This is a genomic window from Psychrobacter sp. UBA3480, assembly GCF_002377945.1.
Taxonomy (GTDB): domain Bacteria; phylum Pseudomonadota; class Gammaproteobacteria; order Pseudomonadales; family Moraxellaceae; genus Psychrobacter.
The window spans coordinates 95,669-153,339 of record NZ_DFQV01000017.1; the positions used below are offsets into that span (position 1 = coordinate 95,669).

Genomic DNA, 57,671 nt, shown 5'->3' on the forward strand with positions numbered 1-57,671 from the left:
CGCCATAGCTGTCTTCGATATGACCACGGACAGCAGCAAGTGCGTCGCCTGATAAGAACGTCGAATCAGTACGCATATAAGTAATATGACCCGCTTCATATAGACGCTGCGCCAAAATCATGGTTTTCTTAACAGAGAATCCTAAGCGCGTGCTAGCAGCCTGTTGCAAGGTCGAAGTAATAAACGGTGCGCTTGGACGCGATTGCGTTGGTTTCTCTTCACGCTCTTTGACGATAAAGTCGCTTGCTTTGAGCACCTCTAACACTTTATCGGTTTGCTCTTTATTACCAAGCTTTAAAGTTTTTCCACCTTGTTTGGTCGCCTCTAAGCGGATACCGATTTGCTCAGCGTCTGAGGTTTTTTTGGCTTTACCATTAGCAATGTGCGTGTCCGCATGAATCTGCCAGTATTCTTCTGGAATGAATGCGCGAATTTCATGCTCACGCTCAACGACCAAACGCATAGCGACTGACTGTACACGGCCTGCCGACAGTCCACGGGCAATCTTTTGCCATAATAGTGGCGATACCATAAAGCCAACGACACGGTCCAAGAAGCGACGGGCTTGCTGTGCGTTCACGCGGTCAATGTCTAATTTCGAAGGCTGTTTAAACGCACTTTGGATAGCTGACTTGGTAATCTCGTTAAAGACCACACGTTGATACTTGCTATCAGGGCCACCGATGACTTCTTTTAAATGCCAAGCGATCGCTTCCCCTTCTCTATCCATATCCGTTGCTAGATAGATTTTGTCAGCGTCTTTGGCTAGTGCTTTAAGCTCTTTGATGACTTTGGTTTTGTTTGGTAATACTTCGTAGACTGCTGCCCAATCATGCTCTGGATCTACACCCATGCGGCGCACCAGTGCTTGCTGCGCTTTTTCTTCTTTGGTCAGACTGTCATCTTTTTTAGCGGTCGTTGCTTTCTTTGCGCTTTTGCTCGCACTGACCGGCAAATCACGGACGTGACCGATACTTGAGCGTACGATAAAGTCATCACCAAGGTATTTATTAATCGTTTTTGCCTTGGCTGGTGATTCTACAATCACCAAAGACTTACCTTTTGGGCTGTCCGCAGCTGGTGCTGGACTTTTTTTGGTTGTGGTTTTTGCCATGTTTGACGACACCATAATATAAGTAAATTAAAAGTAAGGTTAAATTCAGCAGCACGGCAATTTATGGAAGCGGATACTCATGGTTTGGCCATGGCTCAGCTATTTATAGTAATAATCGCTGCTGATAAAAAAGGTTATAAAACAAATAATAACCATAAAATAAAGATATAGTTATAAAGACGTTACACTGCTAAGCGTTAAACTGTCAACTTTAAATAATTTGAATATGACAAACCGCTTGCATATTGCCCTTTAATGGAGACGAAAAAACGCTTTACTAGGTTTATGCTTGTTTTTGCATCTGTAGCGCCCACTTCTCAAGGTTTTCTTTGAGCACTAATAAGTCCGCTTCGATCCGTTTTTGATGATACGTTGGGTTAGATGCTGGACGTACATAAGCAATATCTTCCCAATAAATAATAATGCTATTGGCCTTGGTCAATAGACCTTTAACAAACGGCTCGATACTTACTGGCAAATCTAACGGCACTTGATCCAAGCTAAAATCAGTTTTTTTGACCGTCGGATTATTGCTGATTTGACTAGAACGAATCGCACTGGGAATAGTAAGCGTCTTATCATCTGTACTGGTATCGACAAAACTGCTGTCTGGTCGCCACTGTCCATCAATCACTTGATAACGGGTATGCGGCAGTTTAGTGTCTTCAAATATCAGGCAGTACTGTCCAAGCATACCGCGGCCATACTCATTGTCACGGCCTTTGATCCAATCAGGGCACGAAACGAGTTTTGGATTGAGCTGTAGACGACGCGCGGTCATACGCAGCTTATCCAAACGCTGATCGATACCGTTCGGTTTGAGCGCCATCATACTCCCTAATACGAATAGTACAATGATAACGCCAATCAATGTTCCCATGATGGTCTGGCCTTTTGACTAAATGAAAAAGATACTAAGAGATATAGCGGTAAATATCGCTAATGAACCGTTATTTATAAATAGTACATATAGTTTTGCGATTAGTACGATAATAAACAACGATATATAAGGGCTTATAATGAGCACGAACCATTAAAAATCAAGCGTTGTCGTCCAATCGCGGTGCAACAGGTGCTTTTAAAGCATATGACAATTTAGCAAGTTACACTATTAAATCAGCTATTTAGCGTATACAAACTTACTGAGTACAGTACACTATAAAAACCAGATGCGAAAAGTGGTCAGTTCAAAAAAGTGCTATGATAAACCATAATTTTAAACGCGCGCAGGTTTATTATGAATTATCTTATTGAGTCAAACTCATCGGGCGCTTATCACGCTCGCAAGCTGATGAGTAAAGTCATGAGCAAAACAGGCATGAGCCTATCGCTACTTGGCGCGGTCGTACTGACATTATCAGGCTGTGCCACGACTCAGAGCCTAACCCCGCAGCAGTGTCAAAGCAGCAACTGGCAAGAAGTCGGCTACACTGATGGCTCGCAAGGACGTTCTGGTGCCTACTTCGGTCACTATACCAATAGCTGCGCCAGTGTCGGCGGTGCTAGCCCTAACCGTATCCAATGGGAGCAAGGCCGTCAACAAGGTCTCAAAAACTACTGTACTGAATTGAATGCTTATAAGCTCGGTCGCGAAGGCTATGACTGGCAACCTGTCTGTCCGTTAGAAGGTATTGAGAAGTTAGAAGAAGCTTACTCTCAAGGGCGCTACTACTATATTCGCCAACGTGATCTCGACTACTTACGCTCACCTTACCCATTTGGCTACAGACATGCAGGTTTCGGTTACGGCTATCGTCCGTTTGGCTATGGCTGGTAAAAAAAGAAAACCTCACTAACGACTTAATTTGAGGTTTAAGTAGTTAATGAGGTTGGAGAAAATTTTATTATTTTAATTGTTTTTATTATAGCGGTGCTGGTTGTATTACTGGTCGGGCTATTGATTTATCTAGCCAGTTTTCTAATATAAAGTCAAAGCTACTAGCACTAACTCACTATTATTAAGCTCTTAGAGATTTAGCTACTAAGCTATTCATTCACAAATGCGATTTTGGTCAGTCCAGCATTACTTGCGGCTGCTAAGACTTGAGCAACCGTATCGTACTTGCCTTCTTTATCCGCACGTAACTGTACCGCTGGATTCTTACCAGTCGCGCCTTGTTGCTGCAAGCGTGTCTCTAACTCTTCCATACTGATTGGGTCGCTATCCCAGAATATTCCCGCGTCCTTATCAATGCTGACTTGAATCGCTTCTGGCGGCGTTTCATTGAGCGCTGCACTAGTCTCTGGCAAATCTAAAGGCACCGTCGGATTCAGCACGGTCGCTGTCAATAAAAATATAATCATCAATACCAGCATGATATCGATCAGCGGAATGAGGTTCATCTCATCCATGCTTCGTACGTCATCATCACCCAATTGAAATGCCATAGTTACTCTCAATGCTTTTAGTTATTTTCACACAGCCAAGCCGTTTTTTGACGGTTTTTCGACTTGTCGTTTGAGCCTTTACAGACCTAGCGCTTGCAGCCTTAATGTTTACGGACCTAACGTTTACAAAATCAGTATCTGTAGAACTAGTACTATCTATAGCTGCTTTGGCACAGAATTACTGTAGTTATTGGTATGCTGCGTCTCACTCGTCGTTGAACGACTGCTGGGTGCAGCATGCACTTGAGAGACGCTAGTAGCATGGCTCGCAGTTACCTTGGTAGTATCCACAAGACCCGTTGATTGCGCCAATAAATCATGCGCTCTGTCGTTGGCTTGATACATTATGCGTCGATTGATACGTACTGCAAGGTTGTAAAACACCACGGCTGGAATCGCTACTGCAATACCAAGACCTGTCATAATCAATGCTTCACCGACTGGTCCTGCAACCTGTCCCAATCCTGCCTGACCACTCATACCGATGTTGTGCAAGGCATGGAAAATACCCCATACCGTACCAAACAAGCCAATGAACGGTGCAATCGCTGCCGTCGTGCCAAGAATTGGCAGACCGCGCTCACTAGCAAAACGATAGCGACCGATGTGCTTGAGTAAAGTTTGCTCAGTCACCAAACGGCGTGTGGCAGCATCAGTACCAACCAAATCAGACTGTCTGGCTTGTAATTGCTGACTCAAATCATCTGCTACATTGGTCGCCAGTTTGCGGCTTTGCAATACGCGGACGATACCTGTCACCCAAGAGAGAATAGATAACGCAAGCAACAAAAAGAACAACGTTTTCGTCACCATGTCGCTGATCTGCCAGTATTGCATAAAGTCCATGTCAGACTCCTTAAGGTGTAATGCCATTACATGATACTGAGGTAAATATCATGTTTAGTTTTATAATGAAAAGTGATTAATAGATACGTTGTTATAAAGTATGAGCTATCAAGGAACCGCGTAACTGATCGGTAGGGTCACATCACCTACCACAGGTACGCCATTCTTAGTAAAGGGTTTGAACTTGCCAGATCGCACTTGACGTCGGGCTTCTTTGTCTACTAGCGGATTACCTGATGATTGAGCAACGCGCACGTTATCGATACCGCCTTGCTTGTTGACTCGTAATACCAAGACAACGTTGAGCGTATCACCAGAACGGGCTCTACGTGCGGCGCGCTCAGGGAAACTAAAGTTTGGCGCAGATGCCCAGTTGGCTGAGCTGGCAGTAAAGCTCACAGGCTCATTACTCTGTGCTAAAGCAGCTGCTGCTTCTGCCTCAGCTCTTGCTTGTGCAGCGGCGGCCTCTGCGGCAGCCTTCGCTTGAGCGGCAGCTTTTGCATCAGCGACCCTCTTGGCCTCTTGCTCTGCCCTAGCTTGCGCCTCTTGCTCAGCTTTTCTGGCTTGACGCTCTGATTCAGCTTGGGCAGCTGCTTTGCGCTGTGCTTCAACTGCTGAGTTATCAACCTTTGGTTTCGGTAGCGGCTCTTTTGGGGCTACTTTTTGATTGGTATCAGGACGAGGCTTTTCTGACGCTATCACAGGCGTCACTTTCGGCTCTATATTTTTTACAACAGGCTCTTTTGGTTTTACTGGTGTCTCTGTTGGTTGTTTAACCGCCTCTTTAGGCGTTGGTTCAGGTTGCGGCGCTGGCTGAACTTGTACCTCAGGCTGTACTTCTTTTTTTGCTGTGACTGTTTGTTTTTCTACTTCAGTTGAGACCGTTTTTGCCGGTAATGACACAAACTTTATCTCAAGTGGTGACATCTCTTTTTTTGGCTCAGGTTTGAGTTCAGGCGTTTTTATTGCCACTAGTGCAATTGCGGCAAGCACATGGAGTCCTAGTACTGCAACAATAGCTAGCAATAACGACTTAAGTGGTGGCGCGTCTAAATCCGTTGAACTCATAACAGCCTAATGTTTATTACTCAGAGTAGAATGGCGTAGATAATAATGCAAACGATAATTATTATCAATAATAATTTACAATATTTTCGCTATTTAATACATCTCTGACACATGGCATTGCTTAGTAGTTTTACCTCTCAGAACGCTCATTTCTATGAACGTTCCTTACTTCTATACTTCACTACTATGAATCTTATCTTTACATCAAATGAGACGTTGCCTTTAATATAGCAAGTACTGTTAATAAAAACCATTATCATTTATATTGATAATGAGTCTCAACTACTTTATTATAACGTCTGCCTTGTCTACTCATACTATTTTATAAAAACTATTCGTATAAAAAATTAGTGAGTGGTACTAGGGCGTGTCCTCATTTTAAAAATGGTGATAAAAATGAGATAAATTGCCGTCAAACGAGGAAAATAGTGCAGATAATATCGAGATATTGACCAACTATTTGACGATGTTTGGCAAAATTTAGCTGTTTTTAGCCCATTTAGAGGATACTCGTTTGAATTGAGGACACGCCCTAAGTAGACTATTTATTTTATGCTTTTTATCTTAAGCATCTTTCAGATTTAACATTTTAGCGTCATTCATTTGCAATTATTTTAGACAATTGCTTAAACATTTTTTGATAGACCGAGTTCATTATGCTGACACCTTTATTATCTAGCAGATCTACCGCCTCTTTTTTTAAACGTCCATTACTGACTGCTGCCATGACAGCGTTATTAGCTACGGTAGTGGCAGGATGTAGCTCGCCTGAATCTAATGACTCTGAGCCAGCAGACGCCAAAACCGAAAACCCAACGGCTGATGAATCACAGAACGTTGCCAATAATGACGCTGTATCTGCTGAGAAAATCATGGTCAATACCGTAAAAGGTGATGTTGAGCTGGCTATGAACCCATCGCCACTTGTCGTTTATGACATGACGTTGATGCAAGATTTGGCGGCGCTAGATGTGGCGGTCGATGGTATGCCTGGTGGTCTATTGCTAAAGAATCTACACTCAGAGACGCAACCTGATCCAAAATCGGTAGGTACTGTGTTTGAGCCGGATCTTGAAGCGTTAAATGCAATGCAGCCGCAAGCTATTTTGGTCGGTTCACGTATGGCAGAAAAATACGACGAGCTATCAAGTATCGCGCCGACATTGGACATGAGTATTGATACAGCCAATATCTATGAATCAAGCAAGCAGCGCCTGCATGATTTAGGTGCATTATTTGGTAAAAGCGATCAAGCCGCTAAGCTACAACAGAACATCGATGGACTCATCACTGAGACCAAGAGTCTAACAAAAGAAAATAAAGGCACTGGCCTAGTCGTCATGGTCAATGGCAATAAAATGTCAGCCTATGGTGACAAATCTCGCTATGGTTTTATCCATACTGTGTTAGGTGTGCCGATGGCAGATGACAAAATTGCTGATGCGCCTCATGGTCAGCCGATATCGTTTGAATACATCCAAAAAGCCAATCCAGATTGGTTATTTGTCATCGACCGTAGTGCTGCAATTGGTGAAGACGGTATTGGTGCCAAGGCCGTATTAGACAATCCATTGGTTGCCCAGAGCAATGCATGGAGTAAGCAGCAAGTGGTTTATCTGAGCCCAGACTCTTACTTAGCATTTGGCGGCTACTACCAGTGGATGCAAGATCTAACGACGATCAAAGATGCTTTTACTAACGCTAAATAATGTCGTTGCTTATAAAAACGATTATTGCACAAGTAGGTACTATTACCGTTAACCCTGCTCATTTTTCAGCCAGTAGAGATTATGTCGTTATTTTCACACCGTACTCATGCTAGGCTCAAATCCAGTACTGCTCCATCAGCGTCAAGCTGGCAGAGCGGTACTGGCAATGCGTTACATCGACGTACTGTCATACCACCGTGGTTCATCAATACAGCAAGCCTCATTCTTATGGGGCTTTTGGTGTTATTGAGCTTATCTATTGGTGTGGCTGACTTTTCGTGGTCAGGTATCTTGCAGAGCCTGCTGACTCAGAGTGCCAACTCCGATAGCTCATTACTATTGGTTAGCCGTATACCGCGTACCATCGCCATTATTTTGACTGGTATTGCAATGGCAGTGGCTGGGATGATTATCCAAGTAGTGCTAAAAAACCGCTTTGTAGAGCCTTCTATGGTTGGTGCGACTCAGAGTGCTGCACTTGGTTTATTGGTGGTCAGTCTGCTGTTCCCTGCCAGTGCCCTTATTGTCAAAATGGGCGTGGCAACCATCGCTGCCGTCTTTGGCATGATGCTATTTATGCTGCTCATTCACCGCATTCCGCCTACTGATTTTTTGATGATTCCGCTGATTGGCATTGTCTTTGGCGGTATTATTGAAGCCGTCACTACCTTTATCGCCTATCAAACCGAATCGCTACAGATGCTCAGTGTTTGGCAGTTTGGGGATTTTTCAGGCGTATTAGCAGGGCGCTATGAGCTGCTGTGGCTCACGGGTGGACTGTGTGTATTGGCCTATATTATTGCTGACAAGCTGACAATCGTTGGTTTGGGTGACAATATCGCCTTAAACTTGGGTATCAGTAAGCGTCAAGTCACTTGGATTGGTGTGGGCATGGTAGCCATGATGAGCGCTGTCGTGGTCCTGACCGTAGGCATGATTCCTTTTATTGGGCTGGTCGTGCCAAACATTGTGAGCCGTCTAATGGGAGATAAGTTGCGTCGCAGCTTGCCAGCAGTTGCCCTACTTGGTGCTTCAGCTGTGTTGCTATGCGATATTATCGGGCGCTCTATTCGCTATCCATTTGAAGTGCCAGTCGCCACTATTTTTGGTGTGGTTGGTACAGTGCTGTTTTTATGGCTGTTATTACGTGCACCAGCTGAGCAGTAGCACTATGTTTACTAACTGTGTATTAATTTTCAACACTCACTTACCGTCGTTCATTTTTTGCCTTATTAGATAAGCTTGGCACCATAGGATTTTTGTATGTTCTCATCAACTAAGCTTACTTCTACCAAGACTGGTGCTACCAAAACCAGCACAGCGATAGATAACTCATCTTCAGCAGATGGTCAGTATTCAGCCGCTGCACAAGGTCAGTTGGCAAAGCTTTGGGCATGGATAGCTGCCCATCCAAAATCCATAGCAGCTATTATTCTACTTATCTCGATGACCTTGTTTATGACACTCAATGTCAATGGCTATTGGGACTTTGCGCTACCGTTACGCGGCAAAAAACTGCTGGCACTGATAGTGGTTGGCTATGCGATTGGCGTGTCGACGTTACTGTTTCAGACGTTGACTCACAATCCAATCCTAACGCCCTCCCTACTCGGGTTTGATTCACTCTATGTTCTGTTGCAGAGCTTACTGGTTTTCTTTTTAGGTGCGATTAGCTTTACCAGTCTCGATCCTATTGCCAAGTTCACGCTAGAGATTGTTCTGATGTTTGGGGCATCTTTATTATTGTTTAAGTTATTATTTTCTAAAAGCAGTCAGGATCTGACGCGGCTAATATTGGTGGGCGTTATCTTTGGTGTGTTGTTTCGCAGCTTATCAGCACTTATTGCACGGCTGATTAATCCTGATGATTTTGTGGTTGTACAGTCTGCTAGCTACGCGCAGTTCAACACAGTCAACCCTCAGCTACTAGGTATCAGCTTATTTATCTGTGTCATCACCGCGATATTTGTATGGCGCTGGCGTTACCAGTGCGATGTGTTGATGCTCGGACAAGCGCAGGCCGTCAACCTTGGTATCAACTATCAACGTTTAGCATTTGGTCTATTAACTGTCATTGCTGTATTGGTTGCCACGGCCACTGCTCTGGTCGGTCCAGTGACTTTCTTTGGTCTATTGGTTTGCGCATTGACCAATCGTATCGCGCGACATATGTATCACACTGAGCGGCTGATATTGGTCAGCTTGGTCGCTATGATTTGCTTAGTGCTGGGTCAGACTATCTTTGAGCAAGTGCTAGATATGGCAGGCGTATTGTCCGTCGTGATAGAGCTAGCAGGTGGATTGATGTTCTTAGCATTGATATTTATGTCTCAACGCCGTTCGTTATAACTACTTAGCTGACATTGTTTATTTAGCTGATGCTGTTGATAGAGAAAACCCTAAGACTTTTTTAAATAAGACTGACTATGATTAAACTGAATAATATCTCTCACCATATTGGCAAACAGCAAATCTTGCATGACATTACGTTGTCCCTCCCAACGGCGCAGGTGATTGCTTTGATTGGGCCTAACGGTGCTGGGAAGTCTACGTTGTTTTCTGTCATGGCCCGTTTGCAGCCGCTACAATCTGGGCAGGTGAGCTTCGCTGTAGATAATGAGGAACGTGATATTGTCAGCTGTCAGGCGCGGACGCTGGCCAAGACGGTCGCGATGCTCGGGCAAGACAACCATGTACAAGGACGCCTGCGCGTACATGAGCTACTGATGTTTGGTCGTTACCCTTATCATCAAGGACAACCGACCGCCGACGATCAGCAAAAAATACAGGAAATCCTCGAGCGCTTTGAGCTTGAGCCACTTGCCGAGCGCTTCTTGTCAACGCTATCGGGTGGACAGCGACAGCGCGTGCTAATAGCCATGATTGTCTGCCAAGATACGCCCTATCTATTGCTCGATGAGCCACTGAACAACCTAGATATGTATCATGCTGGTCGACTCATGCGTGAGCTACGCCAGCTTAGCCATAATCAGCAAAAAACCGTGGTGATCGTCCTGCATGATATCAACCAAGCGGCACAGTTTGCAGATACTGTGGTTACGATGAAAGCAGGAGAAGTGACCGCTGTAGGTCGTCCTGCTGATGTTATTACTCAAGAGACGATGAAAGATTTATACAACGTCGATGTCACTGTCCTAAGTCATCAGGGTCGTCCAGTGATTGTTGATACGGTTTAATGACTGGTTATATTCAAGTACGCAATAAAAAACTCAATATATTATTAGCACATTGGTACTAGCAATATATTGAGCATATTAATTTTATATCTTAATATCTATTTAAGTTTTTGTGATGCTTTAAGTCGCTGCTGTCGACCTTTCCACCATAAATAGACGCCGGTAATGGACAACACTGTCACAGCCAAACCTACCAGTGCTAAAAATATTTGATACAGTAAGTGACCGATGCCATGGCCAATATGACCCATATGTAAAGTCATCAACCAATTGTTTGTTTTGCTACCAAATGATGAGTTTTGATAGCCAAAATTCACCTGTTCAACGCTACCCGTTTTTGCATTGACTGTGATGGATGATGCACCGCCTTTTTTACCAATGTCCTTATCTGTCTTAAAGCGCAGCTGCCATTGACCCTCATCTTCAATCCAGCGTATGCCTAAAAACTCCCGTACTATCATGTCCTTGCTTTGGGCAGCGATGTTTGCCTGCTGACTTAAATAAGCAATGCTATTGGCTTTGTTGACCACATCAACAGCCTCGACATCGACATCTTCATTGTTTACAGCCTTAACCCTATTCGCTGTTTCTGCACCAGACGCCTGCTCAGCTTTTTCTGATGGCTTTCTTGATTTCTCCTGTCTTTCACCTCTTTCCTCGAGTCCTACGACAGCGTACATCACAGGTTGATAGACCTCTCTTAGGTTAAAACCAACACTCGACCACGCGATGACAAACAAGATCCCCCAAAGCCATAGCCCAAAGGCATGGTGTAGATCATAATTCAATTTAAACATATTACTTTTAGTACGGATTTTCCACACTGGTAACCAGCGTTTAAAAAATGAGGCACGTTTTTTAGGCGAGGTTTGGTTCTGTGCTTTTTTCTTGATCGCTCTAGGAAACGTTAAGTAAAAGCCAATAAAGCAATTAATCGTCCACACGAGCGCGACAATCCCTAGTAGCAATTTTCCAATATCACCCAGTAATAAATCGCGATGCAACCAAAACACTTTCCACATGGTGTTGCGCCATGCCCACTCATCTCTATCACGAGTACCAATGATATCGCCAGTATAAGGGTGGACATAAACTTGTTGAAACGGTGCTTTTGGTTGGTTTTGGGCGGCTTTTCCTCGTGCTCTATCTACCGAAAATACAGCCGACCTCTCTGCTGCTATCGAGGTTGGCATGCTAGAAAAAGCATATTGAGGGTACGCACTGATGACCTTGTCATGAAGCTCGGCAATAGGCAGATGTGATGCGCTTTGTTTCTCAACCTGAGCCAGTTTATGGTTGAAGACATCGTCTAGCTCGTCATGAAATGCCAATAACGTGCCAGTAATACCAGTGATAATTAAAAAAGCTGCCATGGCAAGCCCAGTATAACGGTGAATCCATAGGCAAGCTTGACGAGGATTGAATGAAATCATTAGTGTTGGTTCTTTGTCATATGTTGTTTTGGTAGGTACTTATCAGTTAATACATTATTATTGTTATAGCCAATGTAAAAGCTAATAGGCAATAAAAAGCCAGCTCCCGTGTAAGACAGCTGACTTTATAAGTACGATTAGACTTAAATTCGATAAGCTAGATTAGAACTGATAAGTTAAAGACGTTTTGATATTACGTCCCATTTCAAAATCAGTATAGTCATCATCGATAGAGTTACGCGATGCATGGCTTGCATAAGTCTCATCAAAGATGTTGTATACACCTAATGTGGCTTTTAAACCTTCGATTTGAGTTGGCGTGTAAGTCATAAAGATATCGTGCACGTCATAGCCTGGTTTTTCGTTGTCATCATCAGCAGTATTCGGTGTCACATCGGCGACATAAGTGCTGCGCCAGCCAAGTTCGGTAGTGTTGGTTGGAGAGTAACCCAAGTTGATCATATACTTGTCGCCAGACTCAGAGCCACTACCGCTGACAGAAGAGATATTGTAACCCGTATCCTCGCCTTTGCTACGTGCACGAGCATAGCTTAGACCCATGTTGAAGTTATCTGCTCGATAGTCGGCTGATAGCTCTACACCTTTGATTTTGAAATCTTCGTCATTATTAATGACACCTTGGCAGCTACCGTTTAATTGTCCAGTTGCACAATCTAAACCAACTCTACCATTGCCTGCACGTACAAACTCAATATAGTTTTCGATATTGGTTTCAAAGTACTTAGCACTTAATTTTAAAGAGTCATCAGCCATAGTCAGACCACGCAGCGTTGTAGCAATACCGACTTCTGCATTGTCACCTTCTTCTGCTTTTAGGTCATTGTTCACATACGTATCAGCGCCATCGGTGTTAAAAATCGTTTGGCTAAGATCTGGACCATTAAATAACTGAGTATAGCTTGCAAATAGCTGGGTGCGCGGTGCAATCTCATAGCTAGCAGCCAATGCGCCAACGACATTGTCATAAGTCTTGCCAGCCGATACATACTCTGGAGACTCATAACGGTCATAACGGACGCCTGGCGTTAAGCTAAGCTTACCCATTTGCCATTGGTCTTCTAGATACACAGAAGTATTGGTTGCCTCATCAGTGCTCGCATTACCAAAGTCACGTGTCATCTCAGATTCTTTTTTGTAATGCTCAATCCCAGCGATTAACTTATGAACCCCTGGCACACCATTGATGATACTGCTATCGATGATACTGGTGTTTTGTACTTTTGCGCCTGTGGTTTGGACTTCTGCATCAAACTCAAACCCGGGTACGCCATCAGAGTTACGCAAAATCTGCGTGCTGGTCTGATATACATTGGCGTCTACATTGACCAATTGGTTGGTAGGATTGTAAGCATAGTCAAGCGCATAGGTACCGCGTTTGACTTCCTGCGGGATGATTGGGTTCCAGCCACCAGCAGGAAAATCTGGACGTAATGGGAACTTGCCTTTGTTTTCGGTACGGCTAAAGCTAGCGCCTACATGATGATCACTACCGACATAAGCACCAGCTTTTAATAGGATGTTTTCGCCTTCGCTGTCTTCCGTTTGGATTTTACGGCCTTTACCGTCTTCACCAGCATCCGCATTGCGTTTGCCATAATAAGCCAGTAAATCAATATTTTCTGTTGGCGCACCATATACAGTGGCAGAAGTTAGCAGTTCATCATTGTTGCTAGCATAACCTGTATGCAGCTTAGCACCTACCTTTTGACCTGGCTTGAGTAAATCTGCCGCGTCGACTGTCTCAAAAGCAACCGCACCGCCGATAGCATCATTGCCTAGCGTCACTGAGTTATTGCCCACTGATACTTCTGCTTGTTTTAACAGATCTGGATCAATAGTGACGTCACCCATATGGTAGAACAACGCGCCTTCTTGACGTGCGCCATCAATCGTTACTTTTAGATTGGTATCATCAAGACCACGTACACGAATACGTTGGTTGACCGATGAGGTACCGCCTACGCTTACCCCTGGCACAACGTCCAGAAAATCGCTCAAATGGCTGGCTTGTGCAGCTGGGGTGTAGTCATCTATGTAGACAGAGTCTTCTTGTACAGCGTCACGTACTGAGCTATTTGCTGTTACAGTGATAGTCTGCAATGTCGTGTTTGGCGTATCTGCTGCCGTTGCAGCGCTGGCAGCTTGCGTCCACAATACAGCAGCGACACCGATAGACAATACTGTCAATTGACTAGATAACTTTACTTCGCGCATAACACATTTACTCACTTTGTTTACTGTCAGAAATTAGAATTTTTAGAATTATTTTTAAAAGTTATCGTCAAACAACCCTTAAAATAGTGCCTACCAGAAGATGGAATATCTTGAAAACACTTAACTCATCGTGCGAATAACATGATTAATGTTAATGATAATGATTAGCGTTTAAATAATGAGAGGCATAATAACGAAGTATTAACACTTTGGCAATAATTAATATAACAAATTCTCAGTTTTAGCTTTTAATATACTAATAAAGTGCAAAAATGCTTCGATACTAGTTATAAACTTATCATTCAATATAATTCTGGCTATGTATTAAGGCTATATATAGTCAGGCGTAGGCGCTTATCACTTCTATAGTAGTCTGATATTAACTTAGCTCATCACTTGTTTTTCTTGTACTACTGTACTAGAATACTGAAACAAGACAGTTCTCAGCGAAAAATCGCTCAACAAGCGACCTATCTATTTTCTTTGGCTAAGATGACCTATTATGACTACCGATCCTTATCAAAGCTTAGTGAAACATTTGACCAACTGTACTGATAGCGCAGATATCGAAAAGCTGCTCAGTGCCTTGCTGACCGATAAGGAACAGCACGACATTGCCAATCGTATTCGAATTTTTGACTTGCTAGATCGTGGTAACACCCAGCGTGATATCTCTGAGCAGCTAGGTGTTGGTATCGCCACTGTCTCTCGCGGTGCCAAGGCCAAGCAAAGCCATGATGTCAGCGCGTTATTGGCCACTCATAGAGACTGCTCTTAACCCTTTGAACGACAGTATTTAGCTTTTTACTGACGAAACTTATACTTATTAATCAACACATATTTGAACCATTTCGGACTTTGTTATGACCTCTAGTACTCGCACACAGACCAAACCTGCTCCTATCGATATCCCGAGCAAACCACAACGTATCAAACTGACGCAAGATATCGATTTTTTTGCATTATTCAAACGTATCGAAAGCGCGTTTGATACCTGTTACTTACTCGAATCATTGGGCGAAGACAGCCATATCTCGCGCCATCATGCGATCGGCTTTGACCCTGTGACGACTATCGCCGCATTAGATCGCAAAACGCTTGCGATTACCGATAATAAAACCGCTGAGACAAGCCATTATCAAACCGACAATCCTTATCAGCTACTGCGCGACATAACGCCGCAGCATGTCATCGCCCGTGACCAAAGCGGCGGTCTGGTCGGGTATTTGGGTTATGACTGCGTGAACTTCTTTGAACCTAGTCTCAATGCAAAAGCCAGCGAAGACTTTGAACCATTTAAGTTTGGCGTGTATCTAGATGGGTTGACCCTAGATAAGATGACTGGGGAAATCTTTTATTTTTATTACCCAACTGCTCAGCAAGAAAACCGTATCGAGCAAATCAAAGCCCTACTCGATGAGCCAACGCCTAGCTATGAAGCGCCTAAAGTTGAATTTTTAGGTGATGGCATGAGCCAAGAAGAGCATGCCAATGTCGTCATGCAAGTCAAAGAAGACATCATCGCTGGGCGTATCTTTCAGTGCGAAGTAGGCTTTAAATCTAAGTATCGCATTACCGGTGACAAGATGCCGATTTATGAAAAGCTGCGCGCTGTCAATCCATCACCGCATATGTATTTTATGAAATTTGCCCAGCAGTGCATCATTGGTGCTTCGCCTGAGCTGTTATTCCGCTTGCGTCAAGGTGAAATGGAAACCTATCCGCTCGCAGGAACGGCTAAACGCGGCGTCGATGTGATAGAGGATCGTAAGCTTGCCCGCGCCTTGCTCAACGATGACAAAGAGATTGCCGAGCACAATATGCTGGTCGATTTACATCGCAATGATATTGGCCGTGTGGCACGATTTGGTACGGTAAAAGTCCGTAGCCTGATGGATATCAAGCGCTTCTCTCACGTACAGCACATTTCTTCTGAAATCGTTGGTATCTTGCATCCTAACGAAGACATGTTTAGTGCCCTTGCTAGCAATTTCCCTGCTGGGACGCTATCAGGCGCACCTAAAGTAGAAGCCATTAAAGTGATTAATGAGCTAGAGCCAGATGGTCGCGGGGCTTACGGCGGTGCATTAGGCTCGTTCAATTTTAATGGTGATTGTATCTTCGCCATTCCTATTCGCAGCCTCTTTATCAGTGGCGAGTCTGCCTATGCTCAAACTTGCGGCGGTAACGTTTATGACTCAAACCCAGCCGATGAATACTTAGAGATTCAGCGTAAACTGTCGGCGATGAAAGTCGTGTTAGACAGCTTTATGCAATCATAACGGATACCAAACGTACTGCATAAATTGACCATATTTTACCTAGCACTATTTTTACAAAAGAGTTTATGACCCATGAATGTTTTAATTATCGATAACTACGACTCGTTTACCTTCAATCTCTACCAATACGTGGGCGAGATTCTCCAAACCTTAGACAGTGATGAAGAAACCAGCGTCATCGTTAAACGCAATAATGAGATTACTTTAGCAGACGTAGAAGCGATGAATCTTGATAGAATCATCATTTCACCTGGCCCTGGCTCCCCTGATGATCCGGCGTACTTTGGTATCTGTAGCGAGGTCATTGAAACACTAGGCAAAACTGTGCCGCTATTAGGTGTCTGCTTGGGTATGCAAGGCATTGCTCATGTATTTGGCGGTGACGTGGTACGCGCCAGTGTGCCGATGCATGGTAAGGTCTCATCAATTCGCCATGATAATTCAGGTATTTATCAAGGCTTACCACAAGAGCTTGAGATCATGCGCTATCACTCACTGGTGGTAAAAGCCGACACCATCCCAAGCTGTCTGACAATTACCTCGGTAGTCGCTAATGACAGCCGTTCTGAATTAAGCTTTGCTGAGTCAGCATTGACTGGTGATGAAATTATGGGACTAGCGCACAAAGAGTACCCAATACAAGGCGTACAGTTTCACCCTGAATCGTTTGCTACTGAAGGTGCTAAACGATTGCTGAGTAACTTTTTGCTGCAGGTATAAACCTATATGTCCGTCTCCATGTCTAGCTCAAGCCTAAATACATCCAGCTTATTCGGACGTACTGCGTTGCTCCTGAGCTTAACGCTAATGACATCTGTCAGTTCGGCTGTAGTACCTACACAGGCAAACTTTACAATGGGCATGGACATCCAAGGTCAACGTCTTAACCTTTATGAGAGCTGTGCAGAAGGGAGCGTCACTTGCAACAATATGCTGCTAGTCGCTCCCGATTTAGGACGACTATTGCAGACAACACCAGAACCTAGTAAATCGCCCTATTCTGTCAAATACTACTCTGCGCAAACCAAGCATAGCTTATGTAAAGATGGCGTGACCCCGTGTCGATTTCAGAGTTATACCTTTGAGGGCGAAGATTTTGACGGGTTTATAGATACATCAAACCATGAGATATCTATAAGAAGTAAATGGACAGTCGATACCTATAGTGCCGCCTACAAAGAAAACGCGACTTATCTACCATTAGCATCACAAGCTGCTCTGATTGATCAGATATATAACACGTCTGATAAAGCATTGAATGAAAGCTATAGAGTAACGCGAAATGAAGTCAGACGCCTGTACGGTGAGGATATGGCGGCGGCTCTTAAAAAAGAGCAGACTCAGTGAATAAAGCAGCGATCAAAAAATTGCGGAGCTGATACGGATCATCTACCAAGAACCCAAGTGGAAAAAGTGTGCTTTATTCAGCGAAATGCTCTCCGAGAGCAAACATTCTTTTTATGGATTGATTAACAGAGACTGTAGAAATAAAAAAGTGATGCGAACAAGAATCAGATATGAGTTAATGATTCGATATTGTTTAGGTTATTTAGCAAACGCTAGCCATTTTTTAGCCATTTTAATAACTATTGATTGAATTTAGCATACGCCCTAGTAGCCACTTATTATCTTTTAGTGATAGACTCAAAAGAACAAACAAAAGACAGCCTTTAATAAGGTTGTCTTTTCTTATTTCAGTATTGCTTGGAGAGATTGTATCAATAGCAATCTTACAACATCTTGTGTCACTTAGATCGTAAGAAGAAAACAGTATGGCAAACATCGACAACGGAATGACGAACCACTCTCATCAATCATGGCTAGGCACCATTCAAATCATCACGGCTGCTATTTGTTGGGGTACGTTGGGTATATTCTCGACCTATCTCAACCAAATTGGGTTTAGTGGTTGGCAAGTAACGATATTACGCATTGTCACGGCGGCCTTTATCATCTTAGCCATGCTACCAAAACTGTGGCCACACCTTATCAAATTACAGCCAAAGCAGTGGCTTGGTTTGGCGATGCAGTCGTTGATAGGTGTCCTTGGTATGTCTGTCTGCTACTTTTTTGCGGTCAGTTATGTTGGCGCTGGCCCTGCCGTCGCCTTACTCTATACCGCGCCCGTATTTAGCTTATTGTTCTCAAAATTCTTACTGAGTGAGTCCATCACTCGTAAATCAGTTTTGCTAGCACTAATGGCGGTGTTTGGTGTTGGATTGACGATGTTAGGTGAGCAAGCGAAAGTTAACTGGGGGATTTTACTCGGTCTATCAGCAGGGATGTGTTATTCGTTATATGGCGTATTGGGCAAGCGCGCAATGCATTACGCTCACCCTGCCCCTCTGGTATTTTTCACTTCCATTATCATTAGTGCTGGCGTACTACTGCTCTTGCCTGAGACCTATAACACTTATGAGCAGCTATTAGATCTGCCCTTGATGACTTGGGGCTATGTTTTGGGATTGTCACTGCTGGGAACCGTCGTGCCATTTGGGCTATATATGAAGGCATTGGAAAAGCTGCCCGCCACTCGTGCATCGGTATTTACGATTTTTGAGCCATTGACTGCGATTGCGCTCGCGATGCTATTACTGCATCAATCTTTGTCTTGGATTCAATATCTGGGCGTGGCGCTTATTTTGCTGGCGGCTTTATTAAATGCTGTGTTGAACGGTACTGCCACTCGCATACCTCGCTGGTTAAAACAACGACAAAAAATATAGTATTACTGTCTATTCAGTTAGGGTCTGTTGAACATTCAAATATTAGGGCTGCTGATTGCTAAAATTGCACCAAATTAGGCGCAAGCCGACGATAATGTCGAGACCTTAACTAGGATTGCAACAACGTTTGGGGTGATTTTAGCATCAGCCTTTCAGGGCAGTACTATTTTCTGCCAATATATGGCGAAATTATTTAACCTAGAATGACTAGGTGTCAAAAATTTCACTGCATATTGTCTAAAAAATAGTGACTGCCAGCACCACATTTGAATGTTCAACAGACCCTAAAATACGTCCCATTTATTTCGATAAAAAAAGCCCCAACCATAGCATCATGATTGGGGCTTTTTTGTTTGATTACTTACGCAAAAACAAACGTTTTTACTGCTCAATACGTTGTAAAAATGCCTGCGTACGAGGATGCTTTGAGTCTTCAAACAGCTGCTTGGCACTGCCTTCTTCAACCACATGACCATCCTCAATCAGTACAACATGATCGGCAACGTCACGAGCAAAGTTGATTTCGTGAGTCACTACGACCATCGTCCAACCTTCAGAGGCGAGCTGCTTCATTGTCTCTAGCACATCTTGTACCAACTCTGGATCAAGTGCAGAGGTTGGCTCATCAAACAGTAATAATGACGGCTCAATAGCAAGCGCACGGGCAATACCAATACGCTGCTGCTGACCACCAGATAACTGGAACGGATAGAGATCCGCTTTGTCCGACAGTCCAACTTTCTCAAGTAGTACCAATGCCTGCTCACGGGCTTGCGCTTTGCTTTGCCCCTGTACTACCGTAGGCCCAAGCATCAAGTTTTCAATGGCTGTCTTATGTGGAAACAAGTTATAAGACTGAAATACCATACCTGATTTACGCTGTAAGGCTAGTAGCGTTTTTTTGCTTGGCTTAGTCGCAAAGTCGACGCTCAAGCTATCGTCATCAAAAGCAATCACACCTTGATCAGGAATCTCTAGCGCATTCAAACAACGCAAAAAGGTGGTTTTACCCGATCCTGAAGGTCCTAATATTACGACCACTTTGCCTTTATTGATAGTCAAGTCGATGCCTTTTAGCACCTGATTGCCACCAAAGGCTTTATGAATATTAGTGACTTTGATCATAAAAATTCCTGTTGTACTGGTCTTTATTTGCGACTGTTTATTCTTGCGTGCTTGTTCTTAAGCGCTTGTATGACTAATGGCTACGGAGCTAATAAAATCTGGCTAATAATTATCCAACCATCAATTATTTTGCCACATAGCGATCTAACCTAGTTTCAAGCTTGCCTTGGATAAAGGTCAAGAACAGACAGATACCCCAATAAATAATTGCCGCTTCTGTATAGACCAGCATAAACTCATAGTTACGAGCTGTGATAATCTGCGCCTGTTTGAACAGCTCAGTGACCAGTACCAATGAAGCAAGTGAGGTATCTTTTACCAGACTGATAAAGGTATTGGACAACGGCGGCACCGATACTCTAAGCGCCTGCGGTAAAATCACATGACGAAAAGTCTGTAGATACGTCAAACCAACCGTCGAGCCTGCTTCCCACTGTCCTTTTGGTATCGATAAAATCGAAGCACGCACTGTCTCCGATGCATACGCACCGATGTTCAGTGAGAACGCAATAATCGCTGAAGGAAAGGGATCGAGCTTCACCCCGACACTTGGCAGACCATAAAAAATAATAAACAGCTGAACCAGCATCGGTGTACCGCGAATGGCGGACACATAGACACGAGCGAGCCGATAAATGATTTCATGGAACCAAGTGGCACGCGGAATAATACGAATCAATGCCACTGTCAGTGCAATGGCCATACCAATCGCAAATGAGATCAATGCCAGCGGTATCGAATAATATATACCGCCTTTGAGCATTGGCCAAAACGACGAGATGACAATCTGCGCTCGATCAGGACTCATAAATGGCAATACTGCCAATAAGTCCGCGAACCATGATGTAGACATTACAGAAGCTGACATGATAGAAACTGACATTATTTTTGTTGACTTATATCAGCACCAAAGAACTGTTCGCTAAGCTTGGTAAGTGTGCCTTCAGCTGCCAATTCAGCCATTGCTTCATCCAGTTTTGCTACGACTTCATCATCACCTTTGATAAGCACTAGACCTGAACCAGTTTGTTCACTAGCAGGTGCAGTTAATTTAATCTCAAGATCAGAATCCGGGAATTTTTTGAGATAATCCAATACCGCTAGATTGTCATTCATCGTAAAGTCAGCACGGTCCTGCTTCACTAATTGAATCGCTTGCGCCATACCATCGACAGGAACGATCTCTGCACCATAACGCTCTGCAAGCTCACCGTAGTTACTGCTAAGTGATTGCGCCGTACGTAGGCCTTTTAGACCTTCCCACGAGCTGTAACGGTTGTCATCAGTAGGTGCCAATACAACTGCACCTGACCAGCTATAAGCCATCGCTTTGTCATATTTTGCTTTACGCTCAGGCGTGGTCAAACTAACTTGGTTAGCCACCATATCAAAGCGTTTTGAATCCAAACCAGCCAGCATCGCATCCCATTGAGTTTCTTTAAACTCAACGTCTACGCCTAGTTTATCCGCGACTGCACGCGTTACTTCAACATCATAACCCGTTAGTTTGCCGCTCTCATCATGATACGTGAACGGAGGATAAGTCCCCTCTGTACCGACGTTGATGGTGCCGCCGTTGTTGATACGTTGTAGCAAATCAGAACCGCCTGTTGCAGCGCTGTCAGTTGCACTGGTATCGGCTTCGTTGGTAGTAGATTGACCACAAGCGGCAAGGAACATAGTACTGGCGGCAAGGGCTAAGAGAGTACGACGTTTCATAAGACGTCCTTATAAGAGTGAATGAATAAAGTAAAAACGCATAATGCTAATAAAATATATGGTGCTAATAAATAGGACAAGCCGACACAGAAGAACAATATAAGCTCTTCTATGATATTCGGCTTTGGTTGCCCGATTTGAGGCTATTCGGGCTATTTTTCAATACTGTTTCTATATTATATTTTAATTTTTAACGATTGTTCAAATATTCTGATGACTTTAATTAACGCCAATTGCTATCTTATTAAATAGCAGCTTATGGATATAGTATCTCACTTTAGACAGAAAAACGTACACAATCAGTGAGCATACGTAAGCTATAGTCAGTTCAATATAATTTCGATACACGGAAACCGAGTGCAAGTTATACATGAGTACGCTTAGCGAAGATGACGATGTAGCGGATTTATATAGGCTTGACTATATCTACTACAACTCGCCTGAGAACTGATAGCGATCACCCGCGTGCCACATTTTTACAAAGGTAACGACTTGGCCAGCCGAATAGGTCTGTCGACGCAACACAAGCGTTGGTGACTGCGGCGCAATTTGCAAAAACTCAGCAATCTCATCAGGGGCTGCCAATGCTCGAATGGTATAGCTGCCACTCTCTAGAGGGCTTTTAGCGATTAAATAATCACTGGTATTGACCACACTAAAATCCTGATCGATAAACTTCGGCACTTTTTTGGCATCGACCCAACGTTCTTCAAACTGTATAGGCTGACCATCAGCAAAATGAATAATTTTTACTTCATACAGGACAGCTTCATCACTAGCGTCTGTCTGAGCGTTTGTGTTAACAGGCACAGACCCTTCATTAATACCAAACTTACGACGCAGCTCATTATCGAGCATATCAGCCGTAATAGCACGCTTACTCACGACCTGTGCCTCATAATCACGATTGGCAGACTTTAAATCCTGTGCAATATTGCGCACTTCTACAAAGGTATGATTGAACTGCTGCTGCGCGACAAACGTGCCCGACCCTTGCCGACGCTCCAGTACCCGCTCCTCGCTCAGCTCTTTTAGCGCACGGTTGACCGTCATTCTTGACACACCAAACTCTTCAGCCAGTGCCATTTCTGTCGAAATCGCATTGCCTGCCTGCCACTTACCAGAATGAATGTTGTCTAGTATGGCGTTTTTTATGCGTTGATACGCCGGAATTGTCTTTGTCATATCCGCCTTTGACCGTCAGTTTTGCTAATAGGAATGACCACATAATATCACGAGACCACCGTGCAAGCCTTAGTCAAAATGTCTGAGCGTTCAGTATTGACTAGGGCGCTTTTCAACTCACTCGATGTTGTCTAAATCGGCTGAGTTAATCACAAAAATAATCAGCTCATGAAAAAAATCCTTGCATGAAAAAAGTATCTTTGATAATTTGTATATACAACTTTACAGCGGTGCTAGAAAATTTGCTTTATCGATTCGATATTTTTATAAATTTAGATAAATACTTAGTAAATGAATATCTAGGCTGACTGTAAGACACTTACTTTGATGACTTTATCGCCCTATTCGCTATCACAAGGATATGATCATGACTACTGACAATGGAACCAACAAAGAAACTAAGCTGACTCGCCGCGATGAGAGCCGTAATATTACTGCGCCTACCGGTAGCACGCTACATTGCAAAAGCTGGCTGACCGAAGCACCTTATCGTATGCTGCAAAACAACCTGCATCCTGATGTGGCAGAAAACCCAAAAAGCCTGGTCGTCTACGGTGGTATTGGGCGCGCAGCCCGTAACTGGGAAAGCTATGATCAAATCTTAGAATCACTAAAAGAATTAGAGGATGATGAGACGTTATTGGTGCAATCTGGTAAACCAGTAGGCGTGTTTCAAACACACGAAAACGCACCACGCGTATTGATTGCTAACTCCAACCTTGTACCGCGCTGGGCAACATGGGAGCACTTCAACGAGCTCGATCGCAAAGACCTGTTTATGTACGGTCAGATGACTGCAGGTAGCTGGGTTTATATTGGCACGCAAGGCATCGTCCAAGGTACGTATGAGACTTTTGTGGAAGCAGGTCGTCAGCATTATGACGGTAGCTGGGCGGGTCGTTGGATTTTGACCGCCGGTCTGGGCGGTATGGGCGGCGCGCAGCCATTAGCTGCGACTTTTGCTGGTGCGACTTCGTTAAACATTGAGTGTCAGCAGTCTAGTATCGATTTCCGTTTGCGCACGGGTTATGTCGATAAGCAAGCGGACAATCTTGATCACGCTTATGAATTGATTAAACAACATACGGACGCTGGCGAAGCTGTCTCTATCGCCCTACTTGGTAATGCCGCAGACATCTTACCTGAGATGGTCAAGCGTGCTAACGCTGGTGGCATGAAGCCTGATCTGGTCACCGATCAAACCTCAGCACATGACTTGATCAATGGCTATCTACCAAGCGGCTGGACAGTAGAGGAATGGAAAGCCGCCCAAGAAGATCCAGAGCAACATGCAGCACTGACTAAAGCAGCTGCTCAGTCTTGTGCGGTACATGTACAAGCGATTTTAGACTTGCAAGCGATGGACATTCCCGCGACTGATTACGGTAATAATATCCGTCAGGTTGCCTTTGACGAAGGGGTCAAAGATGCCTTTAACTTCCCAGGTTTTGTCCCCGCTTATATTCGTCCGCTATTTTGCCAAGGTAAAGGCCCATTCCGCTGGGTAGCGTTATCAGGTGATCCAGAAGATATCTATAAGACTGATCAAAAAATTAAAGAACTATTCCCTGAAAACAAACATATTCATCGCTGGTTAGATATGGCAAAAGAGCGTATTCAGTTCCAAGGCTTGCCTGCCCGTATCTGTTGGTTAGGGCTTGGTGAACGTGACAAAGCAGGTTTGGCATTTAATGAAATGGTCAAGAATGGTGAGCTAAAAGGCCCAATCGTCATTGGTCGTGACCACTTAGATACGGGTTCTGTTGCCAGTCCAAACCGCGAAACAGAAAGCATGAAAGACGGCTCAGACGCGGTATCTGATTGGGCACTATTGAACGGCATGCTGAACGTGGCAGGCGGCGCAACTTGGGTATCACTACATCATGGCGGCGGTGTTGGCATGGGCTACTCGCAGCACTCAGGTATGGTCATCGTCGCAGACGGTACGGACGCTGCAGCCAAACGCTTATCGCGAGTACTTGTCAATGATTGCGGCTCAGGCGTCATGCGCCATGCCGATGCAGGTTATGAGTTGGCGATTAAAACAGCGAAAGACTATGGTCTAAATTTGCCAATGATTAAATAGTTTGCCCCTTGTCCTTATACGCTGTAACTGAGTATAAGGATATTTTCGGCGTTTTATCAAGGAGGATAATATGATTGAGCAAAATACAACATCTGATCTGCACGATGAAAATCCAACGACATCGTCAAAAAAACTGCTATCAACCCCTATTGCTTTAATACAGCTTATCGTATTCAGTGCCATCGGTTTGGTGATGTTCTTCGTACCATTTACCATTGGTGAAAAAAGCACGATTTTGTTCGATCATGGCGCAACCTATCTGGTCACTCAGCAGCACACCTTGTCCGTGACGCTATTGTTTTTACTCATGCTCTATGGCGTGAGTAAGCCATTTATCGATGGCTCATGGCGTAAAAATATCACCCATATGATTATGACTGCTTTTAAAATCATGGGTCTGATACTAGCAGTGATGTATGTGGCTGACATAGCGCCTGCCTTTATGATGGAAAAGGACATGTTGCCGTTTCTGTTTGAAAAACTGGCCTTACCAGTCGGTATGATTGTACCGCTTGGCGCGCTTATTTTGGCCTTCTTGGTTGGTTTTGGCTTACTAGAAATGGTTGGTGTGCTCATGCAGCCAATTATGAAACCTATTTGGAAAACCCCAGGCTCATCAGCGATTGATGCTGTTGCTTCCTTTGTCGGTAGCTACTCTATTGGTTTGCTCATCACCAATCGCGTGTATTTACAAAAGCAATATTCAGCGCGTGAAGCCATTATCATTGCGACTGGGTTTTCGACTGTATCAGCGGCGTTTATGGTTATTGTTGCCAAAACGCTTGGTCTGATGGAGTTCTGGAATGTGTTCTTTTGGTCTACGCTAGTAATTACCTTTATTGTCACTGCAATTACTGCTCGTATTCCACCTATCAGTCTCTTTGATGATAGCGTTGAACGTCCCGCTTTAGATCATAAAGGTGGTACACGGCTAGCAGCTGCGTTTGATTTAGGTTTATCCACTTCGCGCCGTGCCACTGACCTCAAACAAATCTTGTGGTCTAACTTTCGCGACGGTCTAACGATGGCCGCTGCTATCGTTCCGTCTATCATCGCTGTCGGCTTAACAGGATTGCTATTAGCAAAATATACGCCCGTATTCGATGCGTTGGGTTTGCTTCTTTATCCCTTTACATGGCTTGGCGGTCTACCAGAACCGCTTGTCGCGGCCAAAGGCATGTCAGCAGGACTGGCTGAGATGTTCTTGCCAGCATTACTACTAAGTGAGGCAGATATTCTGACACGCTATGTCGCAGGGGTCATCTCCATCAGCAGCGTGCTGTTCTTCTCAGCCATGATTCCGTGTGTGCTTGCGACCGAGATTCCAGTCTCTGTTGGCAAAATGGTCATCATTTGGTTCGAGCGCGTGGTACTCAGTATTTTACTGGCTGCGGCATTCGGACATCTGGCTATGTACCTCAATTGGATTGGCTAAAAAACTCAAACTCAATAATAGATATTTCGTTGATTAAAAACCTTTCAACAACTTCATTTTAGTAAAGATACTAGGGCGTGTCCTCAATTCAAACGAGTGTCCTCTAAATGGGCTAAAAACAGCTAAATTTTGCCAAACCTCGTCAAATAGTTGGTCAATATCTCGATATTATCTGCACTATTTTCCTTGTTTGACGGCAATTTATCTCATTTTTATCACCATTTTTAAAATGAGGACACGCCCTAAACAAAAATAATATAACCCACATAGTCGATTCAATTTAAAAGTAGTACAAGGCAACCGAGTGTAGATGTATATGTAATACTTCAAGCGAGGTTAACGCTGTAATACTTTTAAATTGAATCGACTATATGACTTACAATACTAGGATTACCCCTATGAACGACATCAAACAACTAACCCTACATCCTCGCCAGCTTAGCTTTGAAATGCTACGTGATATCTACGAGCAGCCTGTCATATTGACACTACCCGAAAGTGATTATGAGGCGATAGATGCCTCGCACGAAGATGTACGTACCATCATTGCACGAGACAAAAGCGCATACGGTATCAACACCGGTTTTGGCCTGTTAGCAAAGACACGTATCAGTGATGATCAGCTTGAGCTACTTCAGCGTAACCTGATCGTTTCTCACTCAGTGGGTACTGGTGACGCGCTACCAGATGGCGTGGTACGACTGATTATGGTGATGAAAGTTGCCAGTCTGGCGCAAGGTGTCTCTGGTGTACGCCGCGAGGTAGTTGATAGCTTACTTGGCTTAATCAATAATCAAATCACACCCAATATCCCAGCCAAAGGTTCAGTTGGTGCATCTGGTGACCTAGCACCATTATCACATATGACGCTTGCGATGATGGGTGAAGGTGATGTGTTTGTCGCTGGCAAAAAAGTACTTGCTGCTGATGCTCTAGCGCAGCATGGACTTAAGCCAATCACATTGGCAGCCAAAGAAGGCCTTGCACTAATCAACGGTACGCAAGTATCAACTGCACTGGCATTACGTGGTTATTTTTTAGCGCGTGATTTGCTTGAGACCGCCACTATTGTTGGCTCGATGTCGATTGATGCTGCAAAAGGATCCGATTCACCATTTGATGCGCGTATTCATGAAGTACGTGGCCATCATGGTCAAATCGAAATCGCCAAAGCACATCGTCAACTAATCAAAGGCAGTGCTATCCGTGCCTCACATGACGGCGAGCAAGACGATAGAGTGCAAGACCCTTACTGCCTACGCTGTCAGCCACAGGTCATGGGTGCCTGTCTTGATATCATCAACCAAGCAGGGAAAACTCTGCTAATAGAATCCAATGCCGTAACTGACAATCCACTTATCTTTAATAACGAAGATGGCCCTGTCGCTATCTCAGGTGGTAACTTCCATGCTGAGCCTGTGGCTTTTGCCGCGGATATTTTAGCCTTAGCAATCGCTGAGATTGGCTCGATGTCTGAGCGCCGTGTCGCTTTGCTAATTGATGCCACTTTATCAGGTGGTCTGCCGCCATTCTTGGTCGATAATGCTGGGGTCAACTCAGGCTTTATGATTGCGCATGTGACGGCCGCAGCGCTGGCCTCAGAAAACAAATCTATCGCCCATCCAGGCAGTGTCGATAGTATCCCGACCTCTGCTAATCAAGAAGACCATGTGTCTATGGCCACCTATTGCGCACGACGCCTATACGAGATGGCACAAAACACTGCCACTATCATCGGTATTGAGTTATTGGCTGCTGGTCAAGGTATCGACTTCCATCGTGGACTAGATACGTCAGAGCCGCTGACTGTGGCACATCAGAAACTACGTGAGAAAGTGACTTTCTATGATAAAGATCGCTACCTCGCCCCAGATATCGAAGCAGCCAAGCAGCTGATATTAGACGGTACGCTTGCTGAACATTGGCAGTCACTACGCAGCGATTGGTACGAGTCTAAATAAAGATTAATGGGCGGAGAGCAGTGATGACAATAACGAGAACAACAGCACCGAATACCACTCACATTAGCCATACACCTGCTGATATGACCCAGTGGATAGGACGTACAGAGCCATTTGAGACTGCGCGTGCCCGCTATTGGTATCAGCTTGCTCAGCCTTACGAGGATCAAAATATTGGGCTAATTGGCTTTGCCTGTGATCAAGGCGTCAGACGCAATCAAGGCCGCATAGGTGCTAGAGCTGCTCCACCATTGATTCGTCGAGCTTTGGCTACGCTGCCAGTCATCGCTGAATTGCAACAACGTTTTGATGGTCAATTATCAACCTTATTGGGTGATGCTGGTGACATTCATTGTGATGATAATGATGGCCTTGCCGAGAGCACCCTTGAGCAAGCTCAGATTAAATATGCTGATGCAGTGAGCACTATTGTCAAGCAAGGTGGTCTACCCATCGGACTTGGCGGTGGTCATGCCATCGCTTATGGTAGTTTTTTGGGATTATGGCAGGCCTTAGAAAATACTAGCGAAACAACTATCAGCACAAACACAGCGCCTACTATTGGGATTATTAATTTTGATGCTCATCTTGATATTCGTCAGTCGGATGTAGCGACTTCTGGGACACCATTTCGCCAGATTGCCGAGCATCTTGACGCACATGGTCAACCCTTTCATTATTGCTGTATTGGCGTCAGTCGCTTTTCTAATACGGCAGCTCTCTTTGATCGTGCTGAGCAATTGGGCGTACAGGTCATTAGTGATGAAGACTGTCACTATCAGCCTTGGGATACACTTGCTGAGCGGGTCAAAAGCTTTGTAGATCAGGTCGATATTGTGTATCTAACCATCGATATGGACTGCTTACCATCTAGTGTCGTCCCAGGTGTGAGCGCACCTGCCGCCTTTGGCATTGAGCTGGGTTTCGTTGAGCGTATGGTCAAAACCATCATGGCATCAGGCAAAGTAAAAATGGCAGACCTTGCTGAGATTAACCCTACCTTTGATATTGACAGTCGTAGCTGCAAAGTCGCTGCTCGCTTACTGGCCACTATTGTAGAGCAGCACTTACTTAGCGCCTAGGTCTTACAAACAAAGATCTTAAGACAAAAGATCACTCGCCTCCCAATAATTAGGAGCCTATTATGAATGAATCAGAAAATTTTAAAGAGCAGACGCTCGACGAATCTACTATGACATCGTTTGATCAACTCATTATCAATGCCAACATTGCGACGTTTTCAGCGAACTATGGTTTCGATATTTACGATAATTCAGATGCTAATAATATCCCATACGGTCAGTTAGAGAACGCGGCTATTGGTATCAAAAGTGGCAAAATCGCTTGGATTGGGGCACATGACCAAATCGATACTCATCTGCCTAAATATCAAGATAGCCAAATCACAGACGTGGATGGTAAATGGATAACCCCAGGGCTTATTGACTGTCATACGCATATCGTCTATGGCGGCAACCGTAGCAATGAGTTTGAAGCACGATTACAAGGCGCTAGTTATCAAGACATTGCCGCACAAGGCGGCGGTATTGTCGCGACGGTCAGTGCCACTCGCGCTGCCAGTATTGAAGCGCTATTTGCACAAAGTGAAAAACGCTTAATCGCACTTATGAAAGAAGGCGTTACCAGTATCGAAATTAAATCTGGTTATGGCTTGAACTTAGACACTGAACGCAAAATGCTTACGGTCGCTCGCCAGCTTGGTGAAAAGTACGACATTCATGTAAGTACCACGTATTTGGCGGCTCATGCCTTGCCACCTGAGTATAAAAATCGTGCAGATGACTATATTGAGCAAGTCTGCGAATGGCTGCCGATTCTGCATTCAGAGGACTTGGTCGATGCGGTCGATGGATTTTGTGAAAACATCGCATTTAGTACAGAGCAAATCAGGCGAGTCTTTGAGGTCGCACGATCTTTAGATTTACCAGTCAAACTGCACTCTGAGCAGCTGTCCGATATAGGTGGTAGTGCCTTAGTTGCTGAATATAAAGGACTGTCGAGCGATCATCTAGAGCACTTGTCAGAAGAAGACATCAAGAAAATGGCGGCTAGCAATACCGTTGCCGTGATATTGCCAGGGGCATTTTATACGCTACGTGACACCAAGTTGCCACCGATTGAGGCATTACGTAAACATCAAGTCCCTATGGCTATTTCAACCGACTGTAATCCTGGCACCTCACCGTTGACGTCGCTGTTATTGGCGATGAACATGGGCTGTACACTGTTTTACCTGACACCCGAAGAAGTACTGGCAGGCTCGACTGTTTATGCAGCACAGGCTTTAGGACTATCTAATAAGGGTAGAATAGAAGTGGGCTGTGATGCTGATTTAGCGCTATGGGATATCGCTCGTCCCGCTGACTTGGCCTATCAGATGGGCTTAAACCCTATCCAAGGTATCATGGTTCAAGGACAATGGCGCGACACAATGTAATCAACCTACCTTCACTTATTATCATTAAAAAAGCCCCAGTCATTTAATGATTGGGGCTTTTTTAATAACAATGTTGCAAATTTTATGAAATTGAAGAAAAAAACCTTAATAACCTTACTTTAAATAGGGATTTACTATATCAATATTATTAGTAAGGATTTATAATACCCTTTTTTAAACAGGGTTATTTTTGGCTAACTATAGTTCATAAATAAAAATTAACAAACAGTATAGAGAAAGCGATATGCGTACAGATTCATTTCAGCAGATATTGGAAGACTTAAACAGTTCATCAGCAGATGTTGAAGCATCTGCGCTAATCTCTAACGATGGTCTTATGATTGCTTCAGCTCTACCAACCGGCGTGGATGAAGATCGCGTGGGTGCTATGTCAGCAGCATTATTATCATTGGGTGATCGTGCAGGACGCGAGTTGGCACGCGGTAGTATTGATCGCATTATGATTCAAGGCGAGAAAGGCTACGTCATCATGACCTCATCAGGCGATGAAGCGGTACTCACCATCATGGCAAAACCCAATGCCAAGCTTGGCTTAATATTCCTAGATATTAAGCGCGCCTCAGAAGCATTGGCAAAGCTTATTTGATTGGCGACTGCTTATCGAATTTATTAGCTTTTAATTACTATAAATATAGTCGGTTCAATATAGTTTGAATACAAGGAAGCCGAGTGAGAGTACTACAAGTAGTAGGCTAAGCAAGGCTGACACCGTATCCAATTTATAGAGGATTGACTACATAACGATCAACGAAGGAGATGACCATGGGTTCTCCAATCCCTGATGCACACAAACCCGATATGCCTGCTGAGCAAATCACGATGACTTATCATGATGGCACATCACGGACTGTCTATGATACTGGTATAGAGCGCCCCTACCCAGACGGTAAGCTGATTGTCTCGCGTACCAATCTCGACGGTATCATCACTCACGTCAACGACGCCTTTGTCGAAATCAGTGGCTATCATATAGATGAATTGATTGGCCAACAGCACTATATTTTGCGTCATCCTGATATGCCAAAAGCCGCCTATAAAGACTTATGGAGTACTGCTGAGTCTGGACAAAAATGGCATGGCTATGTCAAAAACTTATGCAAAGACGGCAGTCATTATTGGGTCTATGCCACTGTGGTGCCTAACGTGCGTCGCGGCGAAATCGTCGGCTACACCTCGGTACGACGCAAACCATCACGCAGCAAAATTGAAGCGGCGATGACTCAATATGCCCAAATGAAACAAGATGAGGAAGGCTAAGTCATGACGACACACAATATGTTAATCGCCCCTGATTTCTCGCCTGATCGCTTTGCAGGCTGGCACATGTTCAACACCTTGATTCAAAAACGTGCCAACTTAAACATGCATCTCAATATCCCTGCCTCTCACGCTGAGCAAGAGCAGGTCATTGATGCTGGTGACATTCAAATCATTTATGCCAACCCTTTTGATGCAGCCACTCTCATTCGAGAGCAAGGCTATCGAGCCATTGCCCGACCTATCGGCAAATCTGATGAGATGGTCATTGCAGCCGCAGCCAATAGCGCTATTAGCCGTTTGGAAGACATTCAAGTAGGGGCTACTGTCGCGATGGCTGACAACCGAGATGTCAAACTGATTGGTTTGCGATTGCTAGAAGCCGTCGATATAGAAGCCTCTGATCTCAACTGGGATGTGACCGAGACCTATCAAGCGGCTGCCCGCAAAGTCATCAAAGGTGAAGCCCAAGTCGCGTTCTTTTTGGCAGAGATATTTCATAGCTTCTCACGCTTGACCAAGACTCAGCTGTCAGTACTTATCGAAAGTGACTTGGCTGATATCAGTCATGTGTTACTAGTCAAAGAAGACTTTCCCGATGCACAAATCTTTCTAGAAGCCATCCTCAATTTGCACAACGATGACGATGGTAAAGAAGCATTGGCTGAGCTTGGCATGCCTCAAGGATTTGAGCCAATGAGCGAAGAAGATGCCGAATTTATGATTGATTTGATGCAGACATTATTGGATTAGTCGCTCAATCATTGTATTGATATCAAGCGCTATTTCTCTGGATTACATCATCGCTTGTCGTATGACATCATTACCACTGAAGCAAGCACCGTCGTAATAATAGCGATGATAGAAGGGTATTATTATGTCTGATTCAGACCTTATTAAAGAAAATGAAAGAGTCGCACACCGAGTATTTCGGTTTTACTCTCGTAAAGTATTTTTGGCACCCAACAACCGTCACTTTCATGAGCAGCGCATCAATGCAGCTTTGCTATTGACGGAGAAAGAGCCGTTACAAGGTGCTGTAGCGGACTTTTTTTATGGGTGCTGGTTTGATATCCCATATGATGTAAACAATCTATTTACTCGTATCAAAGATCGTTTGTATCCTCATGTCCAGCAAGGCTTTCGCGAGTGCATTGATAAAAAAAGATACATTCAGCGCAATAGTATGTTGGCCACTCGTTGGAGTGTGCTGATATCTCCTTCTCTCAATGAGCAAAAGCAACGGCTGCGTATCAGCAGCGATGATGCCCGAGAAATCGCTAAAGACATCACCACTGAGCTGATGCAAGCGCGTGAGGACAAAGACTGGGGTACGATTGAGCAAATCGAAAATGAGTTTTTTGCCCATTGTACTGCGCGCAATGATCGCCTTGCGTTTTCGCTGGTATGGTTTCGCTTGGGTAGAAGTGACTGGCAGTTCGATGCGCGCTGGGACAACTGCCAACAACATCTCGATCAAACTATAGTCAAATCCATATAAATCCGCTACGTCGTCATCCTCGCTAAGCATACTAATGTATAACTTACGCTCGGTTTCCTTGTATCAAAATTATTTGAACTCAACGATCTGAAAGCCTAATTTGTCACTTATCAATCACTTTTATCATAATGGTAGTTACTATGTCCTCTTACTTAAATGCTGATAAAACCTATCTTACCCTGACGCCAGCTGGTATTTTTGAGGCGTTTTCACAGAACGAACCGACTGATGAGCAGCTAGCATTACAGAATTTGCTATCTTATGATCAGACACTGCTCGCCGCTGACTGGCTTCAGCGCTATTCTGAACAATGGCTACAGAGCTTTATCGAAAAAGGTTGGATTGAAAAGCTGTCACTGTTTTTACCAGCGCCTAACTTGCCATTAGACCAGTTTTTGCCTTATGTCGTGGCGAGCTTATCTGGTAAACGCCGAGCCGCGATCGGCTCTGATGAAGGATTTTGTTTAGCGCGAGTTGGCTATAGTCAAGAAGAAGCGGACATGCTCAGTGTCGCCGCCGCTGATTTTTCAGGCTTTATGCTCCGCCAAAAGCAACGTGGGTGGGCAGTAGAGAGTCAGGCAATCTCGTTTTTTCAACAGGTCGACCTACTCATTCCTGAGACCAGCTTTGTGTTTTTATGGATAGATAATGCAGGCTACGTTCTCATCATCGATGGCGAACCTCTGACCAACAGTCGTGCCTTTGTCGAGCTAGTATGGGCCCTTAAAACCTCTGGATTGAGATTTCTTAACTAAGGAGGTTTCTTAACTGATTTAATTCGCTTAATTCATTCCACTGTATCGTCTGATTTGTTGCTTAAGCTCGATCTTTTACGCGAGAATAAACAGTGCGCTTAGCTAAAGTTAAGCGTACTGTTTATTCTCATATAAGTATTTTTCGTATCATTCTTACCTATATCACTCTCTAGTATCGGCTAACTCTACGCAGCAATAACAATACTCTCAGAATTAACAATAACTTGTCAGAATTTAGGTCATACTCTTCTCATACACTTAAGTATTTTCTTGCCACAACTTAAGTTGCCACAAATCTCTAACCATTCAAACATCTATACAGCTTCCAATATTTTCATCATCTTTTCCAATGTTGTACCCTACCGAAATCGGCAACCCCTGCCAAACCTTGCATTCTTGCTTATTTTTTAGGACAGTTTATGACTTCGCTGACCACTGTGCGCGTGCGTTATCAAACGATTGAAATTGGCAATACCGACATTCATATTTGCACACTACGTGACAATCAACAATTTAGTGACCCTGATGACGAAGCGTTAAATCTGGGTATCTGCTCCGCTTCTTGGCCGATGTTTGGGGTGATATGGCCTTCAAGCTTGGTGCTGGCCAATCATATGCTCGATTACGATATTACAGGCAAACGTATTTTGGAAGTTGGCTGCGGTATGGCGCTCTCTAGTCTGCTACTGAATCATAGACATGCGGACATCACAGCGACTGACTATCATCCAACGGTTGAGTATTTCCTTGATAGGAATACCACGCTGAATAATAATAAAGAGATTAATTTTGAGCGTTTAGATTGGGCAGAAGACAATAGCCATCTTGGCAAGTTTGATATGATTATCGGCAGTGACTTGCTCTATGAAGACCAACACATTGATATATTAGCTGAGTTCATTGACCGTCATGCTATGCCGACTTGCGAGGTCATCGTGGTCGATCCTGGTCGCGGTCGCAAAAACAAACTAACCAATAAGATGACTGAATTTGGCTTTAGTAGTAAGCATGTAAAACCTGAAAATACGACTTATCTAGACTTGCCGTTTAAAGGGCATATTCTGACGTTTTCGCGAGATAATAGTAGCCAAACAGAGTAAAAGACAACCATCAATGCAATTAAGTGAGCACAGTATCCTACCATTGCTGCCGAGTAATTTTGTACAGCACATGCTCAGCGAGCCGATGATTAGACTCAAGCATAGGGTGAAAAAAATCCTCCTGTGTATTGGTCATACCAAGGCGCTCCATAACCAATTGTGAGCGCTTATTGATAACGGCAGTAAAGGCAACGACTTCATCTAGTCCTAATGTATCGAATGCAAAATTCAATGAAGCCCTTGCCGCCTCTGTCGCATACCCTAATCCCCAATAATCATTGTGCAATCGCCAAGCAATCTCGACAGCAGGAGAGAACGGCATATCGGCATGCGCATGATTTAACCCAACCATACCGATAAAAGCATCTGTTTCTTTTAGACTCACTGCCCAAAAACCCCACCCATTATCATCAATCAGCGACTGGCATTTCTTGGCGATAGTATTACTCATGGAAGTAGTTAATAGCTTAGGAAAGTATTCCATTACTTCAGGGTCAGCATTAATCTCAGCGAATGGCGCAAAGTCGCTCGCTTGCCACTGTCGTAGGTACAGTCGTTCGGTTTCTATCGTATTTATAATTTTATTCTCTCGCATTTCGTTGTTCAAAATGAATACTGTTCAAAACCAATTAAATTAATCGGGCTAGCTATTAAGCCAGCCTTGTTGTTTGGCAAATACTAGGTGCTCAGGTGTATCAATATCGTAGCTAAGTTGGTCATTATCGACCTCACCTATTTGATCAGCGGGCAATCCTCTAATGAGGTGACGAAGCCCTTTATCTCCTATCAATTCTGACTGCCACTGTCTCAGCAGTTTATAGTTAATTGCTAAAGGCAGACCTATGATATCAGATACCGTTTCATCTCGATTTTGATGTTTCGCTAAATCTTGCCAACTGTGATAGCGACTGGCCACTACCGTCTGCTTGCCCGCTAGCAAAGCGGTTAGATGTAGCTTATCTAACAATACTTGATCTATTCCCATGATTAGCACTCGATCGATTGAAGTCGATTCAAAAGCAACAATTGTCTCAATACCTAAACTCAAACTATACGCCATACCAGTATCAGCTTGTGAGTTCACCACTATCTGAACCGTTGGATATTGATTGGCCAACGCTGTAATCGCACTAGCAATCAAACGATGGTTATCAGGAATGACAACGGCGATGGCTTGCGGATTGGTCGTTATTGCCAATCGATTCATATAAGTAATCAATGGCTCGCCATTCTTAACGAGTAGCTGCTTAGGTTGACCGAGACGCTGACTGAGGCCGCTTGCTAAGATAATGACCGCATGGTTTTGGCTCTGCTGTTCAGTACTCTCTGTATGCTCAGCACCTTCTGTAAATGCACGCTTACTCATACGCCACTCTGGACAGTATTGGCATCCGTATCACTACTCACCGCTGAGATATTTGAGAAACTACTGTGTGAGCCACTTATTGAGGCAGTTTGATTGTGCATGACCGTATTTATTTCTGCCATGATGCCAAGCGCGAGTGCCTCAGGGCCGTCTCCGCCCAGCTTATAACCAATCGGATAATGCAATTTATGAATACCAGCTTCTAACATAGTAGGATTGCTAAGGTTTATGCTAATCTCATTAATTAAGCGTTCGGTACGATAGCGCGGCCCTAACTGTCCTAAGTATTTATAATTGTCTGGATGCTTGAGTAGTATTGCTAGGCGAGCACGATCTTGACTCAAGCTGTGTGACATCAAAGCAACTGCTGCGTTACTACTAAGCTTAAGCAAAGTCTCACTGTCGTCTAAAGATAGCGACATCACAACGTCTGCTTGAGGAAACCGCATACGCGTCGCATATTGCGCGCGGCTATCTATAACTGTCACATGCCAATCTTGTAGCTTGGCCATGGTCACCAGTGGCATCACATCATTACCTGCGCCGCAAATCAATAGACGCACTTGTGGTTGCAAATGTTGCACAAGCCACTCTGTATTTACGTCGTCATTTTCCACCATCACATATTCGGCGTTTTTATCAGATAGCTTATATTGTGCTAACTCTTCTACAGTATTGGCAAGTATGCTTGAAAGAGCTGTTTTCCCTTGTGCAAAAACGCTTCCCAACCTGCGATATTCATCTAAATTAATACGCATTCCAGTTTGCAAATTATCACTGTTTTGCGATATAGAATCTTGATGCTGATAGTCGTCAGCACGAATCAAAGTCGCTACAGTAATCGGCTGCTGAGTATGTCGAACATTACGGATTGTCTCTAGCAATGGCGTTGCTGTCGTTAGTCGCTCAAATAATACATGCACTTGCCCATTACAGCCCAATCCAAAATTTAGCTCATCAAAGTCCGCGTCATCTAAGTCGCTATCTGGCTCATCATATATATCAGACTCAGTTTGCTTCACACCTGCTTGCGCTTGGCCATCGTCAGCATATTTAATGTCATCACCCGTCTGATAAACTTGCACATTGGCACCGTTACGAGTAAGCCAAAAGGCACGTTTGATAATGTGCGGCTCCAAGCAACCCCCACTAATCATCCCAACTGAGCGACCATCCTCACAGATAAGCATCATGGCGCCAGCACGGCGATACGCTGAGCCTTCAGTACGTACGACCGTTGCCAATACAGCGTCAATACCTTGTTGCTTAGCTTTGATTGCCAGATTAAGAATGTCAGCGACCTGATTCATAACGCCTCTTATTTGGTAGTTATTTTCTTGATAATGACGAAATATACTGCTGATTGAGTTATAAAAACCCGCTCATTAAGCGGGTTCCTGTCGTACATATGGCTTAAAAAATTACTCTGGCATCTCGTAAAGCAGCTTATCAAGCGTAATCGGAAAATCATAAACGCGTACGCCGACGGCATTGTAAACAGCGTTAGCAATTGCAGCGGCAGCACCAGCAATAGCAGTCTCACCAATACCTTTGATATGCATTGGGTTGGTATAAGGATCATCCTCTTCGACCAATATCACATCTAACTGCGGTACGTCGGCATTGACTGGCACATGATACTCAGCGAGGTCATGGTTACACAGGCGACCATCACGTTTATCATGGATGACCTCTTCCATTAACGCTGAACCAATACCAAATACCATACCGCCATAGCATTGCGAAGTCGCTGTTTTATGGTTAAGAATACGACCTGCGGCAAATGCGCCCGTCATACGTTTCACTCGAATCTCACCCGTCACCTTATGCACGGCTACTTCAGCAAAGTTCACACCAAAAGAGGACTGACGATACTTCTTACCATTTTTACCTGGCTTTATCTGACCTTTGGCACTGACTTTTTGCTCCTCATAGCCTGCGATCACGTCAGCAAGCGCATATGATTCTGTATTGTCAAAATCATATTTTTCTGATGCTGTCTGTTCTTCTAATACATTCTCTGAAAATGAGACTCCTGTGGTTTCAGATATTTTATCAATCGTGCTATCAGCAAACGCTTGACCATTCTCTTTGGCTGTCTCTACCGCTGTCAAATCGTGCTTGCCTACTTGCTTAATTTGACCATTATCTAACTGAATCGTATCAGGATATAGGCCGACTTTTTCTGCTAGCATTTCACGCAGCTGCTCACAAGCGAGGTAGACACCACTACCTGCACTCGCAGCGCCCCAACTACCACCTGAACCTGATGCAGGTGGTAAGGCACTATCACCTAATTTCATCTCGATATGGTCAATGGGCAACCCTAATAAATCTGCAGCTACCTGAGAAAAAACAGTATAAGACCCTGTACCAATATCTGTCATATCTGTCTCAATAACCGCTTTGACACCGAGCGCTTTTGACTTATCGATTTGCAAAGTTGCACGCGCTTCAGAAGACTGTAACTGATTACCACGTGCGGCTGCAGCCATGCCCGTGCCTATCCACCAGTCGCCTTCTAATTGACTGGCAGGCTTTGTGTTGCGCTGACTCCAACCAAACTGCTCAGCACCTTGCTCCATACAGGCAATTAGCTGGCGCGTCGAAAATGGAATGTCCTTACTAGGGTCTTTTTCGGGTTCATTACGGCGACGTAGCTCTATAGGATCAAGGTCCAATTGCGCAGCCAATTCATCCATTGCACACTCAACAGCAATCATACCGACCGCTTCACCAGGTGCACGCATCGAACCTGACAAGACTTGGTTCATGTCAACCATTTCATAGTTTACACGGCGGTTTTTACCACTGTATAGATAGTGCGTAGACAAAGCAGTTGGCTCAAAGAATGCCTCGTCTGGCAAATTACTAGAAATAGTATCGTGAATTAACGTATCGATAACGCCATTTTTATCACAGCCAATTGCAATGCGCTGACGAGTGTTCGAGCGTCTGACCGTTGCTTCCATCACCTGTGGACGCGTCATGGTAATCAATACTGGACGACCAAGATCTTTTGACGCAATAGCAGCGGCAATAGATTCGGGGGCAATACCAAGCTTGCTACCAAACCCACCACCGACATAGTGTGCAATTAATTGAACTTGATCTTTGTTTAAGTTTAGCGCATCCATGACTTGTTGCTTACAAGACGCAAGCATTTGATTAGCCGTATAAAGAACGAGTTTCTCACCTTCCCAATGTGCCAATGTCGCATGTGGCTCCATCGCCGAGCTGTTTTGACTTGGCGTATGATAGAAACGATCAAGCGTCACCTCAGCATCAGCCAATCCTTGCTCAGGATCGCCTTGGACATAATTTTTGTCAGAGCCTTTTTTCTCATCAACTTCATGGGCGTTAGACAACTCTTTAGTAAAATTTAATGCTGCTTGGTCAGTCTCATCTTTATAAGTGACTTTAAGCGCATTTGCCCCTTCTGTTGCTGCTTCAAAGGTTTCAGCGATGACCACCGCAATAGGCTGACCATGATAAAAAATCTCAGTCGCTCCCTGCTTTGGCGCTTTTTTCAATCCGCCTTGCTGAGAATTACGCAAAAAGTGCTTGGGATCCGTCACGACCTTGATAATATTAGGAATGCCGTCTAAAGAACTGCTATCGATATTTTCGACTTGTCCTTTGGCAATGGTCGCACCGACCAAGACACCGTACGCTTTATTATCCAAATGAATTTCGGCACTGTAAGGCGCTTGACCACTAACCTTCAGCGAGCCGTCAACACGGTTAATTGGCTTACCGACCAGTTTGCTCGCTGTTGTGCTAAATAAAGACTCAACAGGCTCATCCATAGTCATTTTTTTGGTCGGTTCTGACTGAGTGATTGATTCAAATAATGACATGATTATGCTCCCTCGCCCGCTAGTGCGCGCTGAATGACTTGTTTTAGTAGGCGACGCGTAAGCGGTATTTTAAAGTCGTTTTGACCCTTACCTTTGGCATCATTCAATAACAGATTGGCGGCTTGCGCGATAACATCATTATTGCCATCAGTACCCATTAACAACGTTTCAACTTCCTCGTTACGCCATGGCTCCGTACCGATACCACCAAATGCCAATCGTACCGTTTTTAGATTACCGTTATCATCAGCGTCTATCACTGCGGCACAGGACACGAGCGCAAACGCATATGAGGCGCGATCTCGCACTTTGTCATAAGTATGCATACCTTTGACAGGTGCAGGTAATACAACGTGAGTAATCAGCTCACCTGCTTCCAATACGTTTTCGATATGCGGCGTATCTTTTGGTAAGCAATAAAAGTCCTTCACATTGATAGAACGAGTCGATCCGTCAGCTTTAACTGTCTCGATAGTGGCATCCAGCAAGCGCATCGCCACTGCCATGTCAGATGGATGCTGAGCAATACAGGCATCGCTCGTGCCTAAAATAGCTAGCGTACGGTTCTCGCCATTGATAGCTGGACAACCTGTTCCCGGTTCACGCTTGTTGCAAGCGCTGTCTGTCTGGTAAAAATAATAACAACGTGTGCGCTGCAAGAAATTACCGCCAGTCGTTGCTTTATTACGCAACTGACCAGTCGCTCCTGCCAAAATCGCTCGGGATAATACTGGATAATTGGCAATAACCTCAGGATGCGCTGCCAAGTCGCTATTGGTCACAAGCGTACCGATACGCAAACCACCGTCGGCAGTGGTTTCAACTTTCTCTAACTCTAGACGAGTAATATCGACCAATTTGATTGGCGTCTCAATCTCCAATTTCATCAAGTCTAATAAGTTGGTACCGCCTGCGATAAAAGACGTATCCTCAGTACTGGCAGATGTTGCCGCTTGCTCTGGTGCATCAGCACGACTGTATTCAAAGCGTTTCATGAGCGGCCTCCTGTTGTAGCAGTTGCTGTCTTGGTATTCGCTGAGGTTTTGCCAAGTTGCGCCTCGCTCGGTGGCGGTGACCAGATACCTGTCACGCTTGAGTTTTGCACTGTGTTGTCTGCTTTTTGAGTACTAGGCTCTTGTGTTTGACTATTTGATACCTGGCTTTCAAGCACTTGTGAAATGGCTTTGATAATATTTGGATAAGCTGAGCAGCGGCAGATATTACCGCTCATGCGCTCAGCAATCTCTTGTACAAGGCGACCATCAGGATTTTTTAAGTCGGTGCTCACATGGCTTGGCCAGTTTTGTTTCACTTCTTCTATCAATGCGGTCGCTGAACAAATCTGACCAGGCGTACAATACCCGCATTGAAATGCATCATTGTCCTTAAAAGCTTGCTGCAATGCCGATAGTGACTCTGGCATTCCAATGCCTTCAATCGTTGTAATGTCATCACCATCATGCATAACGGCGAGTGTCAGACAAGAGTTAACCCGTCGTCCATTGATGAGCATGGTACAAGCCCCGCATTGACCGTGGTCGCAGCCCTTTTTGGGTCCAGTAATTTGTAAATGCTGACGACAGACGTCGAGCAGTGTCGTACGGGCGTCAAGATTCTCGAGCTGATAATCTTGCTTATTGATTGTTAAGGTCAAAGTAGACATGCTGGCTTCTCGCTGGCAGATGAACATAATAAAATGGTGAAATACGCTTCAGAATGACAGCGTCAATAAATTTATTATGACGTACGGAAACAGTTGTTTTGTTTTTACTTTGTAGGGTTTCCAGTGTAGTTTCTAATCTGCGGGAGTATCGAAATGTTAGCGCTGCTAATAGGTGGTATATTTTTTATCCTCAGTTTTTAACGTTATTTCAAAGTAAATCTCGATAAAAAAAGCCCCATAAACAGTCAGTTTATGAGGCTCTTGAATAGACTTTTTACATATAATATTTAGTAGATATGTCTATTAAAAATGTTCTTTGCTTAGCTAATAACTGGCTATGCTTTCGTAATAATTGTTTCTTCATCAAAACGTGATTTTGGTAACTCAGCGTTAAAATCATCTTTACTACGATAACCAAGCGACACGACCGCCACAGCCGTATAGCCCTTGCTACGTAAATCAAACTCTTCATCGAGTGCTTTCAAATCCGCCCCTTCCATCGGCACCGCATCAATACCTAGGGTAGCCGCTCCTAGTAGTAGAGCACCCATATTGAGATACAATTGCTCTATCAACCAATGTGGCTCGTCCTTTTGCTCATAACGACGAATGTCTAAAAACATTTTACGCGTCTGATGCATTTGCTCTTTAAATTTTGGCTCTGCGAAACGACCATCTGCATCTTCTTTTTCTAAGATGTCATCCAAAAACTCATCATCAGCATAGACACGGCTACAGAATACAATGACGTGCGAGGCACTTTTTACTTTGGCATCGTTGAACTCATACATGCCCTCAGTACCTTTTGCGATTCGGGCTTTACCAGCTTCATCATCAGCAATCACAAAATGCCAAGGCTGAATATTGGTACTCGAAGGACTGAGGCGCAAAATATCCTTTAGACTTTGGAAATCTTCTGCTGAGATTTTCTTATCGGTATCAAACTCTTTTGTGCTGTAGCGCCAGTTCATTGCTTCAGTGATATTTTTCATCTGTGACTCCATTATTGATATTAATTTTTTATTCTTTCTTAGAATTTTTATTCTTCGATTGCCATTTAACGAAGCCACTTTAAATAAAAAGCTATTTTATGACCATGCCTGCTTGGTTAAGTATTCGTAGGTTTTGTTATGACTGAGTCAGCGTATTGCAAAAACGCCTACTTTCTTATTAGTAATGGTTACAATTACGCTACCGAATTGGCGACGCCGACTGCGCAGACTACATTGTAATCACTTAGTCATTCTCTTAGTATGAACTGACTTGATATATGGTAACTAGTTATAGTTGTCTGATAACTAGGTATATCTGCTTGATTCCAACTGATATGCCACTATCTATATATCCCAAACAAAACATACATAATAATACCCGTGAGGAAATATGAGCACATCAGAAAAACCACTCCGAATAGATATCGTCTCAGACGTCGTCTGCCCTTGGTGCGTCATCGGTTATCGCCAATTGGCAGCAGCGCTTGAGCAAACCAATACTGCTCACACTATCCACTGGCATCCGTTTGAGCTAAACCCAAATATGCCAAGCGAAGGTCAAAATCTACGTGAGCATATTATTGAAAAGTACGGCTCTACTAAACAAGAATCAGATGCTAGCCGAGTCAGAATGACTGAAGCTGGACAAGAAGTTGGCTTTAAATTTAACTTCAATGATGATACACGCATGCACAACACCTTCAATTTGCATCAGCTGCTACATTTCGCTGATCAACAAGGCCGCATGCATGAGCTAAAGCAAGCCTTGTTTGCTGCGCATTTCACCAATAACAGAGATATCTCAGATATCAATGTGCTTGCCGATATTGCAGCAGAGACTGGGCTTGATCGTAGTGAATCATTGGCAGTGTTGGAAGGTCAGTTCTTTGCGAAAGAAGTACGAGCAGAAGAGCAGCATTGGCAACAGCAAGGCATCCAAAGTGTACCAGCGATTATCTTTAATGAGCGTCATCTGGTCAGCGGTGCCCAAGGGGTCGAGAACTACATCAGTATTTTAGAGCAATTGGCCAACATGACTGAGTAAACCACCTGACGTTATAAAAATGTCATTCTATAAAAGGATACTTTATGTCTTCTGAACGCTTTCCCTCGATTATTGTGTTCGACGTCAACGAAACATTGCTCGATATCGACACGCTAACGCCTTTATTCACCCGTGTCTTTGGCAAGCAAAGAGTACTGCGAGAATGGTTCGCTCAGCTGGTACTGTACTCGCAGACCATGACGTTATCCGGTCTCTATACGCCTTTTGGCGAGCTCGGCGTTGGTGCATTGCAAATGGTTGCTGATATCAGACAAGTGGCTTTGACAGACGACGATATCAATGAGTTCAAAGAAAGAATGAACGCGTTGCCGGCGCATCCTGATGCAGCGCCAGCACTGACTCGTTTGCGTGATGCAGGGTTTCGACTGGTCACGCTGACCAATTCAGCAAGCAGTGCGTCCCCAACGCCATTAGAAAAAGCAGGTCTCAGTCAGTACTTTGAGCAGCACTTTAGTATTGAGACTGTTGGCAAATTCAAGCCAGCACCTGATACTTATCAATTGGTAGCTGATACGCTAGCCGTTGATACGTCAGACTTATGTCTTGTTGCCTGTCACCTCTGGGATACTATAGGTGCACAAGCGACAGGTTGTCGCGGTGCATTTTTGACCCGTCCCTATAATGCGATGCTAAATGCGCCCAATGTACCAGTTCCAGATTTGACCGCATCAGATTTATCGACACTAGCGGATCTAATCATTAGCAAAAAGAGTGCTTGAGACTTTCAATCACTAAGCTATGTGTGGAAATAATATTAAAAAAAGGCTGCTTCAATATTGAAGCAGCCTTTTTATTTTTAACAAAGCATTTCTAAGACAATAACGTCGTTGCTGTCTTTGTTGATTACTCTGAGAAGTGTACAACCGTACGGATACTTTCGCCTTTGTGCATCAAGTCAAACGCTTCGTTGACGTCTTCTATTGGCATCGTATGAGTGATGAAGTCTTGTAAAGGAATCTCGCCCGCTAGATAACGCTCGACATAACCTGGTAGTTCTGTACGACCTTTTACACCGCCAAATGCTGAGCCCTTCCAGACTCGACCAGTCACTAACTGGAATGGACGGGTTGAGATTTCTTGTCCAGCACCGGCCACACCGATGATGACCGACTCGCCCCAACCTTTATGGCAGCACTCTAGCGCTGAACGCATAACATCGACATTACCGATACATTCAAACGAATAATCAACACCGCCATCGGTTAGCTCAACGATCACTTCTTGAATCGGTTTGTCATAATCTTTCGGGTTGATACAGTCAGTTGCACCTAGTTTTTTAGCCAATTCAAACTTGCTTTCGTTGATATCAATCGCAATGATACGGCTGGCTTTTGCCATGGCAGCACCGATGACCGCTGACAGACCAATACCGCCCAGACCAAAGATAGCCACTGTAGCGCCCTCTTCGACTTTTGCAGTATTCATGACTGCGCCCATGCCGGTAGTTACGCCGCAACCAAGCAAGCAAACTTCTTCTAATGGCGCTTCTTTATTGACTTTAGCCAAAGAAATCTCTGGTAAAACCGTGTACTCAGAAAAAGTCGAGCAACCCATATAATGGTAAATAGGCTCGCCGTCTTTATAGAAACGTGTGGTGCCATCTGGCATCAAGCCTTTGCCCTGAGTCTCGCGTACTGCCGAGCAAAGATTGGTTTTACCTGAGCGGCACATTTTACAAACGCCGCATTCTGCCGTGTACAACGGAATGACATGATCGCCGACCTGAACGCTGGTCACACCTTCGCCAACTTGCTCAACGATACCGCCGCCTTCGTGGCCCAAAATCGCAGGGAACACGCCTTCTGGGTCTTCACCAGATAAGGTAAAAGCGTCTGTGTGACAGACACCACTGGCGACGATTTTTACCAATACTTCGCCTTTACGCGGTAGCATGACGTCCACTTCTTCGATAGATAGTGGCTGCTTTGGACCCCACGCGATGGCGGCTTTTGATTTAATAAATTTATCTGACATAAAAATCTCTCTTTTTAATTGATTGTTATTTATGGTTGACGACATAACAGTTTTTTTATAAGTACAAGCAGGTTTAAAAGTTTGCTAGCACATCTTATGAATTTTGGCGGTCACTATATCTACAGTTAAAACAAATAAAGATAGACTGAGCTTATCTTGCCTGCCCTCTATAGGCAAGCATCGATGACAGTAAAACACCATCTGTTTACATTGATACTAACCATTATATTTATTTCTGAGCGGATAACAATATGCTATATTTGCAAATATCTTTTACATATTGGTAATAATCATGCACTGGGAAGGAATTAGTGAGTTTGTCTATGTCGCAGAATTCGAGAGCTTTACGCGTGGTGCAAAAGAGCTGGGTATCTCGACTGCACAAGTCAGCCGCCAGATCAGCGCGTTAGAGAAACGCTTAAATATAAAACTGCTATATCGAACCACGCGCAAGGTCTCATTAACCGAAGAAGGCCGCGTATTCTATCAGCACTGCCGCAGTGTACTCGATGGTTTGGATGCCGCTGAGCAAGCCGTAAGCAACTTACAATCAAAGCCCCAAGGCAGGATAAAACTAACAGCGCCCGTTACTTATGGTGAGCAGCAGTTATTACCACTCATCAATGATTTTATGATGCAGTATCACGATATCGAAGTGACTGCCTTTTTAAGTAATCAGAAAATTGATTTGATTGAAGGGGGTTATGATTTGGCCATTCGTATTGGCAAATTGCATGACTCGACGATGATGGCAAAGAAACTTAGCCTGCGTACTAACTTTGTCTGCGCTGCACCTTCTTATCTAAAAAAACACGGTATACCGCATCATTTAAGTGATTTAAGTCAACATAACTGCCTATTGGGTACTCGTGACTACTGGCATTTTATAGATACCACTAAAGCAAAAGAGAACAGTAATACTCATGGTAAGACGGACAACCAACAAACGAGCGTAGAAAGGAATCTGCGTGTCTCTGGTACGGTGCAATATAACAGCGGCTATAGTCTGGTCGATGCTGCGCTAAAAGGTCTGGGTATCGTACAGCTGCCTGATTATTATGTGCAAAAGTATTTAGCATCCGGCGAGTTGGTCAGTTTACTTGATGATTATAGAGAGCCCGAAGAAAGCATTTGGGCCATCTATCCGCATAACCGTCATTTATCACCAAAGATTAGACTGCTCGTAGATTATTTGGCAGAACATTTGGTTTAACGTTCTGTTAAGACGTATTGCAATCACAGACCTGATTACGCACAATGAATATTCGATGTTGCTCATTATAGTTAGGACTGACCATACTACAGACAACTTATAGGTGTAATTATGATTAAAATCGTCTCTATCGCTGCCCTAGCAGTGGCCGTTTCCTCTTGTGCCAGTATCGATACGCTGTTGGATAAAACCAATAGCACTGGTGCTATGACAAACACAACAACCTCTATTAATGCCGAAAAAGGCTTGGTGACCATGCAAAGTAATCACTCCGTCCAAGATACCGCAGACAATCTGGTTTCAGTTATCGAAAGCAAGGGTATGAAAGTATTTGCGCGAGTCGATCATCAGAAAAATGCACAGAGTGTCGACTTATCATTGAGACCAACGCAAGTCGTTATGTTTGGTAACCCTAAAGCAGGTACGCCATTAATGAACTGTGAGCAAACCGTTGCCATTGATTTGCCGCAAAAAATCTTAATTAGCGAAGATGCCGATAAAAAAGTATGGCTGTCATACAACAACCCTGACTACCTCAAGATACGCCACAATATAAAAGGTTGCGATACCGAGATTGCTAATATCTCAAAAGCGCTTAACGCTATCAGTACTGCAGCAATAGCAAAATAATGTGCTGGATATAGTTGAATAAATATATAGTTTAGTACATAAGTGAACAGGCAATTGAAACATTACTTATTTACTTGAAAATCCCTCATATCAAGAATGACTAGATTGCTCTATCTGGTCATTCAACTCTACTTTCAATTTCTTTGCGCACTCAATAATCTTTTTTCTATCGGCAGGAATAGCACCTTGTGCAATAGCGATTTCACGCATTTGAACCGTGATATCATAATGAGGATAGCTGGCGTTACGGTGGAACAAACGCTCATCTAATTCAATGAACGCCGCAAAGTCATGCAGCTCTTGCAAGCTATCCGCCAGCATATGACACCATTTATGGCCTTTGAATTTTATTTGCACAAAATCTACATATATTGCCATATAACCGCCTCTCTACTTATTCACTAATTCGCTTATCTGTTTTTTAATTAGCTCAGAACACCTTAGCAACTTAATAACACTGTTATCAAAAACCTTTATAACAATGCGCGCACATCTTTTTTAAGTTGTTTGAGTCGTTCTTGATACTTGCTATGACTACTATCAAATGTACTCAGTCGTCCGTAGCGTAACTGACGGTAGTTTTGTCTAATTTCAATAAGCTTTGTCTGAATAACGATTGGGTCACTACTATCTGTTAGCTGACTCGTAGCAGAATGAGCATCGTCACCCTGACGGCTATCAATAGCCGATGCCAGACGTTCCAGCCAAGCTAGCTGCCCTTCGTTATCATTGCGAGCTAATAATTTATCATGCTTGGCAACACGTTTTGAAAGCTGAGCAAGAGGCAAGTCTGCTGGGTGCCAGCGTTTGCGGCGACGATACCAAATGACAAATACTAAGATAGCCATAACGGAAACCGCACTGGTGGCTAACCAAATGATTTGCTGCATGATTGAGCTGATATTGAACCATTTGAGTAGCGAGTCGGCCTGTTTGTCTTGGTCATAGCCAACTACGTCTTTTTGCCAGTAGTAGCTCGCTTGGTCTGATAGTCGGCGTAGCGTTTGTAGCATTTGATACTGCTGATAGCTGATTTGTGCACTGGCACCATTGCCAAACATAGCTGCCCCTTGCTGCTGGGTCATCGTATTCATGCCTTGCTCTACTCGCTCAGGCGCCACAAAGGCTGTCGGATCCACACGTACCCAGCCTTGACCTTCAAGCCAAACCTCAGTCCATGCGTGTGCATCCATTTGCCGCACTTCCCATACGTTACCATTACGACTCGGCTCACCGCCTTGATAGCCCGCTACTACTCGTGCAGGAATACCAGCGGCGCGTAGCATAAAGGTAAAGCTTGACGAATAATGCTCACAGAACCCTGCTTTGGTTTCAAATAAAAATTCGTCAATGCGATTGGTATTGAGCCGTGGTGGCGACAGCGTATAGCGAAACTCTGTTCGATTAATCCATTGCTCGATAGCCGCTATGTAGCGCACAGGGTCTGAACCTGACTGCTCAAATAACTGCTTAGCAAGCGCGCGCGATTGAGGGTTACCTTCGTTGGGCAAAGCAAGGTTCTCACGTCTTGATGCCTCTGTTAGAACCGGATCAATACGCATCTGTGCAAACTGCAATACATCATAGCGAAGCTGCTGCGTAACAGGTTGATCCTTTGATAAGGTAAATTCAGAGGTAGTATTGATATCTGACTGCTGGGAGAACGGATAATCAAGACCAAATAGCCAGTTTTGCTGAGTAGGTTCTAAGATAACCTTGTAATTGACAGGTGCCGCCCTTGATTCATCAGGTACAGTAGCAAAGGCATTCTGAATCCATGCAGGTGCTTGCAATCTCGACGACCATTGACCCTTTTGGGAAGCCGGACGCCATGTAACACCATCGAAATCACTAAATACCAAACCGCGCCAATACAACTGCTGTTGCGGCGGGCGCTCATCAGCAAACTCTACCCGAAAGGCTAGCTCAGTTGACTGCCCTAAATTGGCAAAATCACCAGGAGACATGCTATCAGACACACCTGTGGTTGCTTGCTGACCGGAGAGCTGTACGGACCACAGCGGTGGCAGTCTCGGAAAAAACAAAAATAGTACCACCAATAATGGCAATGCACCAACCCCTAACACGCCCAATGTACGCAAGCGTCCATCACCGTTAGCATTGCTATCATCATTAAGCGCAATGAATGCTAGCAATACAATGACTGCGCCAACGATCACTTCTAAAGTAGTCAGTAAACCTTGGTCCATCAAAAACAATGCCGCAAGCACGAACAATGATAGATTCAACACTACATAAGCATCACGGCGCTTATATAGCTCCCACAGTTTGCTAACTAGGCATAGCACCAAAAATGCCACACCCATATCGAGCCCAAATGCTGTATTGTAGGTCAGCCACAGACCTAATAGCCCCAGCAGAAAGCCTAGCATTTGTACACTTTGATAAATACGCTTTAGGTGCGATAGTTTTTTGAATTTAGCTTTGATATAAGGCAATTGAGCGGCGATACTGACGGCGGCAAATCCTATCAACCATAATGGTAAATGTGCGGCATGCGGTAACACAACGACGACTTGAGCAATTAACACCCAATAATAAGCTGGCAGTGCAAATAACTTACGATACCATTTAGCGCCATTTCGCTCAGGTCGAGTTGAGACTTTTTGACCCAAAGCCAACTGCTCAAAGCTGGCCGTTTTTGTAGCATCGGCCGTAGAATACTCTGTGGACAGTACATCAACATCAGTGGAAGATAAGCGTTTAGAATTGGTCATGGTGCTTTCGCAAGCCTTAGCAAGCATGCTTGCGCAAAGGATTCCCCGTTACCCATCTCCGCAGTAGCAGGAGTATCACTAGGTAAACGCATTTGAAACGGCACGCCTAGCTGACCCAGCGTCAATGCCCCATAAGCCAATTGTGCAAGTTTTTGCTCGTGATGTGCAGCTGGCATATCTGCATAATCAAGCGTTTGTTCGTGACCAACCGGATCAGCGAAGTGCTTGGTCAGCATACCTTGTCCCCGCGCTACATGCCCCCAAGAGACTCGGGCCAATGACTCACCCTCGACATAATTATCTAATCGCTCAAAGTCGTCCTGACCCTGTCTATACTGCCCACCTGTTGGTAAATCCTCTAAGCTTGCGATTGCATATTTTGCTTGCCAATCAAATACTTCAGGTTTTGGATATACCCAAGCTGTACGCGCAAAGTAGACATAAGACCATGCACGCATGATACCTAGAGGATAAACTGTTTTTATCTTTAACCGCGGTAGTTCAAGTTGACCACGGTTGTAAGTCTGGACAGGAAGTCGAATGATTTGTTCGCCTTGTAATCGCGTGATAAGCACTGAGTGTGGTGCGTTGGTGCCATTTCTGGTTTTCTTATTGGCTAGCTGCTCAAATTCAAATAGCAACTGACGCCGTGGTTGGCGACTATCACTATTTAACTGCAGCGTAATCCAAACAGGCAAGCCAGCTTCTGTCATAGTGACTTCTAGCAGACGCACTTGCAGACCAGATATATGAGCAAAAGTAACATGAAAACTAATTAGCCAAACACTAACCAGATAGAAGCACAAACCAAGCACTAAGTTGTTGCCATAGTTGATACCCGCGATAAAGGTAATTACTAACAATACGGCGAATAGCATTCCTTCTCGACTAAAGAAAATATAGATATTACGCAAATTAAGCGTAGCACTATCATTCTTAGGTGCGCGCGAGGCAAACCAGCGGCTCAGAGCTGATTTTATTGGTGCGGTTAAGGCCTTTGGTAACAAGCTCATGACTACCCTATTATTACCATCTGATTGACAATGCTGTCGGTATTTATATCTGACAAACAAACTCACGAATAGAACGATACAGTTGATTCAGGACAATTTGAATACAAGAAAAGCGGGTGAAAATACCGTAAATAGGAACTGAGTGACTTTGATACTTTCTCTAAGTTATATAGCGTTGACTATGTGTAGAACTACGTTTCACCAATGCAGTTAATCAATACGGTCAAACAGCATATCAGCTGCTAGGCGACGACTGACACTTCTGCTAGAATGCGTTGGGCGATGGTTTTTGTTGCTTGACCACCAGTCACATGCGCAGGTACAAATCGCTGACCAAGGCGATGATCAGTAACCGCAGCAAATACCGCTTGGATATCTTCAGGGGTTACTTCCATATATCCCGATACATAGGCATGCGCTTGGGCAGCACGTTGTAGCGACAACACGCCGCGAGGTGATAAGCCATGATACTCTTGGCTTGCACGGGTTTTTGCAACCAGTCTCTGCAAGTAATCCAATACTGTATCTGCCACATAAATTTGCCTAACACCCTGCTGAGCCACTAGTACAGCCTCAGTATCAAGTACCGTATCCAAATCCTTGAGTAGCTCGCGACGGTCTTTACCTTTTAGCAGCTCACGCTCTGCGGCAGGCGATGGATAACCCAATGATAAGCATAATAAAAATCTGTCTAACTGCGACTCTGGGAGCGGATAGACACCTGCTTGTTGCAATGGATTTTGGGTGGCAATGACAAAGAACGGTTGCGGCAAAGGATAAGTCTGGCCATCTTGCGTGACTTGTCGCTCCTCCATCGCTTCAAGTAGAGCACTCTGCGTTTTAGGACTAGAACGGTTGATTTCATCAGCAAGTAATAACTGAGTAAAGATAGGGCCCGGACGAAACTCAAATTGCTGTTTACTTTGGTCATAGATGCTCATACCTAAAATATCAGCAGGCAACATATCATTGGTAAATTGCACTCGGCTAAAGCTCAAACCTAACAACTGTGCCAAGCCCTGTGCCAAAGTCGTCTTACCCATACCAGGCAAGTCCTGCAATAATAAATGACCGCCTGCTAAGATACAACTGAGTGCTAGCCTAACTGCTTGCGGCTTGTCCAATACAATCTGATTTAATTGCGCTAACAGCTGTGTAATTTTCTGCTGATTGTGTTGAAAATCAGCAGTACTAGGGATGGACTGGCTAAGCGGATTCGCTGTTCTCTGAGAGATGGATAATGATCTATCGTTAGCTGCATGGGTCATAGTAGGTTATTGGCTCATTTTTTAGGTCATAACGATGATAAGTCAGTTCACATCATCTGTAACGGTTGGTGCAGCGGCACGGAGCGTAGATAAATAAGCAATGATATCGGCACGCTCTTTCGCATCTGGCATCGGGTCAGACAGCATTTTAGAATCTGGCATGGCTTTTTGTGCATCTGCAATATATGGATCGAGTGTCTCTGCATCCCATACCCAACCTGAATTTTCTAGCCCTTCGCTATAGGTATAGTCTTTTAACTCAGCAGCAGGCGCACCATATATATTCATTAATTGTGGGCCCTTTTTATTCAGACCTGCATTACGTTGATGGCATTGACCGCAAGCATCTTTATAAATTATCGAACCGTTGTCCGCATCTCCGTCGGTATATAAGGGCAGAGTCACAGGAGCACGGTGGTCAGGTGGCGTTTTCTCACAAGCTGCAAGCAACAAAACAGCAGCCAAAAGACTGCTCATTTGATATTTATTAATAAGTGTCATTTTTAGCAATCTTTGGTTGAGGAATATTATCGCCATGACATAAACGATATGACATATTGGCCCTTTAACTCGCTACCTTTATTGTGCTACTAGGCTCTTCTAAATAATACCCCTGCAAATAGCGTGCGCCTACACTCCAAGCAACCGACATCGTTGCTGCATCTTCGATATAAGGCATGAGCACGTCGACTTTGATATCATTAGTGCGCATGATAATAGACTTGACCGTCTCTAAATTTTCTGCTGAACCAATGTCTTGAATATAACTACGTGCCAAGCGCACCATATCAGGTTGGACAAAATTGGCAATTTCAATAGATTTGGCAGACGAGCCAAAGTTATTGACACCGATTTGACAATTAACATCGTTGAGCGCGGAAAATTGGGATTTGGCGACGGTTAAATGATCAGAGATATCTATTTCATTGAACTGTAGTGTTAATACACCAGCTGTACCACCTACTGCCTTTATCAATTGACTGGCAACAATCGGCAATTTTTTATCAACTAATGAAGCACTGGTTAACTGTACTAACAATCTGGCTTCAGGATGCACTTTACGTACGTCATTAATTTTTTTGCAGGCATTGATAAGTACCCATCGATCGATCTTTTCTAATAGTTGATGCGTTTTAGCCACTGCCATAAACTGATCAGGGGTCAATACAGTATTGTCCGCATCGGACAATGGTAGCCTTAGATACACTTCAAAGAAATCGCTACGATCGTTGTTGATATCGTATATTGATTGGAATGATAGCTCAAAGCGGTTGTTAGTAATGGCATCAACCAACGATTCGGCAAGTGCATGATCGTCACTATTAGCATGTTCGCTTGGATCATATATATGATAAGATCCACCGCTATTAGAAGTTTCTACCATGATTTGACTCATAGCATCCATAGCACGTTCTAGTATGACAGTAGGCTCTGCTGTGTTCTTTTCAATTTTGACAATAGCAGTGCTAACCGTTGTATTCGTCGTACGTTTATCTACCTCGATAAACATATCCTTAATAGAGGAACCGATATGCACAGCCAGTTCTTCAAGTTCACTTGCAGTCTTATTTTTGACAAGTATCGTAAACGCGGTATCACTAAAACGGCTCACATGACCATCAGGTACTAGCTCATCTAACGTATAGGCAACTTGTTTGACAGTCGTATCTATTCCTTGTAGACCTAAGCTACTTCTTATTCTACCTACATTGTCAAGCTGCACATATAGCAGTGCTGCTGTCAACAACCCTTGTACTGCCTGCTGATGTATTATTGCCATCTGCTCTTCAAAACCGCGACGATTATCAAGGCCTGTTAAATTGTCTTTGCGCTCAGCGGCAGCCAAGCGTTTAGCTACCTCTGCACTATTATTACTATTTTGTTGAATAATAATCTGAGTGACTGGCTCACCTTCTAATGTTGCCGATGCCAATTGTAACTTTGCTTCAAAAGTGCTGCCATCTGTCCGCACACTTTCAAAATTAAACTCAACGTCTTGGCGATTGCCTTTGTCAAACTGACGTAAAAACTGTTTAAATCCTTTGACACTATCACCACCCGAAATCAGATCAATAATAGGCACGCCTACCGCTTCATTCATTGATTTGAAACCGAATAATTGGAGATAGGGATCATTAGCAAAGATATGAATCCCTTCATCAATATAAGCAACCGCGCTCTTGGAGTTCTTAATCAGCACATTAGCACGTTGTTCTGCTTCAGACAGTACTTGACGTAAAGTTTTTAGCTCACGACGACTGCGCAAACTACTATGCTGTAGACAAATAGCCATGACGACAGGCATTTCTTGATCGATGGTGAGCGCTTTGACCATTGTGCCACTAATAACAGTAGGTAGTCCTTCCTCATTACAAGCTGTCGTCGCTATCTCTTCGTTCACTAGACAAATCATCGGCAGATCAATACTTTGCTCTTGTACTAGGCTCACTACATCCGTAAAGCTCATATCATAAGCCTTACCAAATACCAAGATATCCCACGGTTGGCGTAAGAGTTTCAATAGCTCTTCTTTATCGTCCAAAAACCCTAAATTTACATTATCGTAATAAGGACTCAATAACTGCACAAGACGTTCAGCGTAGAGCTGATCATCATTGATTACCAATAAATTCAAAAGAGATTGAGAGCGCATAGGGAGCCTTTTAATCGTATTTTTATCTTGATACCTTACACCTTTCCTTCAGACTAGCCTAACATGAAAGAAGCACTAGGATGAAGTTCAGAAAATCTTATCGTATTGACTGAGTTTTTGGTTTAGGTTGTTTTTTTATTGTTAGGGGTATCATAGAAGTCAGAGTAACAACATCCGTCATTATAGACAATAATTCAGCCCGCTGCAGATTAACTTATGCCCCTTGTTGTCCACTATATTTTTGTTAAAAACCTGTATGGCTTCGCTGCTACCAACCTATCTATCTGCGTTTTGGGAACAAAGGTAAGGCCTAGAGTTGCGCTACCTCATATTGACTAAACTCATCAGTCATCATCAGCCTACGCCCTAATCGTAAAGAGGTTTGTTTATTGCCGATACGCATGACGACTCTATCATCAATTTGAAAATAAGAAGGTGGCACTATCAACGTGCCAGTAGTGTTCAGCTTTTCATCTTTTCCAAGGATAAATGCTGGTACAAAATGGCGGCTTCTCGTTTTGCTGCCCTCCAAACGTAACCCACACGCTACAAGCTTATGTCCGAGTACCTGCCATTCTACTTCTAGATTTTTGGTATCTAGGTTGAGCCAGCGTACCACGCCTATTGACCAGTCAGGTTGAACCGTGTCAACAGAGCGGCAGATTAGAAGCAAATTCATGATATGTAAGGGCTTTGGTGCCGTTGTAGAAAAGTCAGGGTCAGCTTTTTCTACACTGAGCCCACCTTTATTGAGAACAGCTTCATCAATAGAATCCTTATCTAGCTCACTATCTTTCGGTAACAGATGCAGTGTGCGATATGGTGAAAAATTGTCATGATCATCAAACAACTCTATGGTTGCACTGTCGTAAACGCGTCTTTTGTCGAATGTATTGTATAAAGGGCGCTCTTCTTCTCTCAGATCTTTTATAGAAATTAGGTTAGCAAAGCTTTGTGAATGACTAGCATGATAGTGTATATCGCTGAAGTTAGTAATTAGTTTCGCATGCTGGGTGGTACTATATTTGGTTGGCAAGGTTAGTGGCGGCTGTAAGTAACGATAGCTAATAGTCATTGAAATAGTATTGAGTAAACTATACTCTACTCCTACACCACCTTCTTCTATAAAAGCTTGCTTACGTGAATTGAAATATAGAACCATCGGCGTAAGCTCTATAAATAGACAATCATGACGATCTTCATACGGATTAATATTAGAGTTGGCAGTTAAATAACTGGGTGGGCTATTACTATGAAGATCAACAAAAACCCGTGTCTCAGTGGTTGGCTCCATTGTTGCAACCATATACTTAGCCCACTCAGGCAGTAATCGTTGTACCAGTAAGATTGTGGGGCGTCTCATAGCACGCACGTTCAATAAATGTTGTAAACAGATTTGGCAATATAATTGATGGATATTATTTGCCTGATGTGTGGCAGTATGTATGCTCAGGTCAATATCAGTCACTTTTTGCTCATGCGCTAAATAGTACAACTGATTGATTCTAGACCATAGGTAATTTGATGGCTTTCGATAACATAGCGCCTCTTCACCTAATAGTTTTTGGTATCTTAATAGTGACTGATACGTCGCAATAGCGAGTGTGCTAGAAGGCTTTTTCTCAGTACTAAAA

The 57,671-nt window shown here is 43.9% G+C and carries 51 protein-coding genes (1 of these 51 cut by a window edge); 25 read left to right on the forward strand and 26 right to left on the reverse strand.

All coding sequences use genetic code 11. From position 1 onward, the window contains the following. Both B2863_RS06580 and B2863_RS06585 read right to left on the reverse strand, forming a co-directional pair. Positions 1 to 1,114 (reverse strand): DNA topoisomerase (locus B2863_RS06580; protein WP_296208440.1); only part of this gene is annotated, 1,114 nt, incomplete at its 3' end. A gap of 283 nt (positions 1,115 to 1,397) precedes the next feature. Next, positions 1,398 to 1,994, reverse strand: coding sequence for a hypothetical protein (locus tag B2863_RS06585; protein ID WP_165598520.1), 597 nt, complete (start codon positions 1,992 to 1,994; stop codon positions 1,398 to 1,400). A 357-nt stretch (positions 1,995 to 2,351) separates the two neighbouring features. Between B2863_RS06585 and B2863_RS06590 the strand changes: the two genes are divergently transcribed. Beyond that, positions 2,352 to 2,891 carry a DUF2799 domain-containing protein gene (locus B2863_RS06590; protein ID WP_224737762.1) on the forward strand — a complete coding sequence of 180 codons (540 nt, stop codon included), beginning with the start codon at positions 2,352 to 2,354 and terminating at the stop codon, positions 2,889 to 2,891. A 209-nt stretch (positions 2,892 to 3,100) separates the two neighbouring features. Here the strand turns inward: B2863_RS06590 and B2863_RS06595 are convergent, their stop codons facing one another. The 3 genes from B2863_RS06595 to B2863_RS06605 form a co-directional block, all read right to left on the reverse strand. Then, a complete protein-coding gene (locus tag B2863_RS06595) occupies positions 3,101 to 3,502 on the reverse strand; it encodes an ExbD/TolR family protein (RefSeq protein WP_025651314.1) in 402 nt (133 codons plus the stop codon). Between the two features lie 156 nt (positions 3,503 to 3,658). Further along, on the reverse strand, positions 3,659 to 4,348 hold the full coding sequence (locus tag B2863_RS06600) for a MotA/TolQ/ExbB proton channel family protein (RefSeq protein WP_296208443.1): 690 nt from the start codon (positions 4,346 to 4,348) through the stop codon (positions 3,659 to 3,661). A gap of 108 nt (positions 4,349 to 4,456) precedes the next feature. Then, a complete protein-coding gene (locus B2863_RS06605; protein ID WP_296208446.1) occupies positions 4,457 to 5,416 on the reverse strand; it encodes an energy transducer TonB in 960 nt (319 codons plus the stop codon). Positions 5,417 to 6,072: 656 nt separating this feature from the next. Here B2863_RS06605 and B2863_RS06610 point away from each other — a divergent pair. The 4 genes from B2863_RS06610 to B2863_RS06625 all read left to right on the forward strand — a co-directional run bounded on the left by B2863_RS06610 (position 6,073) and on the right by B2863_RS06625 (position 10,322). Beyond that, positions 6,073 to 7,125: a siderophore ABC transporter substrate-binding protein gene (locus B2863_RS06610; protein ID WP_296208448.1), complete on the forward strand. Its 1,053-nt coding sequence runs from the start codon at positions 6,073 to 6,075 to the stop codon at positions 7,123 to 7,125. A gap of 81 nt (positions 7,126 to 7,206) precedes the next feature. Next, a complete protein-coding gene (locus B2863_RS06615) occupies positions 7,207 to 8,292 on the forward strand; it encodes an ABC transporter permease (RefSeq protein ID WP_414706902.1) in 1,086 nt (361 codons plus the stop codon). Positions 8,293 to 8,388: 96 nt separating this feature from the next. Next, the gene (locus tag B2863_RS06620) at positions 8,389 to 9,474 is read left to right on the forward strand and encodes an iron chelate uptake ABC transporter family permease subunit (protein WP_296208451.1); all 1,086 of its coding nucleotides are present in this window, start codon (positions 8,389 to 8,391) and stop codon (positions 9,472 to 9,474) included. Between the two features lie 77 nt (positions 9,475 to 9,551). After that, on the forward strand, positions 9,552 to 10,322 hold the full coding sequence (locus B2863_RS06625) for an ABC transporter ATP-binding protein (RefSeq protein ID WP_296208453.1): 771 nt from the start codon (positions 9,552 to 9,554) through the stop codon (positions 10,320 to 10,322). A 98-nt stretch (positions 10,323 to 10,420) separates the two neighbouring features. Here the strand turns inward: B2863_RS06625 and B2863_RS06630 are convergent, their stop codons facing one another. After that, on the reverse strand, positions 10,421 to 11,695 hold the full coding sequence (locus tag B2863_RS06630) for a PepSY-associated TM helix domain-containing protein (protein ID WP_414706903.1): 1,275 nt from the start codon (positions 11,693 to 11,695) through the stop codon (positions 10,421 to 10,423). Positions 11,696 to 11,917: 222 nt separating this feature from the next. Continuing rightward, positions 11,918 to 13,990, reverse strand: coding sequence for a TonB-dependent receptor domain-containing protein (locus B2863_RS06635; protein WP_296208459.1), 2,073 nt, complete (start codon positions 13,988 to 13,990; stop codon positions 11,918 to 11,920). Between the two features lie 502 nt (positions 13,991 to 14,492). Between B2863_RS06635 and B2863_RS06640 the strand changes: the two genes are divergently transcribed. From B2863_RS06640 to B2863_RS06660, 5 genes are all read left to right on the forward strand, one after another. Then, a complete protein-coding gene (locus tag B2863_RS06640; protein WP_296208461.1) occupies positions 14,493 to 14,768 on the forward strand; it encodes a Trp family transcriptional regulator in 276 nt (91 codons plus the stop codon). A gap of 85 nt (positions 14,769 to 14,853) precedes the next feature. Continuing rightward, complete coding sequence (locus tag B2863_RS06645; RefSeq protein WP_296208464.1) at positions 14,854 to 16,272, forward strand: anthranilate synthase component I family protein; 1,419 nt, start codon at positions 14,854 to 14,856, stop codon at positions 16,270 to 16,272. Positions 16,273 to 16,344: 72 nt separating this feature from the next. Then, complete coding sequence (locus tag B2863_RS06650; protein WP_296208467.1) at positions 16,345 to 16,992, forward strand: anthranilate synthase component II; 648 nt, start codon at positions 16,345 to 16,347, stop codon at positions 16,990 to 16,992. Positions 16,993 to 16,998: 6 nt separating this feature from the next. Further along, entirely contained in the window at positions 16,999 to 17,619 is a 621-nt protein-coding gene (locus B2863_RS06655) for a hypothetical protein (protein ID WP_296208472.1), read from the forward strand. Positions 17,620 to 18,044: 425 nt separating this feature from the next. Beyond that, entirely contained in the window at positions 18,045 to 18,998 is a 954-nt protein-coding gene (locus B2863_RS06660; RefSeq protein WP_296208474.1) for a DMT family transporter, read from the forward strand. A 381-nt stretch (positions 18,999 to 19,379) separates the two neighbouring features. Here the strand turns inward: B2863_RS06660 and B2863_RS06665 are convergent, their stop codons facing one another. The 4 genes from B2863_RS06665 to B2863_RS06680 all read right to left on the reverse strand — a co-directional run bounded on the left by B2863_RS06665 (position 19,380) and on the right by B2863_RS06680 (position 23,027). After that, positions 19,380 to 20,123: an amino acid ABC transporter ATP-binding protein gene (locus tag B2863_RS06665; RefSeq protein WP_057761251.1), complete on the reverse strand. Its 744-nt coding sequence runs from the start codon at positions 20,121 to 20,123 to the stop codon at positions 19,380 to 19,382. Between the two features lie 124 nt (positions 20,124 to 20,247). After that, on the reverse strand, positions 20,248 to 20,931 hold the full coding sequence (locus B2863_RS06670; protein ID WP_179797881.1) for an amino acid ABC transporter permease: 684 nt from the start codon (positions 20,929 to 20,931) through the stop codon (positions 20,248 to 20,250). A gap of 74 nt (positions 20,932 to 21,005) precedes the next feature. Then, complete coding sequence (locus tag B2863_RS06675; RefSeq protein ID WP_296208476.1) at positions 21,006 to 21,842, reverse strand: amino acid ABC transporter substrate-binding protein; 837 nt, start codon at positions 21,840 to 21,842, stop codon at positions 21,006 to 21,008. A gap of 429 nt (positions 21,843 to 22,271) precedes the next feature. Next, positions 22,272 to 23,027, reverse strand: coding sequence for a UTRA domain-containing protein (locus B2863_RS06680; RefSeq protein WP_296208479.1), 756 nt, complete (start codon positions 23,025 to 23,027; stop codon positions 22,272 to 22,274). 367 nt (positions 23,028 to 23,394) lie between these two features. Here B2863_RS06680 and hutU point away from each other — a divergent pair, with 367 nt between their 5' ends. From hutU to B2863_RS06735, 11 genes are all read left to right on the forward strand, one after another. After that, positions 23,395 to 25,113 (forward strand): urocanate hydratase, encoded by a 1,719-nt coding sequence (gene hutU / locus B2863_RS06685; protein WP_296208482.1) that lies wholly within the window; start codon positions 23,395 to 23,397, stop codon positions 25,111 to 25,113. A gap of 70 nt (positions 25,114 to 25,183) precedes the next feature. Beyond that, on the forward strand, positions 25,184 to 26,548 hold the full coding sequence (locus B2863_RS06690; protein ID WP_296208484.1) for a YjiH family protein: 1,365 nt from the start codon (positions 25,184 to 25,186) through the stop codon (positions 26,546 to 26,548). Between the two features lie 398 nt (positions 26,549 to 26,946). After that, complete coding sequence (gene hutH, locus B2863_RS06695) at positions 26,947 to 28,509, forward strand: histidine ammonia-lyase (RefSeq protein ID WP_296208488.1); 1,563 nt, start codon at positions 26,947 to 26,949, stop codon at positions 28,507 to 28,509. A gap of 23 nt (positions 28,510 to 28,532) precedes the next feature. Then, a complete protein-coding gene (gene hutG, locus B2863_RS06700) occupies positions 28,533 to 29,591 on the forward strand; it encodes a formimidoylglutamase (RefSeq protein WP_296208490.1) in 1,059 nt (352 codons plus the stop codon). A 62-nt stretch (positions 29,592 to 29,653) separates the two neighbouring features. After that, positions 29,654 to 30,967 carry an imidazolonepropionase gene (gene hutI / locus B2863_RS06705; RefSeq protein ID WP_296208492.1) on the forward strand — a complete coding sequence of 438 codons (1,314 nt, stop codon included), beginning with the start codon at positions 29,654 to 29,656 and terminating at the stop codon, positions 30,965 to 30,967. Between the two features lie 244 nt (positions 30,968 to 31,211). Beyond that, positions 31,212 to 31,574 (forward strand): roadblock/LC7 domain-containing protein, encoded by a 363-nt coding sequence (locus tag B2863_RS06710; protein ID WP_010201036.1) that lies wholly within the window; start codon positions 31,212 to 31,214, stop codon positions 31,572 to 31,574. 176 nt (positions 31,575 to 31,750) lie between these two features. Continuing rightward, positions 31,751 to 32,245, forward strand: coding sequence for a PAS domain-containing protein (locus B2863_RS06715; RefSeq protein ID WP_296208494.1), 495 nt, complete (start codon positions 31,751 to 31,753; stop codon positions 32,243 to 32,245). A gap of 3 nt (positions 32,246 to 32,248) precedes the next feature. Next, positions 32,249 to 32,998, forward strand: coding sequence for a PhnD/SsuA/transferrin family substrate-binding protein (locus B2863_RS06720; RefSeq protein ID WP_296208496.1), 750 nt, complete (start codon positions 32,249 to 32,251; stop codon positions 32,996 to 32,998). A gap of 124 nt (positions 32,999 to 33,122) precedes the next feature. Beyond that, complete coding sequence (locus tag B2863_RS06725; protein WP_296208498.1) at positions 33,123 to 33,746, forward strand: hypothetical protein; 624 nt, start codon at positions 33,123 to 33,125, stop codon at positions 33,744 to 33,746. A gap of 140 nt (positions 33,747 to 33,886) precedes the next feature. Then, on the forward strand, positions 33,887 to 34,501 hold the full coding sequence (locus B2863_RS06730; protein ID WP_296208500.1) for a hypothetical protein: 615 nt from the start codon (positions 33,887 to 33,889) through the stop codon (positions 34,499 to 34,501). A 419-nt stretch (positions 34,502 to 34,920) separates the two neighbouring features. Next, entirely contained in the window at positions 34,921 to 35,601 is a 681-nt protein-coding gene (locus B2863_RS06735; protein WP_102090410.1) for a class I SAM-dependent methyltransferase, read from the forward strand. Positions 35,602 to 35,638: 37 nt separating this feature from the next. On the opposite strand, the gene B2863_RS06740 is transcribed toward B2863_RS06735, so the two are convergent. The 7 genes from B2863_RS06740 to nfsB all read right to left on the reverse strand — a co-directional run bounded on the left by B2863_RS06740 (position 35,639) and on the right by nfsB (position 43,482). Continuing rightward, positions 35,639 to 36,196 carry a GNAT family N-acetyltransferase gene (locus tag B2863_RS06740; protein WP_296208505.1) on the reverse strand — a complete coding sequence of 186 codons (558 nt, stop codon included), beginning with the start codon at positions 36,194 to 36,196 and terminating at the stop codon, positions 35,639 to 35,641. A gap of 48 nt (positions 36,197 to 36,244) precedes the next feature. Then, entirely contained in the window at positions 36,245 to 36,967 is a 723-nt protein-coding gene (locus B2863_RS06745; protein ID WP_296208508.1) for a nucleotidyltransferase family protein, read from the reverse strand. Further along, positions 36,964 to 38,277 (reverse strand): XdhC family protein, encoded by a 1,314-nt coding sequence (locus B2863_RS06750; protein ID WP_296208514.1) that lies wholly within the window; start codon positions 38,275 to 38,277, stop codon positions 36,964 to 36,966. Before B2863_RS06750 ends, B2863_RS06745 begins: the two co-directional genes overlap by 4 nt. A 111-nt stretch (positions 38,278 to 38,388) precedes the next feature. Continuing rightward, positions 38,389 to 40,827, reverse strand: coding sequence for a xanthine dehydrogenase family protein molybdopterin-binding subunit (locus B2863_RS06755; protein WP_296208517.1), 2,439 nt, complete (start codon positions 40,825 to 40,827; stop codon positions 38,389 to 38,391). A gap of 2 nt (positions 40,828 to 40,829) precedes the next feature. After that, the gene (locus B2863_RS06760; protein WP_296208519.1) at positions 40,830 to 41,822 is read right to left on the reverse strand and encodes an FAD binding domain-containing protein; all 993 of its coding nucleotides are present in this window, start codon (positions 41,820 to 41,822) and stop codon (positions 40,830 to 40,832) included. Continuing rightward, positions 41,819 to 42,490, reverse strand: coding sequence for a 2Fe-2S iron-sulfur cluster-binding protein (locus B2863_RS06765; RefSeq protein WP_296208520.1), 672 nt, complete (start codon positions 42,488 to 42,490; stop codon positions 41,819 to 41,821). The genes B2863_RS06760 and B2863_RS06765 overlap by 4 nt, the downstream gene beginning before the upstream one ends. Before the next feature lie 335 nt (positions 42,491 to 42,825). Next, positions 42,826 to 43,482: an oxygen-insensitive NAD(P)H nitroreductase gene (gene nfsB, locus B2863_RS06770; protein WP_296208523.1), complete on the reverse strand. Its 657-nt coding sequence runs from the start codon at positions 43,480 to 43,482 to the stop codon at positions 42,826 to 42,828. A 391-nt stretch (positions 43,483 to 43,873) separates the two neighbouring features. Between nfsB and B2863_RS06775 the strand changes: the two genes are divergently transcribed. After that, on the forward strand, positions 43,874 to 44,527 hold the full coding sequence (locus tag B2863_RS06775; protein WP_296208525.1) for a DsbA family oxidoreductase: 654 nt from the start codon (positions 43,874 to 43,876) through the stop codon (positions 44,525 to 44,527). A gap of 44 nt (positions 44,528 to 44,571) precedes the next feature. Continuing rightward, a complete protein-coding gene (locus tag B2863_RS06780; protein ID WP_296208528.1) occupies positions 44,572 to 45,267 on the forward strand; it encodes a haloacid dehalogenase type II in 696 nt (231 codons plus the stop codon). Positions 45,268 to 45,391: 124 nt separating this feature from the next. On the opposite strand, the gene B2863_RS06785 is transcribed toward B2863_RS06780, so the two are convergent. Beyond that, the gene (locus tag B2863_RS06785; RefSeq protein WP_057761290.1) at positions 45,392 to 46,522 is read right to left on the reverse strand and encodes an S-(hydroxymethyl)glutathione dehydrogenase/class III alcohol dehydrogenase; all 1,131 of its coding nucleotides are present in this window, start codon (positions 46,520 to 46,522) and stop codon (positions 45,392 to 45,394) included. Between the two features lie 292 nt (positions 46,523 to 46,814). Between B2863_RS06785 and B2863_RS06790 the strand changes: the two genes are divergently transcribed. Further along, positions 46,815 to 47,735, forward strand: coding sequence for a LysR family transcriptional regulator (locus B2863_RS06790; protein ID WP_296208530.1), 921 nt, complete (start codon positions 46,815 to 46,817; stop codon positions 47,733 to 47,735). Positions 47,736 to 47,846: 111 nt separating this feature from the next. Continuing rightward, positions 47,847 to 48,365 (forward strand): DUF302 domain-containing protein, encoded by a 519-nt coding sequence (locus B2863_RS06795; RefSeq protein ID WP_296208532.1) that lies wholly within the window; start codon positions 47,847 to 47,849, stop codon positions 48,363 to 48,365. Positions 48,366 to 48,455: 90 nt separating this feature from the next. On the opposite strand, the gene B2863_RS06800 is transcribed toward B2863_RS06795, so the two are convergent. The 7 genes from B2863_RS06800 to B2863_RS06830 form a co-directional block, all read right to left on the reverse strand. Further along, entirely contained in the window at positions 48,456 to 48,743 is a 288-nt protein-coding gene (locus tag B2863_RS06800; RefSeq protein WP_296208534.1) for a DUF4031 domain-containing protein, read from the reverse strand. A 95-nt stretch (positions 48,744 to 48,838) separates the two neighbouring features. Further along, positions 48,839 to 51,103, reverse strand: coding sequence for a DUF3488 and transglutaminase-like domain-containing protein (locus B2863_RS06805; protein WP_296208537.1), 2,265 nt, complete (start codon positions 51,101 to 51,103; stop codon positions 48,839 to 48,841). Then, positions 51,100 to 52,116, reverse strand: a complete 1,017-nt coding sequence (locus B2863_RS06810; RefSeq protein ID WP_296208540.1) for a DUF58 domain-containing protein — start codon at positions 52,114 to 52,116, stop codon at positions 51,100 to 51,102. Before B2863_RS06810 ends, B2863_RS06805 begins: the two co-directional genes overlap by 4 nt. A 242-nt stretch (positions 52,117 to 52,358) precedes the next feature. Continuing rightward, positions 52,359 to 53,384: an AAA family ATPase gene (locus tag B2863_RS06815; RefSeq protein ID WP_296208542.1), complete on the reverse strand. Its 1,026-nt coding sequence runs from the start codon at positions 53,382 to 53,384 to the stop codon at positions 52,359 to 52,361. A gap of 42 nt (positions 53,385 to 53,426) precedes the next feature. Next, positions 53,427 to 53,885: a c-type cytochrome gene (locus B2863_RS06820; RefSeq protein WP_296208545.1), complete on the reverse strand. Its 459-nt coding sequence runs from the start codon at positions 53,883 to 53,885 to the stop codon at positions 53,427 to 53,429. A 64-nt stretch (positions 53,886 to 53,949) separates the two neighbouring features. Continuing rightward, positions 53,950 to 56,037 carry an EAL domain-containing protein gene (locus B2863_RS06825; protein WP_296208548.1) on the reverse strand — a complete coding sequence of 696 codons (2,088 nt, stop codon included), beginning with the start codon at positions 56,035 to 56,037 and terminating at the stop codon, positions 53,950 to 53,952. Positions 56,038 to 56,347: 310 nt separating this feature from the next. Beyond that, on the reverse strand, positions 56,348 to 57,671 hold the 3' portion of the coding sequence (locus B2863_RS06830; protein WP_296208551.1) for a hypothetical protein. 434 nt of this gene lie beyond the right edge of the window; 1,324 of the gene's 1,758 nt are visible here — the last part of the coding sequence; its start codon lies beyond the right edge, outside the window — the gene reads right to left on this strand; the stop codon is at positions 56,348 to 56,350.

What these genes read in the sequence shown, in the direction of transcription:
- B2863_RS06680 (WP_296208479.1), bottom strand. Translation starts at nt 23,027, where the DNA reads ATGACAAAGACAATTCCGGCGTATCAACGCATAAAAAACGCCATACTA.
- B2863_RS06675 (WP_296208476.1), bottom strand. Translation starts at nt 21,842, where the DNA reads ATGAAACGTCGTACTCTCTTAGCCCTTGCCGCCAGTACTATGTTCCTT.
- B2863_RS06640 (WP_296208461.1), top strand. Translation starts at nt 14,493, where the DNA reads ATGACTACCGATCCTTATCAAAGCTTAGTGAAACATTTGACCAACTGT.
- hutG (WP_296208490.1), top strand. Translation starts at nt 28,533, where the DNA reads ATGACAATAACGAGAACAACAGCACCGAATACCACTCACATTAGCCAT.
- B2863_RS06595 (WP_025651314.1), bottom strand. Translation starts at nt 3,502, where the DNA reads ATGGCATTTCAATTGGGTGATGATGACGTACGAAGCATGGATGAGATG.
- B2863_RS06730 (WP_296208500.1), top strand. Translation starts at nt 33,887, where the DNA reads ATGTCCTCTTACTTAAATGCTGATAAAACCTATCTTACCCTGACGCCA.
- B2863_RS06765 (WP_296208520.1), bottom strand. Translation starts at nt 42,490, where the DNA reads ATGTCTACTTTGACCTTAACAATCAATAAGCAAGATTATCAGCTCGAG.
- B2863_RS06630 (WP_414706903.1), bottom strand. Translation starts at nt 11,695, where the DNA reads ATGGCAGCTTTTTTAATTATCACTGGTATTACTGGCACGTTATTGGCA.
- nfsB (WP_296208523.1), bottom strand. Translation starts at nt 43,482, where the DNA reads ATGAAAAATATCACTGAAGCAATGAACTGGCGCTACAGCACAAAAGAG.
- B2863_RS06745 (WP_296208508.1), bottom strand. Translation starts at nt 36,967, where the DNA reads ATGAGTAAGCGTGCATTTACAGAAGGTGCTGAGCATACAGAGAGTACT.
- B2863_RS06735 (WP_102090410.1), top strand. Translation starts at nt 34,921, where the DNA reads ATGACTTCGCTGACCACTGTGCGCGTGCGTTATCAAACGATTGAAATT.
- B2863_RS06615 (WP_414706902.1), top strand. Translation starts at nt 7,207, where the DNA reads ATGTCGTTATTTTCACACCGTACTCATGCTAGGCTCAAATCCAGTACT.
- B2863_RS06600 (WP_296208443.1), bottom strand. Translation starts at nt 4,348, where the DNA reads ATGGACTTTATGCAATACTGGCAGATCAGCGACATGGTGACGAAAACG.
- B2863_RS06725 (WP_296208498.1), top strand. Translation starts at nt 33,123, where the DNA reads ATGTCTGATTCAGACCTTATTAAAGAAAATGAAAGAGTCGCACACCGA.
- B2863_RS06590 (WP_224737762.1), top strand. Translation starts at nt 2,352, where the DNA reads ATGAATTATCTTATTGAGTCAAACTCATCGGGCGCTTATCACGCTCGC.
- B2863_RS06775 (WP_296208525.1), top strand. Translation starts at nt 43,874, where the DNA reads ATGAGCACATCAGAAAAACCACTCCGAATAGATATCGTCTCAGACGTC.
- B2863_RS06800 (WP_296208534.1), bottom strand. Translation starts at nt 48,743, where the DNA reads ATGGCAATATATGTAGATTTTGTGCAAATAAAATTCAAAGGCCATAAA.
- B2863_RS06785 (WP_057761290.1), bottom strand. Translation starts at nt 46,522, where the DNA reads ATGTCAGATAAATTTATTAAATCAAAAGCCGCCATCGCGTGGGGTCCA.
- hutI (WP_296208492.1), top strand. Translation starts at nt 29,654, where the DNA reads ATGAATGAATCAGAAAATTTTAAAGAGCAGACGCTCGACGAATCTACT.
- hutH (WP_296208488.1), top strand. Translation starts at nt 26,947, where the DNA reads ATGAACGACATCAAACAACTAACCCTACATCCTCGCCAGCTTAGCTTT.
- B2863_RS06650 (WP_296208467.1), top strand. Translation starts at nt 16,345, where the DNA reads ATGAATGTTTTAATTATCGATAACTACGACTCGTTTACCTTCAATCTC.
- B2863_RS06710 (WP_010201036.1), top strand. Translation starts at nt 31,212, where the DNA reads ATGCGTACAGATTCATTTCAGCAGATATTGGAAGACTTAAACAGTTCA.
- B2863_RS06690 (WP_296208484.1), top strand. Translation starts at nt 25,184, where the DNA reads ATGATTGAGCAAAATACAACATCTGATCTGCACGATGAAAATCCAACG.
- B2863_RS06790 (WP_296208530.1), top strand. Translation starts at nt 46,815, where the DNA reads ATGCACTGGGAAGGAATTAGTGAGTTTGTCTATGTCGCAGAATTCGAG.
- B2863_RS06605 (WP_296208446.1), bottom strand. Translation starts at nt 5,416, where the DNA reads ATGAGTTCAACGGATTTAGACGCGCCACCACTTAAGTCGTTATTGCTA.
- B2863_RS06815 (WP_296208542.1), bottom strand. Translation starts at nt 53,384, where the DNA reads ATGACCCATGCAGCTAACGATAGATCATTATCCATCTCTCAGAGAACA.
- B2863_RS06665 (WP_057761251.1), bottom strand. Translation starts at nt 20,123, where the DNA reads ATGATCAAAGTCACTAATATTCATAAAGCCTTTGGTGGCAATCAGGTG.
- B2863_RS06805 (WP_296208537.1), bottom strand. Translation starts at nt 51,103, where the DNA reads ATGACCAATTCTAAACGCTTATCTTCCACTGATGTTGATGTACTGTCC.
- B2863_RS06755 (WP_296208517.1), bottom strand. Translation starts at nt 40,827, where the DNA reads ATGTCATTATTTGAATCAATCACTCAGTCAGAACCGACCAAAAAAATG.
- B2863_RS06625 (WP_296208453.1), top strand. Translation starts at nt 9,552, where the DNA reads ATGATTAAACTGAATAATATCTCTCACCATATTGGCAAACAGCAAATC.
- B2863_RS06780 (WP_296208528.1), top strand. Translation starts at nt 44,572, where the DNA reads ATGTCTTCTGAACGCTTTCCCTCGATTATTGTGTTCGACGTCAACGAA.
- B2863_RS06645 (WP_296208464.1), top strand. Translation starts at nt 14,854, where the DNA reads ATGACCTCTAGTACTCGCACACAGACCAAACCTGCTCCTATCGATATC.
- hutU (WP_296208482.1), top strand. Translation starts at nt 23,395, where the DNA reads ATGACTACTGACAATGGAACCAACAAAGAAACTAAGCTGACTCGCCGC.
- B2863_RS06740 (WP_296208505.1), bottom strand. Translation starts at nt 36,196, where the DNA reads ATGCGAGAGAATAAAATTATAAATACGATAGAAACCGAACGACTGTAC.
- B2863_RS06670 (WP_179797881.1), bottom strand. Translation starts at nt 20,931, where the DNA reads ATGAGTCCTGATCGAGCGCAGATTGTCATCTCGTCGTTTTGGCCAATG.
- B2863_RS06810 (WP_296208540.1), bottom strand. Translation starts at nt 52,116, where the DNA reads ATGAGCTTGTTACCAAAGGCCTTAACCGCACCAATAAAATCAGCTCTG.
- B2863_RS06750 (WP_296208514.1), bottom strand. Translation starts at nt 38,277, where the DNA reads ATGAATCAGGTCGCTGACATTCTTAATCTGGCAATCAAAGCTAAGCAA.
- B2863_RS06635 (WP_296208459.1), bottom strand. Translation starts at nt 13,990, where the DNA reads ATGCGCGAAGTAAAGTTATCTAGTCAATTGACAGTATTGTCTATCGGT.
- B2863_RS06825 (WP_296208548.1), bottom strand. Translation starts at nt 56,037, where the DNA reads ATGCGCTCTCAATCTCTTTTGAATTTATTGGTAATCAATGATGATCAG.
- B2863_RS06820 (WP_296208545.1), bottom strand. Translation starts at nt 53,885, where the DNA reads ATGACACTTATTAATAAATATCAAATGAGCAGTCTTTTGGCTGCTGTT.
- B2863_RS06795 (WP_296208532.1), top strand. Translation starts at nt 47,847, where the DNA reads ATGATTAAAATCGTCTCTATCGCTGCCCTAGCAGTGGCCGTTTCCTCT.
- B2863_RS06655 (WP_296208472.1), top strand. Translation starts at nt 16,999, where the DNA reads ATGTCCGTCTCCATGTCTAGCTCAAGCCTAAATACATCCAGCTTATTC.
- B2863_RS06715 (WP_296208494.1), top strand. Translation starts at nt 31,751, where the DNA reads ATGGGTTCTCCAATCCCTGATGCACACAAACCCGATATGCCTGCTGAG.
- B2863_RS06585 (WP_165598520.1), bottom strand. Translation starts at nt 1,994, where the DNA reads ATGGGAACATTGATTGGCGTTATCATTGTACTATTCGTATTAGGGAGT.
- B2863_RS06610 (WP_296208448.1), top strand. Translation starts at nt 6,073, where the DNA reads ATGCTGACACCTTTATTATCTAGCAGATCTACCGCCTCTTTTTTTAAA.
- B2863_RS06620 (WP_296208451.1), top strand. Translation starts at nt 8,389, where the DNA reads ATGTTCTCATCAACTAAGCTTACTTCTACCAAGACTGGTGCTACCAAA.
- B2863_RS06720 (WP_296208496.1), top strand. Translation starts at nt 32,249, where the DNA reads ATGACGACACACAATATGTTAATCGCCCCTGATTTCTCGCCTGATCGC.
- B2863_RS06660 (WP_296208474.1), top strand. Translation starts at nt 18,045, where the DNA reads ATGGCAAACATCGACAACGGAATGACGAACCACTCTCATCAATCATGG.
- B2863_RS06760 (WP_296208519.1), bottom strand. Translation starts at nt 41,822, where the DNA reads ATGAAACGCTTTGAATACAGTCGTGCTGATGCACCAGAGCAAGCGGCA.